The organism is Micromonospora sp. bgisy143 (assembly GCF_057708145.1).
On the sequence record NZ_JBYIRN010000001.1, the window covers coordinates 56,688 to 114,358 of the forward strand.

49 protein-coding genes, 1 tRNA gene and 1 pseudogene (1 of these 51 only partly in view) are annotated in these 57,671 nt (G+C 71.4%); 18 read left to right on the top strand and 33 right to left on the bottom strand.

What is annotated here, in order from left to right:
- Window positions 1-101: 101 nt before the first annotated feature.
- From AC3EN4_RS00265 to AC3EN4_RS00285, 5 genes are all read left to right on the top strand, one after another.
- Window positions 102-1,352 carry a cytochrome ubiquinol oxidase subunit I gene (locus tag AC3EN4_RS00265; protein ID WP_435203968.1) on the top strand — a complete coding sequence of 417 codons (1,251 nt, stop codon included), beginning with the start codon at window positions 102-104 and terminating at the stop codon, window positions 1,350-1,352.
- Between the two features lie 11 nt (window positions 1,353-1,363).
- On the top strand, window positions 1,364-2,371 hold the full coding sequence (locus tag AC3EN4_RS00270) for a cytochrome d ubiquinol oxidase subunit II (RefSeq protein WP_435203969.1): 1,008 nt from the start codon (window positions 1,364-1,366) through the stop codon (window positions 2,369-2,371).
- Entirely contained in the window at window positions 2,368-4,044 is a 1,677-nt protein-coding gene (gene cydD, locus AC3EN4_RS00275) for a thiol reductant ABC exporter subunit CydD (protein ID WP_435203970.1), read from the top strand. Before AC3EN4_RS00270 ends, cydD begins: the two co-directional genes overlap by 4 nt.
- On the top strand, window positions 4,041-5,840 hold the full coding sequence (cydC, locus tag AC3EN4_RS00280; protein ID WP_435203971.1) for a thiol reductant ABC exporter subunit CydC: 1,800 nt from the start codon (window positions 4,041-4,043) through the stop codon (window positions 5,838-5,840). Before cydD ends, cydC begins: the two co-directional genes overlap by 4 nt.
- A gap of 67 nt (window positions 5,841-5,907) precedes the next feature.
- Window positions 5,908-6,585 (top strand): permease prefix domain 1-containing protein, encoded by a 678-nt coding sequence (locus AC3EN4_RS00285; protein WP_435203972.1) that lies wholly within the window; start codon window positions 5,908-5,910, stop codon window positions 6,583-6,585.
- A gap of 9 nt (window positions 6,586-6,594) precedes the next feature.
- Here AC3EN4_RS00285 and AC3EN4_RS00290 read toward each other — a convergent pair whose 3' ends face one another.
- On the bottom strand, window positions 6,595-6,927 hold the full coding sequence (locus AC3EN4_RS00290; protein ID WP_422738254.1) for a PadR family transcriptional regulator: 333 nt from the start codon (window positions 6,925-6,927) through the stop codon (window positions 6,595-6,597).
- A gap of 160 nt (window positions 6,928-7,087) precedes the next feature.
- Between AC3EN4_RS00290 and AC3EN4_RS00295 the strand changes: the two genes are divergently transcribed.
- Complete coding sequence (locus AC3EN4_RS00295) at window positions 7,088-8,050, top strand: DNA primase (protein WP_435203973.1); 963 nt, start codon at window positions 7,088-7,090, stop codon at window positions 8,048-8,050.
- Window positions 8,051-8,089: 39 nt separating this feature from the next.
- Entirely contained in the window at window positions 8,090-10,495 is a 2,406-nt protein-coding gene (locus AC3EN4_RS00300; protein WP_435204374.1) for a transposase, read from the top strand.
- Window positions 10,496-10,784: 289 nt separating this feature from the next.
- On the opposite strand, the gene AC3EN4_RS00305 is transcribed toward AC3EN4_RS00300, so the two are convergent.
- The 4 genes from AC3EN4_RS00305 to AC3EN4_RS00320 form a co-directional block, all read right to left on the bottom strand.
- Window positions 10,785-11,378, bottom strand: a complete 594-nt coding sequence (locus AC3EN4_RS00305; RefSeq protein WP_334628720.1) for a GTP-binding protein — start codon at window positions 11,376-11,378, stop codon at window positions 10,785-10,787.
- A 1-nt stretch (window position 11,379) separates the two neighbouring features.
- Window positions 11,380-11,757, bottom strand: coding sequence for a DUF742 domain-containing protein (locus AC3EN4_RS00310; RefSeq protein WP_357130437.1), 378 nt, complete (start codon window positions 11,755-11,757; stop codon window positions 11,380-11,382).
- 98 nt (window positions 11,758-11,855) lie between these two features.
- Window positions 11,856-12,260, bottom strand: coding sequence for a roadblock/LC7 domain-containing protein (locus tag AC3EN4_RS00315; RefSeq protein WP_007455462.1), 405 nt, complete (start codon window positions 12,258-12,260; stop codon window positions 11,856-11,858).
- Entirely contained in the window at window positions 12,257-15,865 is a 3,609-nt protein-coding gene (locus AC3EN4_RS00320; protein WP_435203974.1) for a sensor histidine kinase, read from the bottom strand. The genes AC3EN4_RS00315 and AC3EN4_RS00320 overlap by 4 nt, the downstream gene beginning before the upstream one ends.
- 502 nt (window positions 15,866-16,367) lie before the next feature.
- Here AC3EN4_RS00320 and AC3EN4_RS00325 point away from each other — a divergent pair.
- Window positions 16,368-16,685: a hypothetical protein gene (locus AC3EN4_RS00325; RefSeq protein ID WP_355048938.1), complete on the top strand. Its 318-nt coding sequence runs from the start codon at window positions 16,368-16,370 to the stop codon at window positions 16,683-16,685.
- A gap of 6 nt (window positions 16,686-16,691) precedes the next feature.
- On the opposite strand, the gene AC3EN4_RS00330 is transcribed toward AC3EN4_RS00325, so the two are convergent.
- Window positions 16,692-17,765, bottom strand: coding sequence for an adenosine deaminase (locus tag AC3EN4_RS00330; protein WP_422738249.1), 1,074 nt, complete (start codon window positions 17,763-17,765; stop codon window positions 16,692-16,694).
- Window positions 17,766-17,858: 93 nt separating this feature from the next.
- Between AC3EN4_RS00330 and AC3EN4_RS00335 the strand changes: the two genes are divergently transcribed.
- Window positions 17,859-18,917, top strand: coding sequence for a putative RNA methyltransferase (locus AC3EN4_RS00335; protein ID WP_435203975.1), 1,059 nt, complete (start codon window positions 17,859-17,861; stop codon window positions 18,915-18,917).
- Window positions 18,918-18,919: 2 nt separating this feature from the next.
- On the opposite strand, the gene AC3EN4_RS00340 is transcribed toward AC3EN4_RS00335, so the two are convergent.
- The 3 genes from AC3EN4_RS00340 to AC3EN4_RS00350 all read right to left on the bottom strand — a co-directional run bounded on the left by AC3EN4_RS00340 (window position 18,920) and on the right by AC3EN4_RS00350 (window position 21,812).
- Entirely contained in the window at window positions 18,920-19,600 is a 681-nt protein-coding gene (locus AC3EN4_RS00340) for a DUF4272 domain-containing protein (protein ID WP_422738247.1), read from the bottom strand.
- 91 nt (window positions 19,601-19,691) lie between these two features.
- Window positions 19,692-20,972, bottom strand: coding sequence for a thymidine phosphorylase (locus tag AC3EN4_RS00345; RefSeq protein ID WP_435204375.1), 1,281 nt, complete (start codon window positions 20,970-20,972; stop codon window positions 19,692-19,694).
- Window positions 20,973-21,107: 135 nt separating this feature from the next.
- On the bottom strand, window positions 21,108-21,812 hold the full coding sequence (locus tag AC3EN4_RS00350) for a cytidine deaminase (RefSeq protein ID WP_435203976.1): 705 nt from the start codon (window positions 21,810-21,812) through the stop codon (window positions 21,108-21,110).
- Between the two features lie 89 nt (window positions 21,813-21,901).
- Here AC3EN4_RS00350 and AC3EN4_RS00355 point away from each other — a divergent pair, with 89 nt between their 5' ends.
- A complete protein-coding gene (locus AC3EN4_RS00355; RefSeq protein ID WP_435203977.1) occupies window positions 21,902-22,495 on the top strand; it encodes a TetR/AcrR family transcriptional regulator in 594 nt (197 codons plus the stop codon).
- Between the two features lie 4 nt (window positions 22,496-22,499).
- Entirely contained in the window at window positions 22,500-23,510 is a 1,011-nt protein-coding gene (gap, locus tag AC3EN4_RS00360; RefSeq protein ID WP_435203978.1) for a type I glyceraldehyde-3-phosphate dehydrogenase, read from the top strand.
- 89 nt (window positions 23,511-23,599) lie between these two features.
- On the opposite strand, the gene AC3EN4_RS00365 is transcribed toward gap, so the two are convergent.
- From AC3EN4_RS00365 to AC3EN4_RS00400, 8 genes are all read right to left on the bottom strand, one after another.
- The gene (locus tag AC3EN4_RS00365) at window positions 23,600-24,877 is read right to left on the bottom strand and encodes an ABC transporter permease (RefSeq protein WP_435203979.1); all 1,278 of its coding nucleotides are present in this window, start codon (window positions 24,875-24,877) and stop codon (window positions 23,600-23,602) included.
- 3 nt (window positions 24,878-24,880) lie between these two features.
- Window positions 24,881-26,233: an ABC transporter permease gene (locus tag AC3EN4_RS00370; protein ID WP_435203980.1), complete on the bottom strand. Its 1,353-nt coding sequence runs from the start codon at window positions 26,231-26,233 to the stop codon at window positions 24,881-24,883.
- Window positions 26,230-27,783, bottom strand: a complete 1,554-nt coding sequence (locus tag AC3EN4_RS00375) for an ABC transporter ATP-binding protein (protein ID WP_435204376.1) — start codon at window positions 27,781-27,783, stop codon at window positions 26,230-26,232. Before AC3EN4_RS00375 ends, AC3EN4_RS00370 begins: the two co-directional genes overlap by 4 nt.
- A 188-nt stretch (window positions 27,784-27,971) precedes the next feature.
- On the bottom strand, window positions 27,972-29,039 hold the full coding sequence (locus AC3EN4_RS00380; protein WP_435204377.1) for a BMP family lipoprotein: 1,068 nt from the start codon (window positions 29,037-29,039) through the stop codon (window positions 27,972-27,974).
- A 278-nt stretch (window positions 29,040-29,317) separates the two neighbouring features.
- Window positions 29,318-29,665, bottom strand: a complete 348-nt coding sequence (locus AC3EN4_RS00385) for a hypothetical protein (protein ID WP_435203981.1) — start codon at window positions 29,663-29,665, stop codon at window positions 29,318-29,320.
- 68 nt (window positions 29,666-29,733) lie between these two features.
- Window positions 29,734-30,627 (bottom strand): sugar ABC transporter permease, encoded by an 894-nt coding sequence (locus AC3EN4_RS00390; protein WP_435203982.1) that lies wholly within the window; start codon window positions 30,625-30,627, stop codon window positions 29,734-29,736.
- Window positions 30,624-32,264, bottom strand: coding sequence for an ABC transporter permease subunit (locus tag AC3EN4_RS00395; protein WP_435203983.1), 1,641 nt, complete (start codon window positions 32,262-32,264; stop codon window positions 30,624-30,626). The genes AC3EN4_RS00390 and AC3EN4_RS00395 overlap by 4 nt, the downstream gene beginning before the upstream one ends.
- Window positions 32,264-33,514, bottom strand: coding sequence for a sugar ABC transporter substrate-binding protein (locus AC3EN4_RS00400; protein ID WP_422738237.1), 1,251 nt, complete (start codon window positions 33,512-33,514; stop codon window positions 32,264-32,266). The genes AC3EN4_RS00395 and AC3EN4_RS00400 overlap by 1 nt, the downstream gene beginning before the upstream one ends.
- A gap of 198 nt (window positions 33,515-33,712) precedes the next feature.
- Between AC3EN4_RS00400 and AC3EN4_RS00405 the strand changes: the two genes are divergently transcribed.
- Together AC3EN4_RS00405 and AC3EN4_RS00410 are read left to right on the top strand one after the other, a co-directional pair.
- Window positions 33,713-34,759: a LacI family DNA-binding transcriptional regulator gene (locus tag AC3EN4_RS00405; protein ID WP_435203984.1), complete on the top strand. Its 1,047-nt coding sequence runs from the start codon at window positions 33,713-33,715 to the stop codon at window positions 34,757-34,759.
- 73 nt (window positions 34,760-34,832) lie between these two features.
- Window positions 34,833-36,455, top strand: coding sequence for a glycoside hydrolase family 13 protein (locus tag AC3EN4_RS00410; RefSeq protein WP_435203985.1), 1,623 nt, complete (start codon window positions 34,833-34,835; stop codon window positions 36,453-36,455).
- Window positions 36,456-36,641: 186 nt separating this feature from the next.
- On the opposite strand, the gene AC3EN4_RS00415 is transcribed toward AC3EN4_RS00410, so the two are convergent.
- Window positions 36,642-37,079 carry a hypothetical protein gene (locus AC3EN4_RS00415; RefSeq protein WP_422738234.1) on the bottom strand — a complete coding sequence of 146 codons (438 nt, stop codon included), beginning with the start codon at window positions 37,077-37,079 and terminating at the stop codon, window positions 36,642-36,644.
- 108 nt (window positions 37,080-37,187) lie between these two features.
- On the bottom strand, window positions 37,188-37,586 hold the full coding sequence (locus AC3EN4_RS00420) for a hypothetical protein (protein WP_435203986.1): 399 nt from the start codon (window positions 37,584-37,586) through the stop codon (window positions 37,188-37,190).
- Window positions 37,587-37,910: 324 nt separating this feature from the next.
- Between AC3EN4_RS00420 and AC3EN4_RS00425 the strand changes: the two genes are divergently transcribed.
- Window positions 37,911-38,468 (top strand): hypothetical protein, encoded by a 558-nt coding sequence (locus AC3EN4_RS00425; protein ID WP_435203987.1) that lies wholly within the window; start codon window positions 37,911-37,913, stop codon window positions 38,466-38,468.
- An 87-nt stretch (window positions 38,469-38,555) separates the two neighbouring features.
- A complete protein-coding gene (locus AC3EN4_RS00430) occupies window positions 38,556-41,468 on the top strand; it encodes a hypothetical protein (protein ID WP_435203988.1) in 2,913 nt (970 codons plus the stop codon).
- A gap of 80 nt (window positions 41,469-41,548) precedes the next feature.
- Here the strand turns inward: AC3EN4_RS00430 and AC3EN4_RS00435 are convergent, their stop codons facing one another.
- The 5 genes and pseudogenes from AC3EN4_RS00435 to AC3EN4_RS00455 all read right to left on the bottom strand — a co-directional run.
- Complete coding sequence (locus AC3EN4_RS00435) at window positions 41,549-41,926, bottom strand: GntR family transcriptional regulator (RefSeq protein ID WP_435203989.1); 378 nt, start codon at window positions 41,924-41,926, stop codon at window positions 41,549-41,551.
- 8 nt (window positions 41,927-41,934) lie between these two features.
- The gene (locus AC3EN4_RS00440; RefSeq protein WP_422738231.1) at window positions 41,935-42,858 is read right to left on the bottom strand and encodes a YhjD/YihY/BrkB family envelope integrity protein; all 924 of its coding nucleotides are present in this window, start codon (window positions 42,856-42,858) and stop codon (window positions 41,935-41,937) included.
- 80 nt (window positions 42,859-42,938) lie between these two features.
- A complete protein-coding gene (locus tag AC3EN4_RS00445; RefSeq protein ID WP_422738230.1) occupies window positions 42,939-43,520 on the bottom strand; it encodes a 2'-5' RNA ligase family protein in 582 nt (193 codons plus the stop codon).
- 14 nt (window positions 43,521-43,534) lie between these two features.
- Window positions 43,535-44,560, bottom strand: a complete 1,026-nt coding sequence (trpS, locus tag AC3EN4_RS00450) for a tryptophan--tRNA ligase (RefSeq protein ID WP_435203990.1) — start codon at window positions 44,558-44,560, stop codon at window positions 43,535-43,537.
- Between the two features lie 162 nt (window positions 44,561-44,722).
- A pseudogene (locus tag AC3EN4_RS00455) lies at window positions 44,723-45,724 on the bottom strand (hemolysin family protein); the annotation flags it as partial.
- A gap of 169 nt (window positions 45,725-45,893) precedes the next feature.
- Here AC3EN4_RS00455 and galE point away from each other — a divergent pair.
- Both galE and galK read left to right on the top strand, forming a co-directional pair.
- Complete coding sequence (galE, locus tag AC3EN4_RS00460; RefSeq protein WP_435203991.1) at window positions 45,894-46,877, top strand: UDP-glucose 4-epimerase GalE; 984 nt, start codon at window positions 45,894-45,896, stop codon at window positions 46,875-46,877.
- A complete protein-coding gene (gene galK / locus AC3EN4_RS00465) occupies window positions 46,874-48,043 on the top strand; it encodes a galactokinase (protein ID WP_435203992.1) in 1,170 nt (389 codons plus the stop codon). The genes galE and galK overlap by 4 nt, the downstream gene beginning before the upstream one ends.
- Before the next feature lie 210 nt (window positions 48,044-48,253).
- Here galK and AC3EN4_RS00470 read toward each other — a convergent pair whose 3' ends face one another.
- From AC3EN4_RS00470 to AC3EN4_RS00510, 9 genes are all read right to left on the bottom strand, one after another.
- Entirely contained in the window at window positions 48,254-49,582 is a 1,329-nt protein-coding gene (locus AC3EN4_RS00470; RefSeq protein WP_435203993.1) for a sulfate adenylyltransferase subunit 1, read from the bottom strand.
- Complete coding sequence (gene cysD / locus AC3EN4_RS00475; RefSeq protein WP_435203994.1) at window positions 49,582-50,493, bottom strand: sulfate adenylyltransferase subunit CysD; 912 nt, start codon at window positions 50,491-50,493, stop codon at window positions 49,582-49,584. The genes AC3EN4_RS00470 and cysD overlap by 1 nt, the downstream gene beginning before the upstream one ends.
- A gap of 65 nt (window positions 50,494-50,558) precedes the next feature.
- Complete coding sequence (locus AC3EN4_RS00480; protein ID WP_357124581.1) at window positions 50,559-51,389, bottom strand: inositol monophosphatase family protein; 831 nt, start codon at window positions 51,387-51,389, stop codon at window positions 50,559-50,561.
- 135 nt (window positions 51,390-51,524) lie between these two features.
- Entirely contained in the window at window positions 51,525-52,115 is a 591-nt protein-coding gene (pth, locus tag AC3EN4_RS00485) for an aminoacyl-tRNA hydrolase (protein ID WP_435203995.1), read from the bottom strand.
- A gap of 93 nt (window positions 52,116-52,208) precedes the next feature.
- Window positions 52,209-52,907, bottom strand: a complete 699-nt coding sequence (locus AC3EN4_RS00490; RefSeq protein ID WP_422738222.1) for a 50S ribosomal protein L25/general stress protein Ctc — start codon at window positions 52,905-52,907, stop codon at window positions 52,209-52,211.
- Between the two features lie 311 nt (window positions 52,908-53,218).
- Entirely contained in the window at window positions 53,219-54,199 is a 981-nt protein-coding gene (locus AC3EN4_RS00495) for a ribose-phosphate diphosphokinase (protein WP_355048964.1), read from the bottom strand.
- A gap of 57 nt (window positions 54,200-54,256) precedes the next feature.
- The gene (gene glmU, locus AC3EN4_RS00500; protein ID WP_435203996.1) at window positions 54,257-55,807 is read right to left on the bottom strand and encodes a bifunctional UDP-N-acetylglucosamine diphosphorylase/glucosamine-1-phosphate N-acetyltransferase GlmU; all 1,551 of its coding nucleotides are present in this window, start codon (window positions 55,805-55,807) and stop codon (window positions 54,257-54,259) included.
- A 71-nt stretch (window positions 55,808-55,878) separates the two neighbouring features.
- Window positions 55,879-55,950: transfer RNA gene (locus AC3EN4_RS00505), tRNA-Gln, on the bottom strand.
- A gap of 8 nt (window positions 55,951-55,958) precedes the next feature.
- Window positions 55,959-56,810: a helix-turn-helix domain-containing protein gene (locus tag AC3EN4_RS00510; protein ID WP_435203997.1), complete on the bottom strand. Its 852-nt coding sequence runs from the start codon at window positions 56,808-56,810 to the stop codon at window positions 55,959-55,961.
- Window positions 56,811-56,934: 124 nt separating this feature from the next.
- On the opposite strand from AC3EN4_RS00510, the gene AC3EN4_RS00515 reads away from it, so the two are divergent.
- Window positions 56,935-57,671 carry the 5' portion of an acyl-CoA desaturase gene (locus tag AC3EN4_RS00515; RefSeq protein WP_435203998.1) on the top strand. The gene runs 229 nt beyond the window's last position, so 737 of the gene's 966 nt are visible here — the first part of the coding sequence; its start codon is at window positions 56,935-56,937; its stop codon lies off the right edge, out of view.

Here is a 57,671-nt window from a genome sequence, read left to right on the forward strand (position 1 = left end):
CGAAGCTCTTGATCACCGCGTACAAGCGCGTCGGGATATGTAGGCGGACTACGTGTAGTGTTGCTATGGCAAGGGAGCCAACAGCTAGGAAAGAGTCGGCCATGGACACGCTGCTCCTCGCTCGCCTCCAGTTCGCCACCACCACGTCGATCCACTTCCTGTTCGTGGTCGTCACGCTCGGGCTGGTCACCCTGCTGGTCGGCATGCAGACCGCCGGGGTGCTCACCGGCAATCCGAAGTGGGAGCGGCTGACCCGGTTCTGGGGCCAGCTCTACGTGATCAATTACGTGCTCGGCATCGCCACCGGCATCGTGATGGAGTTCCAGTTCGGGCTGAACTGGAGTGGCCTGTCGCGCTACGTCGGCAACGTCTTCGGCGCGCCGCTGGCGATCGAGACGCTTGTCGCGTTCTTCCTGGAGTCCACGTTCCTCGGCATGTGGATCTTCGGCTGGCACCGGCTCCGCAAGGGCGTCCACCTGGCGCTGCTCTGGGGCGTGGCGCTCACCGCGTACGCCTCAGCCTTCTGGATCATGGTGGCGAACTCCTGGCTGCAACACCCGGTCGGGTACGAGGTCCGCGACGGCATCGCCCACCTCACCGATTTCGGCGCGCTGCTCACCAACCCCAGCCTCGGCATGGCCTTCGGGCACGTGGTCTCCGCCGCGCTACTGGTCGGCGGGATGCTGATGGCGGCGGTCAGCGCCTGGCACCTGATCCGGCGTACGCCCGACTTCGCCCTCTTCCGTACCTCGCTGCGGATCGGACTGGTCACCTCGGCGCTGGCGATCACGCTGGTGCAGGGCTTCGGGTTCGCCCAGTTCGGGCCGGTCGGCGAGGTGCAGCCCACCAAGTTCGGTCAGGGGCCGGAGGCGCAGGCGTTGATCGCCGACTGGACCGCCCGGTTCGGCCCGGGCGACTACACCCCGCCGGTGCTGGCAAACGTCGGGCTCGGCTTCATGATCCTGATCGGCTTCACGCTCGGCTGCGTCTGGTTCCTGCTGCCGCTGCTCTTCCGGGACTGGATCATCCGGCTGCGCTTCCCGCTCTGGCTGATCCTGCTCGGCGCACCGCTGCCGTTCGTGGCGGTGATCCTCGGCTGGATCGCCCGGGAGGTCGGCCGCCAGCCCTGGGTGGCGTACGGGCTGCTCCCCACCGAACAGGCCGTCTCCGGCGTCGGCGCGCCGGTGATGCTCACCTCGCTGATCGGCTTCAGCCTGCTGCTGGGCACCCTCGCCGTCACCAACTGGGTGCTGCTCGCCCGGCACGCGGCCCGAGGCGCGGTCGACCCGGCGCTCGGCCGCCCGCCGGCACCACCCACCGAACCGGCCCAGCCGGAACCCGTGCTCGCCTGAGGAGATCACCCGTGGACCTCGCCTGGTACGCCCTGCTCGGCCTCTTCTTCGCCAGCTACCTGGTGCTCGCCGGCTACGACTACGGCGTCGGGTTGCTGCTCGCCCGGGGCGGCGCCCCGGGCGGACGGCGGGCCGCGCTCACCGCCCTCGGCCCGTTCTTCCTCGGCAACGAGGTCTGGCTGGTCGCCACCGTGGGCATCCTGTTCGGAGCGTTCCCGGTGCTGGAGGGGGAACTGCTCGCCGGCTGCTACCCGGCGGTCGCCGGTGCGCTGGTCGGGGTCGTCCTGGTCACCGCCGGGGTGCAACTGCGCAGCCGGCCGAGCGACGAGCGGGTCCGGGCCCGCTGGGACCGGGTCATCGTGGTCGGCAGCGCGCTCGCCGCGCTCGGCTGGGGTGTGCTGCTGGCCGCGCTGCTCCAGGGTGTGCCCCGCGCGGCCGACGGGCACGTCCTGGGCGTTTCGCACCTGGCCACCCCGTTCGCCGCCGCCGCCGGGCTGGCGATGCTCGCCCTGGTCGCGGTGCACGGTGCGACCTTCCTCACGCTGCGCCTGCCGGCCGACGCCGCCGCCGTGGCCGGGCGCACGGCCACCCGACTGGTGCCGGTGGCACTCTGCGCGGTCGCCCTGGCCACCGTCGTGGGCCTGCTCTCCGCACGGGTACGCGACGCCGTCCAGCGACCGGCGTTGGCCGTACTCCTGCCGGTGTTGCTGGTGGCGGCGCTGCTGGCGGCCCGCGCGGCGCTGGCGCGGCGGCGGCCGGGGTGGGCCCTGGTCGGCACCGGCGCGGCCCTGGCGCTGCCGGTGGCGCTGGTCGGCGCGGCCCTCTGGCCCTACGTGCTGGTCTCCACGGCGGACCCGGGCGCCTCGCTGACGGTGGCCGACGCCGCCGCCAGCGCGCCGACGTTGCGTCTGCTCGGCTGGGTGGCGCTGCCGCTGCTGCCGGCCCTACTAGGCTTCCAGGCGATGTGCTGGTGGGTTTTCCGGGGACGGACCGACGGTAGGGCACCGGTGTACTGGTGAGACGCCGTCCGTTCGACCCGCGTCTGCTGCGTCGGGTCCCTGCGGCCCGGCGCGACCTCGGCGTGCTCGCGCTCCTCGGCGTGGTCGCCGCCGTGTTGATCGTGGCGCAGGCCACGGCTCTGGCGGCGGTGCTGGCCACCGCCTTCGACGGGCGTCTGAACCGGCCGGCGCTCGCGGGTTTCGGGCTCGCGGTCGCCGCCCGCTCGGTGCTGGTCTGGGCGCAGGGCACGGTGTCCGCGCGGGTCGCCGCCACGGTCAAGGCCACCCTGCGGGCCGACCTGCTCGGCGCGGTCGGTCGGCACGGACCGGGTTGGGTGGCGGGGCAGCGGGCCGGCGAGCTGGCCACCCTGACCGGGCGGGGCCTGGACGCGCTGGACGCGTACTTCACCGGGTACCTGCCGCAGCTGGTGCTCAGCGTGACGGTGCCGGTGGCGGTGCTGGCGCGGATCGTGTTCGCGGACTGGAGCTCGGCGCTGATCATCGCGTTGACGCTGCCGCTGATCCCGGTCTTCGGCGCGCTGCTGGGCTGGCAGGCGCAGGCCGCCACCGAGCGGCAGTGGCGGCGGCTCGCCCTGCTGGGCGGGCACTTCCTGGACATGGTCGCCGGGCTGCCGACGCTGCGGGCGTTCGGCCGGGCCCGGGCGCAGACCGAGGTGGTCCGCCGGATGGCCGACGGGCACCGGGTCGCCACCATGAAGACGTTGCGGATCGCGTTCCTCTCCGCGCTGGTGCTGGAGCTGGTCGCCACCCTCTCGGTGGCGCTGGTCGCGGTGCCGGTCGGCATCCGGCTGCTCGGCGGCGGGCTGGCCCTGCACACCGCGCTGTTGATCCTGCTGCTCACCCCGGAGGCGTACCTGCCACTGCGGGCGGCCGGCAGCCGCTTCCACGCCAGCATGGAGGGGCTGACCGCGCTGGACGAGGCGCTCACCGTCTCGGCCGCGCCGGCCACCCCCCGCGCCGCCGAGGGCGCGGCCGTCCCCGACGGGCGCGGTGAGATCCACCTCGAGGCCGTGACCGTGGCGTACGAGCGGACCACCGCGCTGCGCGACGTGACCCTGACCATCCGGCCCGGCGAGCGGATCGCCGTCATCGGTCCCAGCGGCGCCGGCAAGAGCACCCTGCTCGGTCTGCTGCTCGGCTTAGTGACGCCGACCGCCGGCCGGATCACCGTGGACGGGGTCGACCTGGCCACCGCCGACCTGGACGCCTGGCGTCGACAGCTCGCCTGGGTGCCGCAGCGCGCCCACCTCTTCGCCGCCTCGCTGACCGACAACATCCGGCTCGGCGCGCCGGACACGCCAGCGGGGGCGGTCGCCACCGCGGTACGCGACGCGGCCCTGGACGACGTGGTCGCCGGCCTGCCCGACGGGCTGGACACGGTGCTCGGCGAGCGCGGCCACGGGCTGTCCAGCGGGCAGCGGCAGCGGGTCGCGCTGGCCCGGGCGTTCCTGCGGGACGCCCCGGTGGTGCTGCTCGACGAGCCCACCGCGCGGCTGGACACGGCCAGCGAGGCGGTGGTGCTCGACGCCACCCGCCGGCTGGTCGCGGGCCGGACCGCCCTGCTGGTCGCGCACCGGCCGGCGCTGCTGGCCGACGCGGACCGGGTCCTGCGCGTCGAGGACGGGCGGATCACCGAACTGACGCCCGAGCCGACCCCGAAGGTGACCCGATGAACACCGTGCCCGCACCGGTGGACCCCGCACCGAGCGCCGACGCGGAACCGACCGGGCGGGTCGCCGCCGAGCGTGCCGTCCTGCGGCTGGCCCGCCCGTACCTGGGTCGCCTGGCCGGCGCCGGGCTGCTCGCCGCCGCCACCGAGTTCGCCGGCCTCGCCCTGATGGCCACCGCGACGTGGCTGCTGATGAGCGCCGCCGGGCGACCCCCGCTGGACCGCCTCACGGTGGCGATCGTCGCGGTCCGGGCCCTCGCCATCAGCCGGGGCGTCTTCCGGTACGCCGAGCGGCTCGCCGGGCACGACGCCGTGCTGCGCATGATCACCGACGTCCGGGCTCGGGTCTTCGCCACCCTCGCGGCCCGCCGCCACACCCGGCACCGCTCGGGGGACGTGCTGAGCCGGCTGGTCTCCGACGTCGAGGCGGTCCAGGACCTGCTGCTGCGGGTCCTGGTGCCCGGTGCGGCGGCGGCCCTGGTCGGGGTGCTGGCGGTGGCCGGGGCGGCGCTGATCTCGCCGCCGGCCGCCGGGGTCCTCGCCGTCGGCCTGCTCGTCGCCGGTGTGGCGCTGCCCGCGCTGGCCACCGTGGTCACCCGACGTAGCGCGGCCGAGGTGGCGCCGCTGCGCGGCGCGCTGGCCACCGACGCGGTCGACCTCACCCACGGCGCCGCCGACCTGGCCGCGTTCGGGGCGACCGACGCCGCGCTGCGCGCCGCCGAGCAGCGGGCCGACCGGCTGGCCCGGCTGGAACGCCGACTGGCGGCCACCGGCTTCGCGGTGGACGCGGCCGGCGTGCTGGTCGCCGGGCTGACCGCCGCCGCCGTGGTGCTGGTGGCGTTGGCCGCCGACGTGCGGGGCGTCCTGGTCGGGGTGCTGGCCGTCGGCACCCTCGCTGCCGTGGAGGTGGCGCTGGCCCTGGTCTCGGCCGCCCGGCAGTGGACCCAGCTGCGGCCCGGCCTCGCCCGGGTCGCCGCCCTGCTCGACGCCGCCCCACCCGCGTACGCACCGCCGACCGCTGGGGCCGAGCCGTCCGGCCCGCACGACCTGCGCTTCGCCGAGGTGAGCGTGCGGTACCGGGCCGGCGCAGAGCCGGCGCTGGACCGGGTGAGCCTGGACCTGCCCGCCGGCCGGCGCATCGCCGTGGTCGGTCCGAGCGGCGCCGGCAAGAGCACCCTGGCCGCCGTGCTGACCGGTGCGGTCCACCCCACCGCCGGCCGCGTCACCCTGGCCGACCGCGACCTGTCCACGTACGGCGAGGAGGAACTGCCCCGGGTGGTGGGTGGGCTGCTCGCCGAGGCGTACGTCTTCCACGCCACCGTCCGGGAGAACCTGCTGCTCGGCCGGCCCGGGGCGAGCGAGGCCGAGCTGACCGGGGCGATGACGGCCGCCGGCCTGCTGGACTGGGTCAACGCTCAGCCGGCCGGCTGGGACACCCTGGTCGGCGAGGAGGGCGGCCAGCTCTCCGGCGGTCAGCGGCAGCGCCTCGCGCTCGCCCGCGCCCTGCTCGCCGCGCCGCCGGTGCTGGTGCTCGACGAACCCACCGAGGGACTGGACCCGGCCGCCGCGGACGCGGTGCTCGCCTCCGCACTCGCCGCCACCCCGGCCGGGCACTCGGTCCTGTTGATCAGTCACCGGCTCAGCGGGTTGGCCGGCCTGGACGAGATCGTGGTCCTGGACGGCGGTCGGGTGATCCAGCGCGGCCGGCACGCCGAGCTGGTCGCCACGTCCGGCTGGTACCGGGACCAGTGGCTGCTCCAGGCGGCGGCGGAGCGCGGGTACCTGGCGCTGACGCCCTGAGCCGTCTCGGGGACGGACCAGGGTTCTCCCCGACGTGGAGGCGTTCCGCCCGTGGCAGGGTGGTGCCATGCGGCATGCGGAGGACTTCCTGGTCGAGGAGCACCTGCGGGACCTGGAGTCCCGGTTGCAGGGCCCGGCACGGTTGAAGTCCGAGCTGTTGACCGAGGCGCGTCACGACCTGCTGGACGCCGTCGACGCGTACCGCGAGCGGGGTGTGCCGCCCACCGAGGCGCAGCGCCGGGCGGTGGCCGAGTTCGGCGCGCCGGCGCAGGTGCTGCCCTCCTGGCAGGCGGAGCTGGCGGTGGCCGCGTTGCGCGGCCTGGCCCTGCGGATGCTGGCCGTGGCCGGGTTGGCGGTGGCGGCCGGTGACCTGACGTGGCGGGGGTCGAGTTGGAGCGTGGGCGGCCCGCAGCCGCCCGCGGCCTACCGGCTGCTGTCCGCCTCGGTCGACTGGATCTGGTCCGGCGGGCTGCTGCTGGCGGTGACCGGCCTGCTGGTGATCTGGGCGGGTGCGCGGTCCACACGGCCGCACCTGGCGGTGGCGCAGCGGGCGGTGGGCATCGGCCTGACCGGCACCCTCCTGCTCGGCATGGTGGCCGGCGGCGCTCTCTTCGCCTGGTCGCTCGACCTGTGGGACGCGGCGCTGACCTGGCCGCCGATGATCGTCGGGATGGTGGTGGCCGGCGCGGCGTACTTCTCGCTGACCCGCGCGGCGCGCGGTTGGGTGCGGGCCACCGCCGGCTAGGGTCGCCGCTCAGGCGGGGGCGCTGCCGGGGTCGAGGAACCGGCCGACCGTCGCCGAGAACTCCTGCCAGCCGGCCCGCTCCCCGGCCAGGGCGCGGCGGCCGGAGTCGGTGAGCTGGTACGTCCGCCGCTCCCGACCGTTGACGGTGCTCCAACTGCTCGCCACATGCCCGGCCCGCTCCAGCCTGCGCAGCGCCGGATAGATGGTGCCGGTGGGCAGATCGAGGCTGCCGGCGCTGCGGGTCCGGAGGGACTCGATGATGGCGTAGCCGTGCAGCGCGCCCTGTTCGAGGACGGCGAGCAGAAGGGCGTCGAGGTGACCGTGCAGCGACTGGGCCTTCATGTGTAGCTACGCTACTTGTCCGACGGTCGGTCCGCCACCGTCGCGCACCCGCAGGTGCGAGGCGTTCCCCGGCCCGCCACCGGGGTGCGGGCTCCGGGCTTCCCGAGTCTCCGACTAGGGTATGTGCCCAGAGTCACTCGCCGGTCGGAGACCCCGGTGGGTGGGCAACCCGAAGCACACGGAGGTCAGCGTGGCCCGCCAGTCGCCCCAACGGCCCGACGCCGACGAGCCCGAGCTCGACGACACCACCGGCCCGGCCGAGCCAGACGAGGCCGACGAGGCCGACGACACGCCCCGCGCGGCGGTCGACAGGTCGCTCTGGGAAGAGCTGCGGATCGACCCGGTGGAGATCGCGCTGCCCGCGGGCACCGGCTTCACCCTGCGCGCGTACCGGCCGGCCAGCTCGCTGACCCCGACCGACGTGACCGAGCGCGACCAGGACGACCCGTTCCTCGCCCGCCGCCAGGTTATCGAGGAGGAGGACGACGAGACCGTCGTCATCCTCGACGAGGAGCTGGCCGAGGAGTTCGCCGACGCCGACGAGGAGGAGAAGTCCTCGCGCCGTCGCCGCGACGCGGACGCCGACGCCGACGCGACCGAGGACGAGGACGAGGACGCCACCGACGAGGCGGACGACGAGGAGGTGCCCGTCTTCCTCAGCCACCGGGGCAAGCTGCTGCTGTTCAAGACCCCCGAGTCGCTGGTCAGTTTCGTCCGTTCCGGCGCGCCCAACGATCTGTCCCAACTGGACAGCTGGAATGAATTGTCCGAACGGGTGGAGCCGGCCGACATCGTGCCGCTCGACGAGGACACCTACGAACTCGACCTCGTCGTGGAGAACCTGCGGGGCGGCCACGACACCTGGGATTCCACCCTGCTGATCGAGGCCGGCGAGGTCGCCCGCGATTTGTCGTACGCGTTGCGCCTGCCTGCGGTGCTGGACATGCTCTCCGCCGGCTCCAGCCTCGACAACCTGGACGAGGCGCTGCGCGCCACGGTCAACGGTGGCATCGGCGCTTTCATGGGCCGGCGGCGGCTGAAGAAGATCGGGGCACAAACCGCGAGTTTGGGTTGGCGCACCATTGTCGGCAAGATCTCTGCGGTGGTGGACTGGCGCGACTGACCCGTACCGGGGAGCATCAGTTGCTGGCAGTAGGAAGACCTGTCCCGGGAGGAGGACGACGCCGTGGCGCTCGTGCGCGTGTACTGCGGTCTGGCCTCGGCGGATCCGGCTGACCGACCGGCCTCGGCCGGCTCGACGCTGACGTCCGCTGTGGTCGACGACGCAGGCCGTCTGCTGCATGTCTGCGAGATCGGCGACGACGCTGCTGGCTACGCCCAGCTCGTCGCGCTGCTCGTGGAGCGGTCGGGCGGGCCGAGCGGTGCGGCCATCGCCGCCGACAGCGACGACCACACGGTCACCTCGCTGTTGAGCGCGGCGGGTCGACCCCTGGCGATCGCCGACGACGACTCGGTGGACGACTTCGCCGAGCGCTTCGCCGACGACGACTCCCTGGAGGAGATGCAGTCACCCCCGGCCGAGCGCCGGGCCGTCGGCCTGGCCCGCGCGTTGCAGGCCGGTGCGCTCTCCGCCGTCACCCTGCCGGCACCCCGGGACCTCGCCGGCTACAAGCAGGTGCTCGCCGCGCACGCCGCCCTGGCCAGCGGCCGGCACTCCGCCGCTGTGGCGCTGCGCGAGGTGCTGCGGGAGCTGTACCCGGCGGCGCTGCGCGCGTACCCGGATCCGGCCGAACCGGTGTCGCTGGCCGTGCTGGACGCGCTGCCCGAGCCGGGCATGCTCGGCGGCACCATCGCCCGTGGCCGGGAGGTCTCCGTCGCCGCGGACGCCATCGCCGCACACCTCGCCGCCGACGGGGTCGCCGACGCCGAGGAGATCAACGAAGCGGTCACCGCGCTGCGGGTCGCCATCTCGGAGACGCCCCGTCGCGCCGCCGTGAACCGGGCGCTCACCTCTGCCGTGGCCGAGACGGTCCGCCAGGCCGTCGCCTCCGTACGGGCCTGCGACGCGGGTTGCGAGGCGCTGGTCAGCGCGCTCAGCGCCCGCGTCAGCACTCCCGCGCCGGCCCCCGGCCGCCGGGCCGCCGCCCGACGCGGCGAGGCGGTCGGCGAACTGACCGGCCTCAGTGGCGCGAGCACCGGCACCGGCCTGCGCTCCGTCCGACCCAGCCCGACCCCCACCGAGCCCACTCCCGTCGGCGGCCGACGCAGCAGGCCGGAGCCCGCGCCGGGCAGCGCCCCCCTGGCATCGCCACGGCCACTCGGCCCGCCGCCGGTCGCGCCTGCTCCGGTCACCCCGCCACCGGTCGCGCCCGCACCCGTCGCACCGGCCGCCATGGCCGGTCCGCCGGTGTCCGCGCCGCCCGGCCGTGGCGAGCCGACCCCGAGCCGGATCGACGGCCCGACCAACCGACCGGTCTCGTCGCCCCCGCCCCCGCCGCCGGGGATCACCCCGATCGCGCCGACCCAGCGGGGCGCGGTGCCGCCGGCCGAGGCGGGTGAGCCGTTCCGGCCGACGCTGACCACCGCAGCCATCAACAGCGCCCGGGCCGAGCGGCAGCGTACGGTCATCCCGCCCCGCCCGAAGACCAACGGCGAACGGCAGGGCCAGCCGCAGCGGCCGTCGGTCCAGGACCCGCCCACCGGTGGCTTCAGCGTCACCGACCTCAGCATCCCGGTGCCCGCTCCCCGGCCGGAGCAGGAGTCCGCGCCGCCCGGGTCCCGGGCCAACTGGCCGCTGGTCAACAACCCGGAGGACCCGGCCGACAGCTCGCCGAACAACCCGGTCGCCTACCCGTACGGCGGCAACCGCGGCGTCGACGCCCCGACCGAGCCGGGTCGGGCCGACGGGCGGGTCACGCCGCCCTGGCTGGCCGACGACCTGCCCCAGGAACCGCCCATGCTGCGGCTGGTCGAACCGCCGCCGCTGGCCGACCGGGCGCTGCGCGAAGGGCTCAACCCGCCCACCGGCGAGTCCCGCCTGGACACTCCGCCGCTGCGGCTGGTCGACCGCGAGCAGGCCATCCGCAACGGCCGTACCGCTCCGCTCGTCGAGCGGGCCGCCGAGCACCGGCCGCCGCCCCCGGTCGAGCACCGGCCGCCGCCGGTCGCCGACGAGGGGGACGGTGACCTGCTGATCTTCGCGCAGGCCAAGTCCGCCTGGTTCGTCGGCCACGGCGACGACGAGTCCGACCTGGACTGGTCGACCACCGCCGACACCGGTTGGCAGGCCGCCGAGCAGGCCGCCCGCCCCGCGGTCGGCGCCGAGACCAACGCCGGTCTACCGAAGCGCGTTCCGCAGGCCAACCTGGTCCCGGGTTCCCCGCTGCGCGAGGAGCGTCCACTGCGGATCGTGCGGGACGCGGCGAGCCTGGCCGAGAACACCACCGGCTACTTCCGGGGCTGGCGTCGTGGTCAGGAGATCGGCGGGTTCGCGGTGGGCGGCCGTCCGGGCCGCGAGGCCGCCGGCGGTTGGGACTTCAGCCGCGACCACGGAGACCGCGACGACGACCGCGAGTACGAGTACCGGTCGGCCGGCTACCAGTCCTGAGCGCCTCGGTAGCGTCCGTTCCTCCTTCCGCCCCCATGCCCGCTCGGCTGGGGGCGGAAGTGCGTTCAGCGGCCAACTGAGCGGGCCGTGTCGTCACAGCGGCACTCGCGCGGCGCCGGCACGGCGGCACGGCGGCACTGCGGCGCCGGCACGGCGGCACGGCCTGCGGCGCAAAAAATCCTGGAAGGGCCTTCGAGGCCGTTCCAGGATTCTTGGTCGTGCGCGTGGCGGGGCAGCATCGTTCACCCGGTGGTGGCCGGAACCACCACCGGGTGCGGGAGCCTACCCGTCAGGCCGGGGCGACGGCGCGGGTACGCCGCATGGTGAGCACGTACTCGACGAGCGAGATCAGCACGTGCTTCGTCGACTCCCGGTTACGGGCGTCGCAGGCCACCACCGGCACGTCGCTCGAGATCGCCAAGGCGTCCCGGACGTCCTGCGGGTCGTGGTACTGCATCCCGTCGAAGCAGTTGATGGCCACCAGGTACGGCAGCCGCCGGTGCTCGAAGAAGTCGATCGCCGCGAAGCAGTCGGCCAGCCGGCGGGTGTCCACCAGCACGACCGCACCGATCGCACCCCGCACCAGTTCGTCCCACATGAACCAGAATCGGGTCTGACCCGGCGTACCGAACAGGTACAGGATCAGGTCACGGTCGATCGAGATCCGGCCGAAGTCCATGGCCACCGTGGTCGTCGTCTTGCCCGGCACCTGCCGGGTGTCGTCGACGCCCACGCCGGCCGAGGTCATGATGGCCTCGGTGGTCAGCGGCGTGATCTCCGAGACCGAGCCGACCAGCGTCGTCTTACCGACGCCGAATCCACCGGCGATAACGATCTTCGCCGACGTCACGCGCCCACTCGGGGTCGGTGGGCGGTGCGACATGTCAGAGCCTGCGAAGTCCACTCAGCACCCTCTCCAGCAGTTCAGTGCCCACCGCGTCGTCGGAGTCGTCCAGGATGGTCGGCTCGTGGACCGCGACCAGGCCGTCCGTCGCCATGTCGGCGATGAGCACCCGGGCCACACCGAGCGGCAGCTGCATCCGCGCCGCGATCTCGGCGAGCGATTGCACGCGTCCGTCACACAGCGCGGCAATGTACTGGTGTTCGCGGCCCTGGCCACCGCTGCCATTGGCAGTGGCCCGGCCGCGCACCGTCGTCTCGACGAGCGCCTCCAGCGCGATGTCGAGCCGGGGACGGGTTCGACCACGGGTCACGGCGTATGGACGGACCAACGCGCCGGTCGGTTCGTCACGATCGGCCATGTCGCCGCTCACCTCCTTCGCACCCCGTACCGGCTCCCACCGGTGGAACTCGTCGTTCTTGTCGTATCAGTTGCGCCGACCGCACGATCGGCGAGTCGTCAGCCCAGCATGCCCGCGGCCGCACGCGGCTGCGGGGTCAGGGCGTCGCCCACCCGGTCGACCAGTAGCGCCATCTCGTAGCCGACCTGCCCGACGTCGGAACTGCGGGCCGCCAGCACGGCGAAGGACGAACCATCCGAGATGGACATCAGGAACAGGAAGCCATTGTCCATCTCCACGACGGTCTGCAGCACCGCGCCTCCCTCGAAGCAGCGGGCCGCTCCCTGGGTCAGGCTGACCAGACCGGACGCGATCGCGGCGAGCTGGTCTGCCCGGTCCCGCGGCAGGTCCCGTGACGACGCGAGGAGCAGGCCGTCCGCCGAGACGGCGACCGCGTGTGCGACACCCGGCACCCGGTCGGCGAAGTTGGCCAGCAGCCAACCAAGATCCTGCGTAGTTGTCATCCTTCTTGCTCCTTCTGCCCGCTCCCGGCCGCTGGGCCTGAGCCAGACTGCGAGGATTGCTGCCCTCCCGGAGTCTCCTCCGGGCTGGTCGGGTTGTCCGAGGTGCTACGCCCTCGCTGCACGCCCCGGTGGTAGGCGGAGAGCAGGCCACGGACCGCCTCCGGGGAGCGCCGCTGGACCGAGGTGGCGGGCTTCTCCACCGCACCCGGCACCAGCTGCGCCATCGGCTTGCGCTTGGGCAGGCCGGTCGTGGTGGTCTCGTTCACCGGCACCGCGGTGGCCGCTGCCGAGGCGGCACGCCAGCCGTCGTCGGCGGCGGTCTGCCAGCCGTTGCTCTGCGGTTGGGGCCGGCGGTTCGGTAGGGCCTCGGCGAGGTCGGGGCGTGCCCCACCGTTCGCTGTCGACCCGTTGTCCCGCGGCGCTCCTCCGGCCGTCGGAGTGTCTGCCATCGGTGTGTTACCTGTCGTTCCGGGTGGTGTCTTGACTGCCCGACCGGTGGCATCGACCGTGGCGAACTGCTGGGTCGCGTCGGCGCCGTTCGTCGCCGGTGCGGCGGCGGCCTCCTCCGGACCCGGACGGCGGGTACGGAACCAGGCGGACTCGAGCTCCCGGAAGATCGGCAGCTCCATGGTCTCGTCCGCGTACCGCTGGCGGTTCTGGGCCTGCGGCTGCTGCGGCGCCGGGCGGGGCGACGACGCTGCCGGAGCCGGCGTCGCTGGTGCCGGAGACGCCTGCGGCGCGGGAGCCGGCGGCTGGGCCGCGGTGCTCGGTTGGGCCGCGGTGGTCGGCTGGTCGCCGGGGCGCGGCACCCGGGGCAGCTCCGTCGTCATGTCCAGGGCGGCGGCAAGCCGCTCGGGCACCGGCGGGGTCTGCGGGTCCCGCTCGCCGCCGGGCACGGGCGGCCAGGCCGGCGGCGCCGGGGTGCTGGGCGCCGGGGCGGGCGGGGCGGACCGGGGGGTGAAGCCGCTGAACGACTGGCCGGTGGCCGGCGGCGCCGAGTACGGCTGACCGGAGGCCGGGGAGGCCGAGACGGGCGACGCGGACACCGGCGGACCGGCGTACGGCTGACCGGAGGCGGGCGCGGCGGACACCGGGGGGCTGCCGTACGGCGCACCCGAGTAGGGCTGGCCGGAGTACGGCTGGCCGGACGCCGGCGAGGCCGAGACCGGGGCACCCGGGTAGGGCTGGGCGGAGACCGGCGGCGCCGAGTACGGCTGCGCCTCCGGGCTGCTGGGCAGCTGCCGGGGGATGCTCGGCTGCTGGCCGCCGTTCGGCTCGTCGCCGGCCCGACGCTGCGGCAGCGGGTCGATGGACTGCCCGTTGGACGTCCGGGGGGTGAACCCGTCGCCGCCGTTGACGCCGTTCGTCGCGCTCGCGCCGGTCAGGTCCGACCAGGCCGGCATCGAGCGGTACGCGCCGGTGTTGGCGGGCGTACCGGAACCGTTGCGCGACGCCGGGTCAAATGGCCGACCGCCGAGGGTGACCTGGTTGCCGGACTCGCCGGGGCGTGCCCCGTTGCCCAGCGCCGGCAGTGCGCCGAGGACCGGCGACGGCGCGGCGGACTGCGGTCCGGCGGCGGGCAGGGCCGGCGGCTGCTGGACCCGGCCGGAGAGCGCCCGGGGTACCAGCACCGAGGTGGGCAGGGTCACGTCGGCGACCGTGCCACGGTCGGAGCCGGGTCGCAGCTCGACGCGTACGCCGTGCCGCGAGGCCAGGCGGGCGACCACGACCAGGCCCATCATCCGGGAGACGGCCACGTCCACCTGGGGCGGCGTCGCGAGCTTGTCGTTGAGCTCGTGCAGCTGCTCGCGGCTGATGCCGATGCCGCGGTCCTCGACGTAGAGCGAGGCGCGGTCGCCGACCCGGCGGGCCTCGACCATGACCTGCGAGTCCGGCGGGGAGAACGCGGTGGCGTTGTCGAACAGCTCGGCCACGAGGTGCACGAGGTCGTTGACCGCGTGTGCGGCGACCTCGATGTCCCGGTCGATGACGCCGAACTCGATGCGGGTGTAGTGCTCGACCTCGGACTGCGCGGCGCGCAGCACGTCGATGAGCGCCGCCGGCTCACGCTGCACACGGGTGGAGTCGGCGCCCGCGAGCACGAGCAGGTTCTCGTCGTTGCGGCGCATCCGGGTGGCCAGGTGGTCGAGCTGGAACAGCTCGGCCAGCCGGTCCGGGTCCTCCTCGCCGCGCTCCAGCCGGTCGAGGTGCCCGATGAGGCGGTCGACCAGGATCTGCGAACGACGGGCCAGGTTGACGAACATGGTCGCGACGGAGGCGCGCAGCGCCGCCTGCTCGGCGGCCGTCCGGACGGCTTCCAGGTGGACGGCGTTGAACGCCTCGGTCACCTGGCCGAACTCGTCCTTGCTGCGGACCGGCAGCGGCTCGGCGATCTGGTTGGCCAACTGCACCGGGGAGAGCTGCCCGACGACCTGCGGGTCACGCAGTCGGGCCACCGCCTGCGGCAGGCCGTACTGGGCGACGGAGAGAGCGCCCTGGCGCAGCTCGCGCAGCGACCGGGCCATCGAGCGGGCCACCAGGTACGCGAAGAGGATGGCCAGCAGCAGCATGCTCAGCAGCAGGCCGGTCTCCAGGAACACCTGGCGCTGGACGTCCGACCGGATGCTGTCGGCCTCGGCGACCACGTCACCGTCGAGCTTCGTCTCGACGGCGCGGATCAGCTTGGCGTTGGCCGTCATGGCCGACTCCCACTGGTCCGGGCCGAACGGGGCGCCGCGCATGTCGCCGGTGGTGTTGCCGTCGATCCAGCCGATGTAGTTCTGCGCCTCGCGGCGGTCACCGCCGGCGACCGTCTGGTCGTGGAACTTCGCCTCGTCGGGGCTGGCCACCGCCTTGAAGCTCTGCAGCGCCTGCTGCTGGCCGGTGCCGCTGGCGATGTAGTCGGTGCGGAGCGCCGGGGTCAACCGTTGCCCGCCCTGCACGCCGAGCGCGCGGTGCACGACGACCCGGCGGAGCGAGAGGAATTCCTTCTCCCGGGCGACCGCCGCCGCGGCCCGCATCTTGTCGCTCAGCTCGTTGTTACCGGCGAGCTGGGTGGCGGAGTCGCGGATGGCGAGCAGGTCGTTGATCAGACCCTCGTACGCCTGGACGGCCTCGGCGAGCTTGAGCTTGCCGTTGAACACCTGGCTGCGGACGCCCGGCAGGTCCTTGAGGCTCTGGTCGATGCCGCCCAGCAGGCCCTCGAGGCTGCCCGGCAGGTCCTCCACGTCGCCCCGCTGCTGCCGGTACGGCGTCATCGTCTGGTCGACCCGGGTGTTCGCCCGGTTGTAGGCCTCCTGGTACTGCGCCTTCGGCTGGGTCCCGGTCGCCTGCAGCAGCAGGACGGCGGAGGTCCGCTCGTCCTGGAGCTTGTCGACCAGGTCACCCGAATAGCTCGACAGATTGGCCAGGTCGCCGGCCCGGTTGGCATTGTTGAGCGTCTCCAGGTGGTCGACGAGACCACTGGTACCCACGACGACCGTGGCGATGGTCGGCACGATCATGATGAGACCGAGCTTGGACCAGATCGGCATGTCCCGGAGTCGGCTGGCCGGCCGGCGCAGCCGCGACAGGAAGGAGCCCGCCGTCTTTGGCCGTTTGCTCACGTCACCGCCCTCGCGATTACAGCTTGAACGCGTTGCCCCGGGCAACGCCCAGCGACCGACCCGGCGGGTCGGACCCCCGAGATTCCATCACGCCGCCCGGCAAGAAGAAAGCCCAGGTTGTCACCCGCCGAAGGTGTGATGAGATGTTGATGCGATTTGATAGCAGTCCGTCTGGCCGGAGTAACTGAAGGTAATGGATCATCCCCATCGTGTTGTCCTGCTCGCCGGCCCCTCAGGCTCCGGAAAGTCGTACATAGCGCAGCAAACTGGTCTACCTGTGCTGTGCCTCGACGACTTCTACAAAGACGGCGATGACCCTACGTTGCCGCGACGAAACGGCCAGGTCGATTGGGAATCACCGCAGTCCTGGGACGCCTTGACGGCCGTCGAAACCATTGCGCAACTGGCCCGCGAGGGTCGAGCCGATGTGCCGGTTTATGCGATCGGCGCGGATCGACGGGTAGCCACCCGGCCATTTGATGTCGACGGATCGCCACTTTTCGTGGCCGAAGGGATTTTCGCCGCCGAGATCGTCGAGGAGTGCCGCCGGCGCGGGCTGCTCGCCGGGGCGTACGCGCTGCGTCGACCGCGCGGGGCGACGTTCCTGCGCCGGCTGGCCCGGGACCTGTCCGAGCAGCGCAAGGCGCCCCGGGTGCTGGTCCGGCGCGGCGTGGCCCTGCTGCGGGCCGAGCCAGAGGTGTTACGCCGGCAGACCGGGTTGGGCGCCGAGGCGGCCCGGGCCCGGGAGGTGCTGCGCCGGGTGGCCGGCCTGCTCGCCGGCCACCACACCCACCACCGACAGGACCACCCGCACGGCTGACGCGGATCAGGCCAGCAGCTTGGCGTACGCCGGCTTGATCACCTCGTCGATGATCCGCAGCCGCTCGTCGAACGGGATGAAGGCGCTCTTCATCGCGTTGATGGTGAACCACTGCAACTCACGCCAGCCGTAGCCGAAGGTCTCCACCAGCAGCGACATCTCCCGGGACATGGACGTGCCGCTCATCAGTCGGTTGTCGGTGTTGACGGTGGCCCGGAACCGCAGGTCCCGCAGCAGGCCGATCGGGTGCTCGGCGATCGAGGCCACGGCACCGGTCTGCACGTTCGACGACGGGCACAGCTCCAGCGGGATCCGCTTGTCCCGGACGTACGCGGCCAGCCGGCCGAGCGTGCCCTCCGGGCCGATGTCGTCCACGATCCGTACGCCGTGACCGAGCCGGTCCGCGCCGCACCACTGGATCGCCTGCCAGATGGACGGCAGCCCGAACGCCTCACCGGCGTGGATGGTGAAGTGGAAGTTCTCCCGCTGGAGGTATTCGAAGGCATCCAGGTGGCGGGTGGGCGGGAAGCCCGCCTCGGCGCCGGCGATGTCGAACCCGACCACGCCGGCGTCCCGGTGCCGCACGGCCAGCTCGGCGATCTCCTGCGAGCGGGCCGCGTGCCGCATGGCGGTGAGCAACGTGCCCACCCGGATGGTCAGACCGGCCTCGACAGCCTGGGCGGTCCCCTCGGCGAACCCGGCCAGCACGGCCTCGACCACCTCGTCCAGGGTCAGGTCCCGCTCCAGGTGCTGCTCGGGAGCGAAGCGGACCTCGGCGTAGACGACGCCGTCGGCGGCCAGGTCCAGCGCGCACTCGCGGGCCACCCGGCGCAGCGCCGGCCCGGTCTGCATGACCGCCACGGTGTGCGCGAACGTCTCCAGGTAGCGCTCCAGCGACCCCGAGTCGGCCGCCTCCACGAACCAGCGGCCGAGCGCCTCCGGGTCGGTGGTGGGCAGCTCGTGTCCCACCTCCGCCGCCAGCTCGACGATCGTCGCCGGGCGGAGCCCACCGTCGAGATGATCGTGCAGCAGCGCCTTCGGGACCTTGACGATGTCCTCGTACCGGATAGTTGCGACCATGCTCAGACCCTAGTCAGCGGCCCTGGGCGGCCGGAGCGGGGCGGCTCGTTAGGCTGCCCGGTATGCGCGCATCAGACACGTTGGCGGCCTGACGTGGACCCGCGCATCCTCGACCGGCTGAGCTGCCCGGTCTGCGGCGAACCGCTCGCCGAGACGACCGCCGGCACTGCCCGCGCGCTGCGCTGTCCGCGCCGGCACACCTTCGACGTCGCGCGTCAGGGCTACGTGAACCTGCTCACCGGTCGGTCACCGCACGCCGGAGACAGCGCCGAGATGGTCGCCGCGCGCGCGGAGTTCCAGGCCGCCGGCCACTACGACATCATCTCGGCCGCGCTCGCCGCCGCCAGCACGGAGGCGGTCGCGCGGCTTCGCGCCACGCCCACCGCACCCCCTCCCGCCGCCCCGCCGGAGACAGCCCCGCGACCGGGCGCGACGCCCCCCGCACCCCCTGCTGCCGCCCTTTGCTCTGCTTACACCGACGCAACACTTTCCGCACCGCACTGTCGCGTGGAGGTAAGCAGAGCAAAGGACGCAACATCGGGGGTACGGGCCGGAGCGCCGATCGCGGGCTCTGATGCGTACCCCCTGGTGGTGGACGTCGGCGCGGGCACGGGCCGCTACCTCGGCGCGGTGCTGGCGGCGCTGCCGGACGCCGTGGGTCTGGCCCTGGACGTCTCCAAGCCGGCGCTGCGGCGAGCGGCGCGGGCGCACCCCCGGGCGGCCGCGGCGCTGGCCGACACCTGGCAGCGGTTGCCGCTGGCCGACGGCGCGGCGGCCGTGCTGCTGAACGTCTTCGCGCCGCGCAACGGCCCGGAGTTCCACCGGGTGCTCGACCGCGAGGGCACGCTGCTGGTGGTGACACCGGCCGCCGAGCACCTGACCGAACTGGTGGACGCCCTGCGCCTGCTGCGGGTCGACCCGGACAAGGCCGACCGGGTGACCGCCACGCTTGGCGGTCACTTCGCGCCGATTGGCTCGACGGTGCACCGCGCGGAGCTGACCCTGACCCGACCGGAGGTCGCCACGCTGGTCGGGATGGGTCCGAGCGCCTGGCACACCGAACCGGCCGTGCTCGCCGAACGGCTGGCCGCGCTGCCCGAGCCCGTCCGGGTGTCGGTGGCGGTCCGGCTGGACGCCTACCGACCCCGCTGACCTCAGGTGGAGAGGTCGACCTCTTCCCAGCCGGGCGGTTCGTCGTGGTACGGCCCGCGCAGGATCACCGCCCACTCCAGGGCCCAGCGCCGCTGCCCGATCGCGTTGGCGTCGACCAGGCCCGGCAGCGGGCGGCCCATCCGCTCGGACTCCAGGTACGCCCAGTCCAGGCAGTAGTGCAGGTCGAGCAGGGCCGCCGCGTCGGCGGGATGTTGCGGCGCGGCGAGGATGCGGGACTGCCAGTTCCCGAAGGTCTCCCCCTCGGCGATGTGCGGCAGCCGCTCGACCAGCCGCTCGTCCACCGACAGGGTCGGGTCGAGCTGCTTGCTCAACCCCAGCACCCAGGTGAGCGCGAAGAGCGCGTCGTGGTGCAGCACGAACGAGCGGTGGTCGCCCTTGCCGCCCATCACGAACTGCCACTCCGGGGGGGTGACCATCTCGACCAGGTGCGAGCCGAGCAGCCAGCTCATCGCCGCCTGCGGAGGCATCCCGAAGCAGCGGGCCAGGATGAGGTGCAGCACGGCGATGCGCGCCTCGATCTCGGCCCGGGGGCGCAGCTCGATCTCGTCGCCCGGCTCCCACACGAGCGGGAACTGGGCGGGCGGCAGCGGCAGGTCGAGCCGGGACAACTCGTCCAGGCTCGCCTCACGCACCTCGCGGGGGTCGGGGGCAGGTACGGTCACGGGGCAACTTCCTGTCTGCACGCGACGCCTTTGGCCTGCGACAATAGCGCTCCCAGGGGACCGGCACCACGCCACCCCGACCCCTGTTCGGTCAGCCGATCCGCTCGATGACCAGGGGCGTGCCGGCCGGCGCGGCCGGTGCAATCTGCACCGCGCGAGTTGCCTCCGCCAGAGCCGCCGGAATTCGCGCCGGGTCCTCGGCACGGAGCTCGAAAAGCGGGTCGCCCGCCCGCACCGCGTCACCCGGCCGCTTGTGCAACACCACCCCGGCCGGCACGCTGACCGGGTCCTCCTTGCGGGCCCGGCCCGCGCCGAGCCGCCAGGCCGCAACCCCCATGTCGTACGCGTCGACGGCCGCCACGTATCCGTCCCGGTCGGCCCGGACCACCTCGACCTCGCCGGCGGTCGGCATCGGCGCGTCCGGGTCGCCGCCCTGCGCCCGGATCATCGTCCGCCAGGAGTCCATCGCCCGGCCGTCGCGCAGGGCGGCCTCCGGGTCGGCGTCCGGCAGGCCGGCGGCGTCGAGCATCTCCCGGGCCAGCGCGAGGGTCAGCTCCACCACGTCGGCGGGCCCACCACCGGCCAGCACCTCGACCGACTCGGTCACCTCGACGGCGTTGCCGATGGCCAGGCCGAGCGGGGTCGACATGTCGGTGAGCAGGGCGACCGTGCGGACGCCGTGCGCGCCGCCCAGCTCCACCATGGTGCGGGCCAGCTCGCGGGCCTGGTCGACGGACTTCATGAAGGCGCCCGAGCCGACCTTGACGTCGAGGACCAGCGCCCCGGTGCCCTCGGCGATCTTCTTGCTCATGATCGAGCTGGCGATCAACGGGATCGCCTCTACGGTGCCGGTCACGTCGCGCAGCGCGTACAGCTTGCGGTCGGCGGGGGCGAGTCCCGCACCGGCCGCGCAGATCACCGCGCCGACCTCGCCGAGCTGGCTGATGAACTCGTCGTTGGTCAGCGCCGCCCGCCAGCCCGGGATGGACTCCAGCTTGTCCAGCGTGCCGCCAGTGTGCCCGAGACCGCGCCCGCTGAGCTGGGGAACGGCGGCGCCGCAGGCGGCGACCAGCGGAGTGAGCGGCAGCGTGATCTTGTCACCGACGCCACCGGTCGAGTGCTTGTCGACGGTGGGACGCCGTACCGCCGAGAGGTCGAGCCGCTCACCGCTGGCGATCATCGCGGCTGTCCACCTGGCGATCTCCGGGCCGGTCATGCCGTTGAGCAGGATGGCCATGGCCAGCGCCGACATCTGCTCGTCGGCGACGACCCCCCGGGTGTACGCGTCCATCACCCAGTCGATCTGCGCGTCCGACAGCACCCCCCCGTCCCGCTTAACACGAATAACATCAACAGCCGCAAAACCCATCAGATGATCTTTCCCTCGTCTGTTGCAGATCCCGACCCACGCCCGGTGACCAGGTCAGGGATTGGGCCGACCGTGCCCGGCGGAGGGATCAAGCCTGACCGCCCGGAGCCGGGCACGGTCGGCCCAATCCCCCAAAGCTCAACCCCAACGAACCGGGATCTCCAGAGGCGGCTCCCCCTCGCCGGCCCAGAAGATCGTGCCGGTCTCGTCCACCACGACGACCCGGGGCGTCCGGGCCATTCCCCAGGTGATCGCCTCGGCGGGGTCGTCCCAGCTGGGCGCTTCCTCCAGCACACCGGTCTCGGCGCCCGCGTCGTCCCCGGCCGAGCGCTCCCAGTACGCCGTCCAGACCTGCTGCCCGGCGGACAGGTCCGGGTGCACGAAGACGGTGCCGCGGCCCCGCCAGGCGGCCAGCCGCTCCGGGACGACCGGTACCGGCGTCTCACCGGTGACCGCCTCCAAATCCTCCACGCCGAAGGCGTGCGGCAGCAGCTCGGCCATCCGCAGCGGGCGGGTCTTCGACTCGATCAGGCACTCCGGACCGCCGTGCTCCCAGAGCAGTTGCCGGCACCGGCCGCACGGCATCAGCGGCTCACCGGTGGCGTCGACGCAGGAGAGCGCGACGAGTCGACCGCCACCGGTGGCGTGCAGGCTGGACACCACCCCGCACTCGGCGCAGAGCGTCACCCCGTACGCGGCGTTCTCCACGTTGCAGCCGACGACCACGCGACCGTCGTCGACAAGCGCGGCGGCGCCGACGGGAAAGGTCGAGTACGGCGCGTACGCGTGCCGCATCGCCTCGGTGGCGGCAGCGCGCAGCCGCGCCCAGTCAATGTCGGTCATGCCGCCATTCTGCCCAAGCAGCCCAGGTCAGGCGCGGGCAGGGCGGGGTCCACGGGCACTCTGTACCTACTGGTATGTACAGTGACGCCATGGACTCGCGACAACTACTGGTCGACACGATGAGCGAGCTCATGTGGGAGCGCGGCTACGCCGACACCAGCCCGCGTGACGTTCGCGAACGGTCCGGCGTGGGCCAGGGCAGCATGTACCACCACTTCCCGACCAAGCGGGATCTCGCGCTCGCCGCCCTCGAGCGCAACGTCGCCGATCTGCTGCCGGCCGCGTCCGGACTCGACGCTCCGGGCGACCCGATGGCTCGGATCGAGGCACACCTGATGCGTCCCCTGGACGCCCTCAAGGGCTGCAAGGTCGGCCGGATGACCCAGGACCCGCAGGTCCGCGAGGATCCGGTTCTGCTCGCCCCGGTGTCACGCGCGTTCGCCCAGGTCCGCGTCAGCTGGGCCAGGGTGCTGCGAGAGGCCATCGCAGCGGGCGAGCTGCGGGACGACCTCGACCCGGAGCAGCTCGCCAACACCCTCATGGCGGTCCTACAGGGCGGCTATGTGCTCGCGATCGCCCAGCAGGACCCGGGACCGTTCGACGATGCCCGCGCCGGCGCTCTCGCCCTGCTCCGGGCGGCGGCACCAGCCGGGTCCGACCACGAGAACAACAGGAGGAACTGAAGCCATGACGGTACGCATCGGCATCAACGGGTTCGGCCGGATCGGGCGCACCTACCTGCGCGCGGCCCTGGCGAACAACGCCGACGTCGAGGTGGTCGCGGTGAACGACCTCACCGATGCCCGCACGCTGGCCACCCTGCTCGAATGGGACTCGGTCTCCGGCCACCTGGACGGCGTCGCCTTCGACGGCGACGCGATCGCCGTTCGGGGCACCCGCATGAAGGTCTTCGCGCAGTCCGACCCGACCACCATCGCCTGGGGTGACCTCGGCGTCGACGTCGTGATCGAGTCCACCGGGCATTTCACGAACCGCGACGCCGCGGCGGCCCACCTCAAGGGCGGCGCGAGGAAGGTCATCATCTCGGCGCCGGCCAAGGGGGACGTGCCCACGTTCGTCCTCGGGGTGAATGACGACCGGCTCGACCCGGACAGCCACGACGTCTTCTCCAACGGCTCCTGCACCACGAACTCGCTGGCACCCTTGGCGAAGGTGCTCAACGACTCGTTCGGCATCGAGTCGGGCCTGATGACGACGGTCCACGCCTACACGGGCGACCAGCGGCTCCACGATGCGCCACACTCCGACCTGCGCCGCGCCCGCGCGGCGGCCGTCTCGACCATCCCGACGTCGTCGGGCGCGGCGAAGGCGATCGGCAAGGTCATCCCGGAGCTCGACGGGCGTCTCACCGGTGCCGCGCTGCGCGTACCTGTCGCGACGGGCTCGATCACCGACCTCACCGTGGTCCTGCGCCGGAGCGCCGACGTCCAGGACGTCAACGCGGCGTTCCGCGAGGCGGCCGCATCCGAAGGGCTGCGGCGCTACCTGCAGTACTCGGAGGCGCCGCTGGTCTCGGCGGACATCGTCGGCAACCCCTACTCGTCGATCTTCGACGCGCCGCTGACCGAGGTCGTCGGCAACCAGGCCAAGGTGTTCGGCTGGTACGACAACGAGTGGGGCTTCTCCAACCGCCTCGTGGAGTTCTCCGAGCGGATCGGCGCGACTTCGGCGGCCTGACGCCGAGGGCCACCACGGCGTACCCGGGTGGGCTCGGCGAAGCGAGCGCGGTGCCCGGCGGGATGTCCCGCCGAGCACGCCTGCTGCTGTCAGCCCTTGATGTACGGCTTGCCGTCGGCGGCCGGCGCCCGAACCCGGCCGACCAGACCGGCCACCGCCAGGATGGTCGCCAGGTACGGCAGCATGGCCAGGAACTGGCTGGGGATCGAGCTGTTGATCGCGCTCAGGTAGGTGGCGAGCTGGTCCGCGAAGCCGAAGAAGAGCGCGGCGAGCAGCGCCCCCGTCGGGTTCCACCGGCCGAAGATCAGCGCGGCCAGCGCGATGAAGCCCTTACCGCCGATCATGTTCTTGGTGAACGAGTAGAGCGCCAGCGTGTAGGAGGCGCCACCGATACCCGCGACCACGCCGGCCAGCAGCACGTTGCGGTACCGCACCCGCAGCACCTTGACGCCGAGCGTGTCGGCGGCGATCGGGTGCTCGCCCACCGATCGGGTCCGCAGCCCCCACCGGGTCCGGAACAACCCGATGTGGATCACCAGCACCAGCAGCAGGCCGAGGTAGAGGAAGATGTTGCCCCGGAACAGCGCCGGACCGAGCACCGGGATGTCCTTCAGCAACGGGATCTCCCAGTTGCTGAAGCGCGGCGCGCTGTTGTACCGCTCCGCGTCGGTCTGCATCAGCCGCTCGTAGAGGAAGCCGGTCACGCCGACCGCGAGCAGGTTCAGCACGATGCCCATGACGACCTGGTCCACCAGGTAGCGGATGGCGAAGACGGCCAGCAGCAGCGAGATGAACGCGCCACCGATGGCGGCGGCGACCAGACCCACCCAGACGCTGCCGGAGAGGCTGCCGAACAGGGCGCCGCTGAACGCGCCCATCAGCAACTGCCCCTCGATGGCCACGTTGACCACACCGGACCGCTCGCAGAGCACACCGGCGAGCGCGCCGAAGATCAACGGCAGCGCCAGGATGAAGGTGCCCCGGATGATGTTGACCAGCGGCATGAAGTTCTGCCCGGTCGGCGCGGCGGAGACCTGCCAGCAGAGGAAGGAGAGCACGAAGGCCACCAGCCCGACGCCGAGCACCGGCAGGAACCAACGCTTCGGCACTCCGGCGAGCAGCCCCGCCCCGGCGGCGATCGCGATGACCCCGAACAGGATCGCGCCGATCGTGCCGTTGATCTCCAGCGCGGCGCCGGCCGCGTCGTCGCTGAGCGTGAACCGGGCCTGCTGGTCGGTGGCGAGCGCCCCGAACAGCACCGCCGCCAGCAACCCGAGCGCCGTGAGCGTGAGGCCGGCCTTGCGGGTCCGGGTCCAGAAACCCTCGTCGACGCCGACCGCGACGTCGGGGACAGCCATGGTGGACATGCGTTACCAGCCCTTCGCCAGGCTCGTCTGCAACCGGGCGGCCCGTGCGGCCCGGAGCTGGAAGATCGCCTTCACCAGGGCGGGTGCGGCGATGAAGATGACGATCAGCGCCTGCAACACGGTCACCAGCTCCAGCGAGATGCCGGAGTACGACTGCATCCGGTTGCCGCCGGCCTGGAGGGCACCGAACAGCAGCGCGGCGAGCAGCACCCCCCACGGCTTCACCCGACCCAGCAGGGCCACCAGGATGCCGTCGAAGCCGATCTGCGCCACGACCAGCGGCGTCAGCGCGCTCGCCGTGGAGCCGAGCACCATGTTCGAGCCGCCGAGACCGGCCAGGATCCCGGAGAAGACCATGATCAGGATGTACGTCCGGGTGACGCTGATGCCGGCCGTCCGCGCGGCGTCCGGGTTGGCGCCGACCGCGCGTAGCTCGAAGCCGAGCGTGGACCGGTTGAGCAGCCAGGCGACCGCCCAGGTGGCCAGCACGGCGAGCAGGATGCCGGCGTGCACCCGCAGGTTGTCGCCGAGCAGGCGGGGCAGCTGCGCGGAGCTGTCCACCGCTTTGCTGATCGCGTCCGTCCGGGTCGGGTCCTGTACGCCCTTCTGGACGATCAGCCAGGTCAGGAAGTACGTGGCGACGTAGTTGAGCATGATCGTGTTGATCACCTCGTGGGCGCCGGCACGGGCCTTGAGGATGCCCGGGATGAAGCCCCAGATCGCCCCGCCCAGCGCGCCGGCGAGCACCGCCACCAGCAGGTGCAGACCGGGCGGCAGCGGCAGCAGGAAGCCCGCCAACGCGGCCAGGATCACGCCCACCGTGGCCTGACCCTGCGCGCCGATGTTGAACAGGCCGCCCCGGAAGGCCAGCGCCACCGCCAGGCCGGTGAAGACCAGCGGCGCGGCGTACGTCAGCGTCTCGGAGATCGGCGCGAGTACGGCCTGCCAGCCGTTGCTGCCGTTCAGCCAACCGGAGAACGCCTCCGGGTCGAAGATCGAACCCTTGAACAGGTTCGCGTACGCCTCGCTCACCAGCGTCCAACTCGAGCTGAACGCGTCCGACGGACGGGCGGTGATGTAGGTGTAGGTGTGCAACACGTCCGGGTCGGAGACGATCATCAGCACCGCGCCGACGACGATCGCCAGCACCAGCGACAGCAGGGTCACCGTGAAGGTGTTCGCCGCCCACAGGTTGTCCAGGAAGAGCCGGCCCAGCGACGGCTTCGGCTCCGGCGTCTTCGCCGGGGTGGTCGTGCCGGCCCGCTCGGTGTTGCCGAGCGCGTTCTGCGCCGCCTGCGCCTCGCTCGCCGGCTCCTTGTCCGGTGAGCCCGACTGCGGATTGGGGTTGGTGGTCATGCCTCGTCCTCGCTCGCGGGGCCGTCGGCAGGCGCCGGGCCCCCGTCCGGGCGGATGCCGGCCATCAACAGGCCGATCTCCTCGCGCGGGGTGTCCGGGTCGACGATGCCGATGATCCGCCCGCGGTACATGACCGCGATCCGGTCGGCCAGCCCGACCACCTCGTCAAGCTCGCTGGAGACCACCATGACGGCGGTGCCGATGTCCCGCTCGTGGATGATCTGGCTGTGGATGAACTCGATCGACCCGACGTCCACGCCGCGGGTGGGCTGGGCGGCGATGAAGAGCTTCAGCGGCCGGGACAGCTCCCGCGCCACGATCACCTTCTGCTGGTTGCCGCCGGAGAGGGTGCCGACCGCCGCCTCCGCCGATGAGGTGCGCACGTCGAACTGCTCGATCCGCTCCTTGGCCGAGGACGCGATGGCGTCGGGCTTGAGCGCGAGCCCGGCACCGAACGGCGGCCGGTCGTAGATGTCCAACACCAGGTTCTCGGCGACGCTGAACTCCTTGACCAGGCCGTCCACGCTGCGGTCCTCGGGCACGTAGCCGACCCCGGCGCGGAGCACCTTCTTGGTCGCCCAGCCGTCGATCCGGTCACCGGCCAGGCTGACCGTGCCGGCGAGCACCGGGCGCAGACCCATGATCGCCTCGATCAGCTCGGTCTGGCCGTTGCCCTGCACGCCCGCCACGCCGAGCACCTCACCCGCGCGTACGGTCAGGTCCACGCCGTCGACCGCCCGGACCTGCCGGTCGTCGTCGACGACCAACCCGGCCACCTCCAGCACCGGCTCGCCCGGCGTGGCCGGCGACTTCTCGACGGTGAGTCGCACGCTACGGCCGACCATCAGCGCGGCCAGCTCGTCCCGGCTGGTCTCCGGTGCGGCCGTGCCGACCGTCTTACCGCGCCGGATCACCGTGATCCGGTCGGCGATGGCCTTGACCTCGCCCAGCTTGTGGGTGATGAAGACGATCGACTTGCCGGCCGCCTTCAGCGACCGCATGACCGCCAACAGCTCCTCGGTCTCCTGCGGGGTGAGCACCGCGGTCGGCTCGTCCAGGATGAGCAGGTCGACGTCGCGGGTGAGCGCCTTGACGATCTCCACCCGCTGCTGGATGCCGACCGGCAGGTCCTCGATCACCGCGTCCGGGTCGACCCGCAGGTTGTAGCGCTCGGACACCTCGGTGACCTCGCGTCGGGCCCGCCGCCGGTCCAGGAAACCGGCGATGCCGCCCCGGACCTGTTCCGCGCCGAGCATGATGTTCTCGGCGACAGTGAACACCGGCACCAGCATGAAGTGCTGGTGCACCATGCCGATCCCGGCCGCGATCGCGTCGGACGGCCCCTTCAGCTTCAGCGGCGTGCCGTCGACCAGGATCTCGCCCTCGTCGGGCTGGTAGAGCCCGTAGAGCACGTTCATCAGGGTCGACTTGCCCGCGCCGTTCTCGCCGAGCAGGGCGTGGATCTCTCCAGGCTCCACCGTCAGATCGATGTGGTCGTTGGCGACCAGATCACCGAACCGCTTGGTGATGCCGCGCAGTTCGAGTCTCAGCGCAACCTCCTGGAGTGCGAGCGATGGTGCAGCCTAGCTGCCGTCGAGCGGACCGGAGCGGCCTGGCCGACGCGGTGCGCGATCGGCCGCTCCGACCCCACGGTCACCCGCAGGGCCGAAGCGGCCGATCGGTCGTACCTGTGCCCCGCAGACCTTCCGATGATCTCACCGGAGAGGTCCGCCGGACGTCACTTGGTCGGCTGAGCCTTCGAGGTGACGGTGATGGTGCCGGCGGCGATGTCCGCCTTGATCTTGTCGACCTCGGACTTCAGCTCGGCCGGAACCTTGCCGTCGAAGTCGTGGTACGGGGCGATCGAGACACCGGTGTTGGCCAGGGTGCCGACGAAGCCCGGGTTGGCCTGGAGCTTCTCGCCACCGGCCGCCTTGACGACGGCCTCCTTGACGGCCTCCGGGATGTTCTTCACCACGGTGGTGATGATCGCGGCGCAGTCCGGGGTGCTCTCGCAGCCGTCGACGTCCACCCAGATGGTGTTGTACTTGCCGCCCGAGGCCTTGGCCGCCGCGGTGGTGCCGAGGCCGGAGCCGCCGGCGACCGGCATGATGATGTCCGCGCCCTGGGCGACCAGCGCGTCGGAGACCTTCTTGCCCTCGTCCTGCTTGGCGAAGTCGTTGGTGAAGGAGCCCTTCTGGGTCTCCTTGTTCCAGCCGAGCGCCTGGACGTTCTTGTTCTTGGTCTTGTTGTAGTACGCCACGCCGTCGACGAAGCCGTCCATGAAGATCGTCACCGGCGGGATCGGCAGACCACCGTAGGTGCCCACCTTGCCGGACTTGCTCATCCCGGCGGCGAGGTAACCGGCCTGGAACGCGGCCTGGGCGGTGTCGAACTGCATCGGGTAGACGTTGGCGTCACCCGGGTTGGCGTCGACGATGCCGAACACCTGGTTCGGGTTCGCCTTGGCGATCTTCGAGGTGGCGTTCTGCATCAGGCCGCCGACGGCCAGGATGAAGTCGCACTTCTGGTTGACGAACTGCGTCAGGTTGGGCTCGTAGTCGGCCTCGGCCTTCGACGCGACGTACTTGATGTCGATGTTGTCGTTGGCGGCCTTGGCCTCCTGGAGACCCTTCCAGGCCGAGGTGTTGAACGACTTGTCGTCGATGCCGCCGACGTCGGTCACCATGCAGGCGCTGAACTTCTTGGCGCCACTGCCGGCGTTCTTGTCATCATCCGGGGCCTCGCCACACGCGGCGGCGCTGAGCGCGAGCCCACCCACCGCGAGGATCGAAGCGATCCGCATCCCACGCACCGAGCGCAAGACGTCTCCTTCCCATTGCACACCGCGCCTAGTGCGGTGGCAGCCCATCAGCCGACCTGCGGGTGTGCCGCCGGCTGTCCCACGTTACGGACGGGAGCGTACGCCCGCGCCCACCCACCGGCCGACAATCGTGCACGACTGTTGAACGCCTGTTACCCGGGTGTAACCCTTGCGTGGGGCACATCACTCTTCGTGCTGTTGTCCGAGCACCAAGGTGTCGTCGAAGTCCGGTTTGCGGGGTGCGGTTCCCCCCTCGGACGTTACCGCCAAAAGACCGCCACCGCCGCGTTGACCAGGGTCAGGCCGACGATCGCGAGGAAGTGGCCGCGGTTGACCGCGTCCCGCTTACGGGAGAAGAAGACCATGACGAAGATCAGCAGCGCGATGACCAACTTCGTCACAAGTTTCGCCGGGTCCGGCTCGGCGTCACCGCCGCCGCGCAGCGGCGCGGAGAGCCCGAGGCCGGTGAGCAACTGGATCACGGCGCCCCAGAGCATGGCGGCGTTGATCCGCAGCCTCCCGCTGACGTACTGGGCGATCGAACCGCCGAGCAGCAGAGCGAAGCCGATCAGATGGACATAGAGGAGGATGAGTCGCAGTGCTTCCACGGCACCCATCCTCCCCTATCAACGACACTTTGTAGTAGTGGGGCCGACCGATCGGCGCGTCGAGGCGTTCATCCCTTGACCGCTCCGGAGGTGAGGCCGGAGACGATGAAGCGCTGGAGGAACTGGAAGACCAGCACGGTCGGGATCGCGGTGAGCAGGGTGCCGGCCGCGAAGATGCCGAAGTTGGTGTTCCGCTCGGCGCCCTGCAACATCCCCCGCATGCCGACGGCGAGCGTCTTGGCGTCGGTGTCGGTCAGGAAGACGCTCGCCATCAGGAACTCGTTGATGGTGTTGATGAAGGCGAGCAGCCCGGTCACCGCGAGGATCGGCGCCACCAACGGCAGCATGATCCGGAAGAAGACCTGGACGTGCGAGGCGCCGTCCACGGTGGCGGACTCGTCCAACTCCCGGGGCAGGGTGTCGAAGAAGCCCTTCATCAGCCAGGTGTTCACGCCCAGCGCACCACCCAGGTAGAGCAGCAGCAGCCCCCACGGGGTGTTGAAGCCGACCGCCGGCCACAGATCGGTGATCGTGCCGAAGATCAGGAAGATCGCCACGATCGCCAGGAACTGCGGGAACATCTGGATCAACAGCAACGACAGCAACCCCACCCGTCGACCCCGGAACCGCATCCGGGAGAAGGCGTACGCCGCGAGCGCCGACAGGAACACCGAGGCGAACGCGGCGCCGCCGGCGATGAGCAGCGAGTTCAGGAACCAGTGCCCGAACTCGGTACGCGCGAACAGGTCCCCGAAGTTCTCGAACGACACCCCGGCGGTCGGCACCAACTCGGTGGACGACAGGGTGCCGAGCGGGTTCAGCGCCGCCGACACGACGAACACGAGCGGGAAGAGACTGAACAGCACGCCGAGCAGGCCGACCAGGTGCCGCCAACCGACCTGGGCGACCCAACGGTTCCGCCGCCGTCCCGTCGGGCGGCCAGGGTTGATGAGCGTGGTCACGCGTACACCTCCTCCTGTTGACGGGTCCGCCGGAAGCTGACCGCCGACACCACCGCGACGATGGCAAAGATGAACAGCGAGATCGCCGCGGCGAAGCCGAACTGTGCGGCCTGTCCACCGAACGCCAGCCGGTAGGTGTAGGTGATCAGCAGGTCGGTGGCCCCGTTGCTGGGGTTGTCCGCCGGGAACGGCGCACCTTCGGTGGTCAGGTAGATCGCATTGAAGTTGTTGAAGTTGAACGCGAACGACGAGATCAGCAGCGGCGAGAGCGCGACCAGCAGCAGCGGCAGGGTGACCGCCCGGAAGGACTGCCAGGGTGAGGCCCCGTCGACCGAGGTGGCCTCGGTCAACTCCCGCGGGATGGCCTGGAGCGCGCCGGTGGCGACCAGGAACATGTACGGGTAGCCGAGCCAGAGCTGCACCAGGATCACCGCCGCGCGGGCCGTCCAGTCCTGGCCGAACCAGTCGACGCCGAGCCCGAACAGGTTGTTGATCAGCCCGAAGTCGGTGTTGAACATGTCCCGCCAGACCAGCAGCATCGCGAACGACGGCATGGCGTACGGCAGGATCAGCAGCATCCGGTAGAGGTTGGTGCCCCGCATCCGCGGCGAGTGCAGCGCGAGCGCGATCAGCATGCCGAGGATGAACGTGCCGCCGGTGGAGCCGATCGCGAAGGCGAAGTTCCAGACCAGCGTTCCGAGGAACGGCCCGGAGATCCGCTCGTCGGTGAGTACCCGGGTGAAGTTGGCCAGCCCGACGTTCACCTGCCACCCCTGGGCCAGGCGTTCGCCGTCGGTGGCGACGAACGCGCCGGCCTCGCCGTCCGCGGTCCAGGTCTTGCCGCTGTCGCTGTCCCGGACGCAGTCGCAGCCGGCGTCGTACGCCCGCACGGCCTTGCCCTCGTACGCCCGGGACAGGCCGGACGAGCGCAGCGCGCCACCGGCGGTCGGCACCACCAGGTCGGTGACGTCCTTGCTACGGGCACCGGCCTGACCGATGGTCAGCACGGTGTAGCCGTCGGCGGCGGTGACCTTCCCGCCGGCGGCGACGGTGACCGTGCCGGGATCGAGTGGACGCAGGCCGTCGTCGTCGCCCACCGAGACGGTGCCGGTCGCCGGGTCGGTGATCAGGAAGACCAGGGCACCGGTGGCGGGGTCGCCCTTCGTGGCGACGGAGAGCGGGTACTGGGTGGAACCGGGGACCTGCCGCACCGAACTGGTCTGGATCGCGACGATCGCGTCGTCCTTGGTACCCCGGTGGCCGTCGCCGAAGTTGGTGAAGGCCGTGCTCGCGGTGTAGAGGACCGGCACGATCTGGAAGGCGATGAGGAAGAGCGTGCCCGGGACGAGATACTTCGCCGGTACGTGCCGGCGGCCTGCGTACAGGTAGAACAGCGCGGCGGTGGTCAGCGCCAGCACCGCCAGGCCGGTCCACTGCTCGGCCTGCACGAGCGGGAACGCCGCCCAGATCGCGATGCCGGCCACCAGGCCGAGCAGGATCACCTTCGCGGCGAGGCCGGCCGCGGTGATCGGCGCGTGGTTCCGCGCGGTACGGGACGTGCGCGGGGACCCGGTGCCCACGGGCCCCCGGCCCGGGACCTGCTGGGCAGTTCCCGGGCCGGACAGCGGCGTACTCATTACTTGATCGAACCGGCGATCGTCTTGCCGGCCGCGGTGACCGTGCTGGTCGGGTCGGCGCCGCCGATGACGGCGGCCTCCGCCTTGCCGAACGGGTCCCAGATAGCGGCCATCGCCGGGATTGCCGGGAGCACCTGGCCGTTCTTGCCGGCCTCGATGAACTTGGCCAGGTCCGGGTCACTGCCCTTGACCTGGTCCAGCGCGGCGGTCAACGCCGGTGGGCGCGGGTCGGCCTGGTAGAGCGCCACCGCCAGGTCCGGCTTGGCGACGTAGTTGACGACGAACTCCTGGGCGAGCGCCTTGTTCTTGCCCTTGGCCGCCACGTAGAAGGACTGCACGCCGATGAACGGAGCGGCCGCCTTGCCGTCGGCGAAGCCGGGAACCGCGGAGATGTCGTACGTGATGCCGGCCTTCTTCACGTCGGCGGTGGCCCACGGCCCGGAGACCAGGAAGGCGCACTTCTTGCCGGTGAAGGTGGCGGTCGCGTTGGTGTCGGCGATGGAGCGCTTCAGCACGCCCTCGCCCTTCTCGCCGAGCGCGGCGATCTTCTTGAACGCGGCGATCGACTCCGGTTTGCCCACGCCGAGGTCCTTGGGGTCGTAGTCCCCGTTCGCCGTGGTGCCGAAGAGGTAGCCGCCGGCCGACGCGTACAGCGGATAGATGTGGTACGCGTCGCCCTTCTGTCCGACCTGGAGGCAGAGCGTCTCGGTGACCTTCTTCTGCGCCTTGAGCTGCTTGCCCGTGGCGACCAGGTCCTCGATCGTCTTCGGGGCCTCGGGGGCCAGGTCGGTGTTGCGGATCAGCGCCAGGTTCTCCTGCGCGTACGGCACGCCGTAGAGCTGGCCGTTGAAGGTGACGGCCTTGACGGCGCTCTCGCTGAAGCCGGCCTTCTGCTCGTCGGACAGTTGCACCGGATCGATGGCGCCGTTCTGGACCAGGTTGCCGATCCAGTCGTGCGCGCCGATCACCACGTCCGGGCCGCCGCCCTGGCTCGACACGGTCACGAAGTTGTTCTGGAGGTCCTCGTTCGGGACGGCCTGCACCTCGACGGTGACGCCGTTCTCCTGGCCGAACTTCTCGGCGAACGGCTTGAGCGCCGCGGTCCGCTTGTCGTCGGCCCAGATCACCAGTTTGCCGCCGGCAGCCTTGGGGGTCTCCTTCGTGGCCGGCTCGTCGTTGTCGCCACCGCAGCCGGAGGCGGCGAGCGCCAGGCCGAGAACGGCGACCACACCCGCGGTACGGATGCGCATCGGTACTCCTGTCGTCATGGCGGGTCCGCCGGGGGAAGGACGCCCCGCCAGTGGAAAACTGAAAGTTCTTGCTGATCGGCGCAGCGATTCTGCGCCGCTGCTCCCGTATGTTGCGGGGACGTTAGCAAGACGTTGCAGATAATGGAAGGGCTTGCAGAGAGCCCCGCAAGAACTTGCCGGTGGGCTACAGTGCCGCACATGCGCGCTCGACTGTCCGACATCGCCCAACAGGCCGAAGTCAGCGAGGCCACGGTGTCGCGGGTGCTCAACGACCGCCCCGGCGTGGCACCGGAGACCCGGCAGGCCGTTCTCACCGCACTCGACGTGCTCGGCTACGAGCGACCGGCACGACTGCGCAAGCGCAGCGCCGGCCTGGTCGGCCTGGTGGTGCCGGAGTTGGACAACCCGATCTTCCCGGCGTTCGCGCAGGTCATCGAGTCGACACTGGCGCAGAGCGGGTTCACCCCGGTGCTCTGCACCCAGACCGCCGGCGGCGTGACCGAGGACGAATACGTGGAGATGCTGCTGGACCGGCAGGTCTCCGGGATCGTCTTCGTCTCCGGCCTGCACGCCGACACGGCCGCCAACCACGACCGCTACCGGGCGCTGATCGCCCGGCCGTTGCCGGTCGTGATGATCAACGGGTACGTCCCCGACGTCGCCGCGCCCTTCGTCTCCTGCGACGACCGGGAGGCCGCCGAGCTGGCGGTGGCCCACCTCGTCGCCCTGGGACACCGGCGGATCGGCCTGATCACCGGTCCGGACCGGTTCGTCCCGGTGCAGCGCAAGGTGGCCGGCTGGCGGGCGGCGATGACCCGGCTGGCCGGCGTCGCCGAGACCGATCTCGGCCCCCTGGCCGAGCTGACACTGTTCGGTGTGGAGGGTGGCGAGGCGGCGGCCGGCCGGCTGCTCGACCGTGGTGTCACCGGGCTGGTCTGCGGCTCCGACCTGATGGCGCTCGGCGCGGTACGGGCCGCCCGCCAGCGCGGCCTGTCCGTGCCGGGCGACCTCTCGGTGGTCGGCTACGACGACTCGCCGCTGATGGCGTTCACCAACCCGCCGCTGACCACCGTGCGGCAACCGGTCACCGCGATGGCGGTGGCCGCGGTCCGGGCTCTGGTGGACGAGATCAACGGGCACGGCGCCCCGCACTCCGAGTACCTGTTCCGCCCCGAGCTGGTCGTGCGCGGCTCCACGGCGGTGGCCCCGGCCGCCGTGCGGTTTCCTTACGCAAGAACTGCTTGACTCTTGCAAGGGCGGGCGGCATATTGCTCACACAACCGCGCCCGAGCCTGCGACAGACGGGGAAGAATCACCAATGACCGTCAGCACCACCACCCTGCCCCGCACCGACGACGACTGGTGGCGCTCCGCGGTCGTCTACCAGGTCTACGTGCGCAGCTTCGCCGACAGCAACGGGGACGGCGTCGGCGACCTGGCGGGCATCCGGGATCGCCTGCCGTACCTGCGCGACCTCGGGGTGGACGCGCTCTGGCTGACACCCTTCTACACCTCGCCCATGGTCGACGGCGGGTACGACGTCGCCGACTACCGGGACGTCGACCCGATGTTCGGCACCCTCGCCGACTTCGACGCGATGATCACCGACGCGCACGCCCTCGGCCTGCGGATCATCGTCGACCTGGTGCCCAACCACACGTCCAGCGCGCACCGCTGGTTCGTCGACGCCCTCGCCGCCGGTCCCGGCTCGCCCGAGCGGGCCCGCTACCTCTTCGCCGACGGGCGGGGCGCGCACGGCGAACAGCCCCCCAACGACTGGGAGAGCATCTTCGGCGGTCCCGCCTGGACCCGGGTCGCCGACGGCCAGTGGTACCTGCACCTGTTCGACCCGGCCCAGCCGGACCTGAACTGGCGCCACCCGCAGGTACGCGCCGAGTTCGAGGACGTCCTGCGCTTCTGGCTGGACCGGGGCGTGGACGGCTTCCGCGTCGACGTGGCGCACGGCATGATCAAGGCCGAAGGGCTGCCGGACGTCGGCTTCAGCACGGCGACGACCGGGCAACGCCAGGTCGAACTGCTCGGCAAGGGCCGCCTGCCCTACTTTGACCAGGACGAGGTCCACGAGATCTACCGCGCGTGGCGGCCCATCCTGGACAGCTACCCGGGCGGCCGGATGGCGGTCGCCGAAGCGTGGGCCGAGACGCCGCAGCGGCTGGCCCGCTACATCGGCCCGGACGAGCTGCACCAGGCGTTCAGCTTCGACTTCCTCGACGCCACCTGGTCGGCCGACTCGTTCCGTAAGGTGATCGATACCGCGCTCGCCGAGGCGACGGTGGTCGGCGCGCCCACCACCTGGGTGCTGTCCAACCACGACAAGCAGCGGCACGTGACCCGCTACGGTGACGGCCCCGACGGGCTGCGTCGGGCCCGCGCCGCCAGCCTGTTGATGCTCGCGCTCCCCGGCTCCGCCTACCTCTACCAGGGGGAGGAGTTGGGCCTGCCCGAGGTGCTCGACCTCCCCGACGAACTCCGTCAGGACCCGGCGTTCCTGCGTACCGGGGAGAGCCGCGACGGCTGCCGGGTGCCGATCCCGTGGAGTGGCGAGCTGGCGCCGTACGGCTTCGGGCCGGCCGGCAGCGAGCGGAGCTGGCTCCCCGCGCCGGCGACCTGGCGGGCCCTGTCGGTCAGCACGCAGGCCGGCACCCCGGGCTCGACGCTGGAGCTGTACCGGGCGGCCCTGCGCATCCGCCGCGAGCATCCGGCGCTGGCCGCCGACGCCGGCGAGGTCACCTGGTTGCAGACCGAGCCGGGCGTGTTGGCCTTCTCCCGCAGCGCGGGCGACACCGTGCTGACCTGCGTCGTCAACCTCGGCGCGGCGCCCGTGGCGCTCGACGGGTACGGCACGCCCGTCGTCGCCAGCGCCCCGCTTACCGACCACCTGTTGCCCGTCGACGCGGCCGCCTGGTTGGAACGGCGCTGAGCGGGTAAGCCAATCTCGACCTGGTCGTCCGTCGTGCCCCGCGCCAACGGGCGACTGGGCTGCCGACCCCTTGTGGTGGGGGGTGAGGTGCACCGGCGCCACGCGGAGCGGACTCCGCGCGGCGCCGGTGTTCGTGTGACGTCCGTGGTGCGTTTCGTCGCCGCCCCGAGGCGCCGACCCGCCGCGTCACTTCGCGGTGAGCAGCGCCGCGATCCGGGTGAAACCGGCGCGTACCTCGGCCTCGTCCGGCGGCTCGGCGGGCTCGCCGTGACCCGCCTCGTCGGCCGCGGCGTCCAACTCCTCGTCGATCACGTCCTCGAAGTCGCCGTACAGGTCGGCCCCCTCGACCTGACGAGCCTCGTCCTCCGCGGCCACCTGAGCGGCGGCGATCTCATTGCGGATCTCGTCGGCCGACAGCGCCGGCAGCAGCGGTTCCACCACGGCCATCAACTGCTCGTCGGCCACCACCGCCTCGGCCAACGCCAACGCGTGCGGCCGTTCGTACGGCCCGCAGACCACCGGCTCCCACTCGTCGAGGTCACCGAGCGGCCCGAAGGTGATGATCCACGGCAGGCCGAGCATCGGCGAGTCGGCCGGCAGGTCCAGTGTCATGAGTGCGCCCACCGGCCCATCATGGTCCGCGAACGTGAGCGCCGGTGCCGTTCTGTTCAGTTACCGCCCGTCCGGCACCCGATGAGGACCGGGCAGCCGTCGACCGACGTGCCGCCGGGGTCAACGCGCGAAGAGGTTGAGCGCGAAGCTCTCGTCGGAGCTGTGGTTGGCGAGTAGCTCGTACCCGGAGGTCCGCCGGAACTCGTACGTCGGAGCGGAGAAGTCGATGCCGATCAGCCAGTCGAACACCGCCTTGCGTTCCTTGGCCCCGAGGACCGGACCGATGCACCCGTCGACAAGCGTCTGCAGCAACTGCCGCTGCACCGCACCGGGCAGTTTGACCATGCAGAGGACCTGGGCCACCTCGTTCTCGCGGTCCTTCGAGGGCTGTCCGACCGCAGCCGACAACCGGCCCTGCTTGCCCGGCAGGGTCACCCGGATGATGTGCAGCGAACCGTCCACCGTCACCGGGACGGGCCACCGCCCGGCCCAGGCGTCCATGACCTTGCTCGGTGTCATGCCGGGGAACACCGGCAACGGCCCAGTGCGCGTAGGCGAGACGGACGGGTTTCCCCCCGGCTCGCCTCTCGTCCCCTGCTGAGTGGCTGACCGCTGCGGGGGCGCGTCCCTGTCGCGCAACACCGACACAGCCGCGAGCCCGGCCAGCACCAGCACCATGGCGGACACCGCCAGCAGGAGCCATCTTCGCGATGTCGTCCTGTGGCTTTCTCCAACCGATTCGGCTTCCCGTCCGGTCTCGTTCACATTGCGCTCCCCGTGTCACCGCTCAAGCGGCAGCGACGTCGCGACCGTCGCAGACCGTCTCGGAGGCTAGCCAGAGGCGTGGCGGATGTCAATATTGTACTTAATCGATTTTACTGCAAGCGTGTCGATGCGGTGACACATCGCAACGAACACGGGGAGGACCAATTGAAGAGATTTCGAACAGCGGCAATGGCCTTGTTGGCCTGCGCGAGCCTCGTCGGCGTCTTGACGCCGACGGCGGCATCCGCGGCTCCGGGTTGCACCCGGACCGGATGCAACGGCAAAGCCGCATCCGCTAACGGCTGCACGAGCGACGCGTACGCCATCTCCAGTTTCAGCCGGGTGGACGGCAACGACCCGGACCAGACGGTAGCGCACGGCGACCTCTACTACTCGCCTGCCTGCGGGGCAATCTGGGGCGACTACACCGCGACCTATTTCGGGGACATCTCCACGCTGCGCCTCAACTGGCAGCCCACGTACGGCGGTCTGAATCAGAACGCTTACACGCGGACGGTGGACGGCACCGGAAACTATGTCACCACAATGGTCAGCTGGGAATATTCGGTGCAGCTTTGCGCCTCTTCGCCCACCGGCAATCCCGACGGCAATGCCACCTGCACCCTGTGGCGCTGAGAACGCATCTCGCAGGACAATTTCCGGGCGCCGAGTAGCGCCTCGATGAACGGGGTAAAATTGAAAATAGCAAGCCTGAAAGCATGCGTGGCGATAGCCGCGCTCATCACGCTCACCGGCACCGTCGAGGCGGTGCCCGCGACGGCGGCGTCGAAACCTCGACCGGCAGAAGCCTCCGCGACAGACCCGTCAGCGGTGCGGGAGCCCGACGCGGCACTGGGCAAGGACTGGTCCGACTCCTCCGACGTCCTGGTCACCGGAGCGGGTGACAGCAACGGCTTCCACCTGTACGTGGCGCGGGAACGGGACGCCTTCGCCTGGTCGACGCTCGCCACCCTGTCCGCCTCGTCGCTCGACATGGGCCCGTGGATGGGCGAGACCTGCGTGACCGGCTCCGGCCGGTACGCGGTGGCCGTGTTCGCTCCGAAGATGGCGGCCAACAAGCCCGCTCTGGTCCGCGGCGGAGGAATCGCCGCAGTCGTCGACATCGCCACCGGCAAGGCGACCAGGGTGGCCACGGGCCTGCAACTGGCGTACTTCAACCCGGCCTGCGGCCCGGACGACCGGGCGTTGCTCACCCGGGCCGTCGGTGAGGACATGCAGGGCACCGAACTGCTCACCGTCGACGCGGCGGCCCACCGGGTCATCCAGACCCGGCGGATCGCGGCCCAGCTCACGACCCCGACCGCCACTGCGGACGGCGACTACGGGATCGCTCGGGGACGGCTCGTGAAGGTCGGCCCCGGCGGTGGGCTCACCGAGGTCGCCAAGCCGGCCGGACCGGTGTCGACGTTGCGCGGCACCGCGCACAACGGCATCGACCTGGTCGCCATCAAGGGTGAGCAGGCCGTGGCACAGCGGTACCACGCCGGTCGGCTCCAGACCGTCGTCGTCGGCCAGAAGGGTCACCTGCAACTGGTGGGCCAGGCCGGAGGCCGGAACGCGCTCGTCGGCACCGCACCGGCCGTCGGCGGAAGCTGGCCGGAGTTGTCGTCGGTCCAGTCCGCCAAACCGGTCCGCGCCGTCTCCGCGCAAGGCCACCTGCTGGCCGAGGAGGTCGTCACCGCGCAGGGCGAGAAGGCGGTCCGCGAGCCGCTGTCGCCCGCCGACCGGGCCGACGCAGGTCAGGTTCGGGTGTCGGTGCAGGCGACCGCCAGCGGTCGCCGGTCCACCGTCACGTTCGACACCGCACGCACGGCGCCCCGGCTGGACGCGGTACCGACCAGCGCGACGCCCGCGCCGACCTTCGGAGTGACGGCGGTCGACCCGAAGATCTCCGACCCGAAGTGCGCGGTACGCCGCAACGACCCGAAGGTGCAGGCGCAGCAGCCGAGCGCCAACATGGTCGAGTGGGCGGTGGACCGGGCGGTGCACGGCACTCTCACCACGTCCCGGCCGGCCAACTACCTGAAGTCGGGGCTGCCCGCGTACAGCCCGCAGGGGCTCTTCCCGAGGCGTTCGGTGGCCGGCGGTGGCGAGGTGCCGGCGCAGCTCATGCTGGGGATCCTGGCGCAGGAGACGAACCTGTCCCAGGCGTCCTGGCACGCCGTCCCCGGTGACCTCGGCAACCCGCTGATCGCCGACTACTACGGCAACGTCGGGGCCAGCGTCGACGTCATTGACTACTCGAAGTCCGACTGCGGCTACGGCGTCGGCCAGGTGACCACGGGAATGAGCGTCGGCGACGGGGTCTACAGCCGCAATCAGCAGGTCGCGATCGCGATCGACTACGCGGCCAACATCTCCGCCGGGCTCAACATCCTGATCGAGAAGTGGAACCAGATCTACAACGAGCCACTCGGTCGGAGCACCCTCAACAACAACGACCCGACCTGGATCGAGAACTGGTTCCTGGCCGTCTGGGCCTACAACAGCGGCTACCACCCGAGCAGCGAAGCCGGGGGCTACAACGGTCGATGGGGCATCGGCTGGCTCAACAACCCGGCCAACCCGTCCTACGATCCGGCCCGGCCGAACTTCCTCCGGGACACCTATGCCGACGCGGAGACGCCGAACCACTGGTCGTATCCCGAGCGGATCATGGGCTGGGTGGAGACGCCTCAGCTGAAGGGCTGGCCGATCGCGACCGAGGCGTACTCCCAGCCGACGTACAGTTCCAACTCCCCGAACTACCCGAGTCGCTTCACCAAGGTGCTGTCCCTACCCGGCGTCTACACGTTCTGCTCACCGAGCATCAACAGTTGCACTCCGAACACGGCGAACCCGTGCCCGGCCGACAGCGAAGCGTGCTGGTGGCACGGTAGCGCGACCTTCGCCAACTGCCCGGGCGGTCAGTGCGCCAAGGAGAAGCTGACCTACGGCTCGTCCTCGGCCGAACCGGGGGTGCAGCGCGTCTATGACCGGGACTGCTCGGTCTTCACCGGCAACTCCGATCCGGACAAGGACGCGACCCGCAAGTCCAGCATCGTCTACACCACGATCGACTCCTCGCAGTACGCACTGGGCTGCTCCAGCGATCCGAACGACGGCAAGTTCACTTTGCGTGCCGGCTATCCCACCGGGAGCACCGACGCGCTCTACGCCGACATCGATCTGCACCAGGTGGGTGCCGGCTACCAGGGGCACATGTGGTTCAGCCACGTGTACCCGACGGTGAACGGAAACCCCAACCCCAAGCACCACCTGGTTGGCGCCTGGACCCCCAACCTGGACCTGAACCCGGGGGAGCGGATGAACTTCGATGTCGTGGCGCACCTGCCGAGCCACGGCGGCGAGTACGACGACGCGGAGTACGTCATCCGCGGCGGTAACGACGGGAGCGAGTACACCTGTGTGCTGGACCAGAGCACCGGCTTCCCCGGCATCAACGGCCACGACAAGTGGGTCTACCTGGGCGCTTACAACCTGGGCCGCGGATCGCAGGTGCTGCTGAACAACATCGGCAGCTCGTCGGCGAGTGACAGCGACATCGCCTGGGACGCCATGGCGTTCGTCCCGATCGGCAACCGCGGCGGACACGACTGCAACGAAGACTACTAGCGGCAATCCGGGCGTTGGCCTGCGTGGAGCGCCCCCTGTCACCCGCGATGCGGTGGCGGGGGGCGCTTCCCCCTTTCGGCTCAGTCGTGTCGGTTCGCGTCCAGGGCGGCACGGACGAGCGCGACGGCGCGATCCGGGGACACGCCGAGCCGCCGCGCCTCGGCGGCGTACTCGACGGCGACCCGGTGCAACCGGTCGACGGCGTCGTCCCGCCCAGGGGCGACGAACGTGCCGTTGCGTCCCCGGGTCTGCAACAGTCCGGCCGACTCCAGTTCCCGGTACGCCCGCGCCACCGTGTTCGCGGCCAGTCGCAGGTCGGCCGCGAGCTGCCGGACGGTCGGCAGGCGACTGCCCACCGGCAGCCGGCCGTCGCCGATCAGCTCGGCGAGCTGCACGCGCACCTGCTCGTACGGCGGCACCGGCGAGTCCTGGTCGACGGTGATCAACACGTCGGACATGTCGGCCCTCACCCCGCACCGCCCGGAGCGCCGGGATCGGTGTCTTCGTCGATATCCACCACGGGGGCGCCCTCCGCCAGGTCCACCACGCGTCCGCGCCGGCTGGTCGCCAGCAGCGCCGCGCCGAACAGCACCAGTTGGTTCAGCAGGTAGAGGTAGAGCAGCAGACCGACCGCTCCGGCCACCACGGTGTACGCCGGATTCCGCTCGGTGCGCACCACGTAGTACCTCCCCACCGTGTTGAGCAGCGTGATGCCGACCGCCACCAGCAGCACCACCGGACGCAGTCGGGACCGACTCATCCGCAGCCGGGGCACCGCGAGCAGCAGCGCGGTGGCGAGCACGGCGTTGACCAGCACACTGAGCACGGCGCTGACGGTGGTCAGGCCGACCGAGCCGGTGCTGCGTAACAGGAAGCGCAGCAGTGATTCCAACGCGTCCACCGCCGCCACACTGAGGCCGAGCAGCACGAAGACGCCGATCATCACCCCGAGGTCGACCAGCCGCCGGACCACGAGGTTGCCGGGCTGCTGGTTGAGCGCGTACATGAGCCGCTGTGAGGAGCGGATCGCCTCCACCCAACCGATCCCGGTGAACACCAGGATGACCAGGCCGACCACGCCGACCGTGCCGCTGGAGTTGGCGATCTGCTGCGCGTCCAGGAACGGCAGGTTCTCCTTCAGGAACCCGGCTGCCGCCTCGCTGACCTCGTCGTTGTCCTCCAAAATCGCGCCGAAGACGGAGTACGCGACCAGGGCGAGCGCGAAGACGGCGAAGAACCCGTAGTAGGCGATCGCCGCGGCCAGCCGCCCCGCCAGCACGTCGGCGTAGAGCGTTCCGGCCCGCCACACGTGGTCGAACAGGCCCGACCGGGAGCGCGCGGCACCCACCCAGCGGTCGATGCCCGCCTCGATCCGGCCGATCACGTTCACGCGATCATCCTCGCCGATCTCCCGGCGCCGTCCCGGCAACCGGCACAAGAGCGCTCGCCACCCGGCGCGTCGCCGGAACGTCAGTCGCCGAGGCGGAAGTCCCGGCGGGGCTGCCACCGGGCCTGCCCACTGTGCGAGAACAGGGTGAACCCGTCGACCTCGAACATCGCGGAGAAGTCGGCCAGGTCCTCGTACACCTTGTCCAACGCCTCCGGAGCGACGTCCTGCGCCACGGTGACGTGCGGATGGTACGGAAAGCGGGTCTGGCGGTGCAGGCCCGGCGCGGCCGCGATGGCTGCGGCCAGCAACTCGCACTCACTGATGCCGGCGGCCACCGCGACGAACACCACCTGCGTCACCGGCCGGAACGTACCGGTCCCGCGCAGATGCAGCGTGAACGGCAGGTGCGCGGCGGCCACGGCGGCCAGGTGCCGCTCGACGCCCGGCAACACCTCGGTCGGGATCTCGGTCGGACCGAGCAGCGTCACGTGCGCGGGCACCGCGAGCGGGTCACCCGCCTCGACGCGCCGCCGGGTGAGCTGCGCACCCCACGGCTCCGGGATGTCCACCGCGATGCCGATCTGCACCGTGTCGCCCGACGACGGCGCCCCGCCACTGCGATCCACGCCCCGTGCCGCCACCTCGGCCACCGACTCGCCCACCCCTCCCCGCGGCGCTATTCGCCGCGCACCGGCGGGAAGAAACCCACCCGCTCGTACGCGGACCGCAGGGTCGCGCCGGCCACCGACCGGGCCTTCTCCGCGCCCGCGGCGAGGAGCTTGTCCAGTTGGGCCGGGTCGTCGAGGTACGTGCGCGTGCGCTCCTGGATCGGACGGACGAACTCCGCCACCACCTCGGCCAACTCCTTCTTGAGGTCGCCGTAGCCGCGACCGGCGAACGCGGACACCAGGTCGTCGATGCTCCGCCCGCTGAGCGCCGAGTAGATGGTCAACAGGTTGGACACGCCGGGCTTGGTCTCGGCGTCGAAGACGATCTCCCGACCGGTGTCGGTCACCGCGGAGCGGATCTTCTTCGCCGAGCGGGCCGGGTCCTCCAGCAGGTCGATGATGCCGGCCGGCGAGGACGACGACTTGGACATCTTCGCCGTCGGGTCCTGCAGGTCGGTGATCTTCGCGGTGTCCTTGACGATGTGCGGCGCGGGCACCGTGAACGTCGCGCCGAACAGCGAGTTGAACCGCTGGGCCAGGTCGCGGGAGAGCTCCAGGTGCTGGCGCTGGTCCTCGCCGACCGGCACGGCGTTGGCCTGGTAGAGCAGGATGTCGGCGGCCTGCAGGACCGGGTAGGTGAACAGCCCGACGCTGGCCCGCTCGTTGCCCTGCTTCTGCGACTTGTCCTTGAACTGGGTCATCCGGCTGGCCTCGCCGAACCCGGTGATGCAGCCGAGCACCCAGGCCAACTGCGGGTGCTCGGGCACCTGCGACTGCACGAACAGGGTGCTGCGCTCCGGGTCGATACCGACCGCGAAGAGCTGGGCGGCCGCCACCCTGGTCCGCTGGCGCAGCACCGCCGGGTCGTGGCCGGCGGTGATCGCGTGCAGGTCCACCACGCAGTAGAAGGCGTCGTGGGTGTCCTGCAGGGCCACCCAGTGCCGCACGGCTCCCAGGTAGTTGCCGAGGTGGAACGAGTCGGCCGTCGGCTGGATGCCGGAGAAGACGCGGGGTCGCTCGGGAACGTCGGGCATGACGATAATTCTGTCAGCAAGCATGCGGGGCCGTCATGACGGGCCGGCGCGTCGGCCCCGGCCGGCCGCTGTCGGGGCGCTGACCTCGCGTGGCCCGCTCGTCCCCACCCGCCGACCCGGCCCGACCGCGCTGCCGCGCTGCTGCCCCGCCGCGCCCCGGTCCGCCTCGCGCGGGTGGCCCACCGCGGGATCGCGCCGCTGCTCCGGCACCCGGGCCGCGGTCACCGCGAGCCGGGCCACCCGGCGTCCGTCCAGGGCCAGCACCCGCAGCAGCCACCCGTCCGCCGGGGCCGCCGGATCTTCTCCCCCGCCGTCGGACGGCTCGGCGGGCACCGGCACCTCGTCGCCGGTCAGCGGCAGGCGACCCAGCACGGCCATCACGTACCCGCCGACGGTCTCGTACGGGCCGGCGGGCAACGCCACCCCGGTCCGCTCGGCGAAGTCGGCGAGGTTGAGCCGGCCGTCGACCACGGCCGGCAGGCCGGCGTGGGTCGGGTCGGGCGTCGGGTCGTACCCGTCGTGGATCTCCCCGACGAGTTCCTCGATCAGATCCTCCAGGGTGACGATGCCGGCGGTTCCGCCGTACTCGTCCACCACCACCGCCAGGTGGTGGCCCTCCCGGCGCATCTCGGTCAGCGCGGCCAGGACCCGCTTGCTCCCCGGCACCTGCTTGACCTCACGGGTCAGCTCGCCCACCGTGCGGCAGGGGTCGGCGTCCGGGCGGAGCAGCACGTCCCGCAGGTGCACGAACCCCACCACGTCGTCGTGGGTGCCGTCGGTGACCGGGTAACGGGAGTGCGTCTCGACCCGGACCAGCCGGGCGGCCTCGGCGATGGTCAGCCGGGCCGGCAGGAACACCACCTCGGTGCGGGGCATCATCACCTCGCGGACCAGGCTCGCGCCGGCCACCAGCACTTCGTCGATGATCCGCCGCTCGTCCGGGTCGAGCACCGTGTTGACCGCCACGAGGTCCCGCAGTTCAGCCTCGGAGATGCGCTCCCGGCCGGCCGCCGGACCGGTACCGAGCAGATCGGTGACGAGCCGGGTGGCCCCGTCGGCGGTACGCACCAGGATCCGGGCGACCGCCCGCGCGAGCGGCCCGGGGTCACGGCGGGACCTCTTCCGCACGCGCCGCCGGAGCCCGGAACGGGCCGCTTCCCGCATGACAGAGATGGTAGACACCGGGTGCCCACCGCACCGGAGATGTGCGGGTCTGTTTAAACGTGAGAGATTATGATGGAATAGCCGGCGGCGCGATCCACACCGCTCCCGAGCGCCGCCGTAGGGTGATCACGAGGGCCACGTCCCGGCGGGCCAGGCAGGAGGCAACGACGTGAAACTGCTCGTCACCGGGGGTGCCGGCTTCATCGGCAGCGTGGTGACCCGGATGCTGCTCGACGCCGGCCACCAGGTCGTCGTCCTGGACGACCTGCGCACCGGTCACCGCGAGGCGCTCGCTCCGGACGCGACGCACGTCGAGGCGTCGATCCACGACGCCGCCCGGGTCATCACCCCCGACGCCGGTTTCGACGGGGTGCTGCACTTCGCCGCCCTCATCGCCGCCGGCGAGTCGATGGTGAAACCCGAGCTGTACTGGGAGAACAACACCGTCGGCACGCTCGCTCTGATCAACGCGGTCCGCGCCGCCCGGGTGCCCCGGATGGTCTTCTCCTCCACCGCCGCCGTCTACGGCAACCCGACCGAGCTGCCGATTCCCGAGACGGCGGTCAAGGCGCCCACCAACACGTACGGCGCCACCAAACTCGCGGTCGACATGGCGCTGACCTCCGAGGCCGTCGCGCACGGGCTGGCCGCGGTGTCCCTGCGCTACTTCAACGTGGCCGGGGCGTACCTCGCCGGCGACGTCGCGCTCGGCGAGCGACACGACCCGGAGACCCACCTCATCCCGATCGCGCTCGAGGTCGCCGCCGGCCGGCGCGAGAAGCTCCAACTCTTCGGCGACGACTACCCCACCGTGGACGGCACCTGCGTGCGCGACTACATCCACGTCGCCGACCTGGCCCGCGCGCACCTGCTCGCGCTGGATGCCGCCACCGCCGGTCAGCACCGCATCTACAACCTCGGCAACGGAAACGGCTTCACCAACCGCCAGGTGGTCGACGTGGTCCGCGAGGTCACCGGTCGGCAGCTCCCGGTCGAGGTGGCGCCGCGCCGCGAGGGTGACCCGGCCGAGCTGGTCGCCTCCTCCGCGCTGGCCCGGGACGAGCTGGGTTGGGTACCGCGCAAGCCCACCCTGCACGACATGGTCGGCGACGCCTGGGCCTTCTACCGCGCACACGTCCTGGAGCAGTCATGACCGCCCCCACCGGCGACGTGGTCGAGCGGGCCGCCGCCGGCTTCACCGACCAGTACGACGCGCAGCCCACCGGCCTCTGGGCCGCACCCGGTCGGGTCAACCTGATCGGTGAGCACACCGACTACAACGACGGGTTCGTGCTGCCGTTCGCGCTTCCCATGCGTACCGTGGTCGCCGCCGACCGGCGCGACGACGAACGCTGGACGGTCTGGTCCGAGCTCTCCGGCGAGACGATCACCTTCGCCGCCGACGACGTGGCCGAGCCCGGCCGGGTGACCGGCTGGGGCGCGTACGTGGCCGGGGTGGTCTGGGCGTTGCGCGACGCCGGCCACGCGGTGCCCGGCGCCCGGCTGGCCATCGCCTCCGACGTGCCGCTGGGCGCCGGGCTCTCCTCGTCGGCCGCGCTCGAGTCGGCGGTGCTCGCCGCCCTGCTCGACCTCGGTGGGCTGGAGTTGCCCGCCGAAGGGCAGCCCCGGCTGGCGCAGCGGGCCGAGAACGTCTACGTGGGCGCACCGACCGGCATCATGGACCAGTCCGCGGTGATCCGCTGCCGCGCCGGACACGCGCTCTTCCTCGACTGCCGCGACGAGTCTGTCGAGCACATCCCCTTCGACCTGGACGCCGCCGGGCTGGCCGTGCTGGTCATCGACAGCCACGCGCCGCACCGGCACGCCGACGGTGAGTACGCCGCCCGCCGCCGGTCCTGCGAGGCCGCTGCCAAGGCACTCGGCGTCCCCGCGCTGCGCGACGTGACCGTCGACGAACTCGATGCCGCCCTGGCCCGCCTCGACGACGCCGAGACCCGTCGCCGGGTGCGGCACGTGGTCACCGAGGACCAGCGCGTGCTCGACACCGTCGCGCTGCTGCGCGCCGGCCGGGTCCGGGACATCGGCCCGCTGCTCACCGCCTCGCACGTCTCCATGCGCGACGACTTCGAGATCACCGTCCCGGAGATCGACACGGCGGTCGAGGCCGCGCTGTCGGCCGGCGCGCTGGGCGCGCGCATGACCGGCGGCGGTTTCGGCGGCTGCGTCCTGGCCCTGGTCGAGACCGACGGAGTCGAAGCGGTGGCCGACGCGGTCCGGACCGCCTACGCCGACCACAACTACACGGCCCCCACCGCCACCCCGGTCCTCCCCTCCCCCGGCGCCACCCGCCTGCGCTAACCCTGAACCCCCGCCCCCAACCCCGCCCCGCCCCGCCCCCAGCCCGCGCCGATCTTGCACTTTCTGTGGCGACATAAGGTGCGATTACTGACCTATGGACAACAAAAAGTGCAAGATCGGCGCGGATCAGGGGCAAGGTCGGCGCGGATCGGGGCAAGGTCGGCGCGGGTCAGGGCAAGGTCGGCGCGGGTCAGGGGCGGGTGACGCGGGTCAGGCGGCTTCGACGATCATGGCGGCGCCCACCGTGCGGTTGGTGGTCTCGTCGATGATGACGAAACCACCGGTGGTGCGGTTGCGCCGGTACTCGTCGGCCAGCAACGGCACCGTCGTACGCAGCCGTACCCGGCCGATCTCGTTGAGCCGCAGCTCGTCCGCCGACTCGTCGCGGTGCAGCGAGTTGATGTCCAACCGGTAGTGCAGCCCGCGCACGATCGCCCGCGCCGACCGGGTGGTGTGCTTGATCGCGTACCGGCCACCGACCCGCAGCGGGGCCGTCTCGTCCATCCAGCAGACCATCGCCTCGATGTCCTGGGCGACGGCGGGCGCGTTGTTCGGCCGGCAGATCATGTCGCCCCGGGAGATGTCGATCTCGTCGGCCAGCCGTACCGTCACCGACATGGGCGGGAAGGCCTCCGCGACCGGCCCGTCGGCGGTCTCCACGGCGGCGATCCGGCTGGTGAAGCCGGACGGCAGCACCATCACCTCGTCGCCCGGCTTGAGCACACCCGAGGCGACCTGGCCCGCGTAGCCGCGGTAGTCGGTGACCGTGGTGGACTGCGGGCGGATCACGTACTGCACCGGGAACCGGACGTCGACCAGGTTGCGGTCGCTGGCGATGTGCACCCGCTCCAGGTGGTGCAGCAGTGACGGGCCCTCGTACCACGGCATGTTCTTCGAGCGGGCGACGATGTTGTCGCCGCGCAGCGCGGAGATCGGCACCACGGTCAGGTCCGGTACGTCGAGCTTCGCGGCGAAGGCGGTGAACTCGTCGGCGATCTGCTCGTAGACCTCCTGCGACCAGTCGACCAGGTCCATCTTGTTGACGCACAGGACCAGGTGCGGCACCCGCAGCAGCGAGCAGAGGAACGCGTGCCGGCGGGACTGCTCGACCAGGCCCTTGCGGGCGTCCACCAGGATCAACGCCAGGTCGGCCGTGGACGCGCCGGTGACCATGTTGCGGGTGTACTGGATGTGCCCCGGAGTGTCCGCGATGATGAACTTGCGCCGAGGGGTGGCGAAGTAGCGGTACGCCACGTCGATCGTGATGCCCTGCTCCCGCTCGGCGCGCAGGCCGTCGGTGAGCAGCGCGAGGTTGGTGTACTCGTCGCCCCGGGCCGCGCTGACCGCCTCCACCGCGGCCAACTGGTCGGTGAAGAGCGACTTGGTGTCGTACAGCAGCCGGCCGATCAGGGTCGACTTGCCGTCGTCCACGCTGCCGGCGGTCGCGAACCGCAGCAGGTCCATGGACCGGGCCTCCGGCCCGGCCCCGGTAGCAGCCCGCGCCTCCGCATTCGCCGACGCCAGGGTCTCGGTGCTCATCAGAAGTAGCCCTCCCGCTTACGGTCCTCCATGGCGGCCTCGCTGACCCGGTCGTCACCACGGGTCGCGCCGCGCTCGGTGATCCGGGTGGCCGCCACCTCCTCGATGACCTTCTCCACGGTGTCCGCGTCCGAGCGGACCGCCGCGGTGCAGGAGGCGTCGCCGACGGTGCGGTAGCGCACCTGCGCCTTGAACCGCTCCTCGCCGGCGCGCGGCCGGAAGAACTCGTTGACCGCGTAGAGCATGCCGTCGCGCTCGATCACCTCGCGCTCGTGCGCGTAGTAGATCGACGGCAGCGGGATGCGCTCGCTGGCGATGTAGTGCCAGACGTCCAGCTCGGTCCAGTTGGACAGCGGGAAGACCCGGATCGACTCGCCCGGGTGGTGCCGGCCGTTGTAGAGCGACCACAGCTCCGGACGCTGGTTCTTCGGGTCCCACTGGCCGAACTCGTCGCGGAAGCTGAACACCCGCTCCTTGGCCCGCGCCTTCTCCTCGTCGCGGCGGGCGCCACCGAACAGCGCGTCGAAGCGGTGCTTCTCCACCGCGTCCAGCAGCACCGGCGTCTGGATGCGGTTCCGCATGCCGTCGCCGGACTCCCGGACCAACCCGCTGGCCAGGGCCTCCGGCACGCTCGCCACCACCAGTTGCAACCCCAGCTTGGCGACCCGCTGGTCGCGGTATTCCAGCACCTCGGGGAAGTTGTGCCCGGTGTCGACGTGCATGACGGGGAAGGGGATGTTGGCCGGGGCGAAGGCCTTCTGCGCCAACCGCAGCATGACGATCGAGTCCTTGCCGCCGGAGAAGAGCAGCACCGGACGTTCCATCTCGGCGACAACCTCGCGCATCACGAAGATGCTCTCCGCCTCGAGTGCGTCCAGGTGGGAGACCCGGTAGGCCGCGGGGGAGGTCATGACACTCGCTCGCTCATCCGATTTCCAGACCTTTCCGGTCGGACATGTCAAGAAGTGCGCTCAGGCTACCCGGAATGCCTCTGCAGCGCTGCAAGCAACCGGCTGGCGAGATCCTTGCGACAGACCAGCAGGTCCGGCAGGCGCGGATCCGCCTCGTTGTATCGAAGCGCAGAACCGTCGATCCGGGAAGCGTGCAGTCCGGTGGCCGTCGCCACAGCAACCGGTGCCGCCGAGTCCCACTCGTACTGCCCACCGGCATGGATGTACGCGTCCACCTCGCCGGTCACCACCGCCGCGATCTTCGCTCCGGCCGACCCCATCGGCACCAGGTGCGCGCCCACGTCCTCGGCCAGGTCGGTGAGGAACACCGGCGGCCTGCTCCGACTCGCCGCGAGACGGATCTTGCGCTCACCGGCGGTCGCCGCCTCGACAGTCATCGGTGGGTACGCCGGCGGATAGTCGGTGCCCAGCACCCGGTGCTGCGCCGGCAACCCCACCGCACCGGCGACCAGCCCGTGCGGGCTCGGCGCGCTGCGCGCCCAGAGCGCCACGTGCACCGCCCAGTCGGAGCGGCCCTCCTCGGCGAACTCCCGGGTGCCGTCCAACGGATCGATGATCCAGACCCGGTCCGCGGTCAGCCGGGACACCGCCCCGGCGTTCACCTCGGCCGCCCAGGCCAACCGCGAGCCCTCGTCCTCCTCGGAGAGCACCGCGTCCCCCGGCCGCCACCGCGCCAACTCGGTGCGGATCAGGTCGTGCGACACCTTGTCCCCGGCCGACTTCAGCGCCCCGGTGTCGGAGAAGCCCAACTCGGTGCGCAGGTCCAGCAGCGCCTGGCCGGCCCGGGAGGCCAACCACCGGGCGAACGCCCCGTCGATCATCGGAGGACTGCCCATCTGCCCGCTCCCGTCGCCTCGCCGCGGCCCGTGCCCGCACGCACCGATCGGCCGCGACCCGCGTCGCCGGTCACGGCACGCCGAAAGGCGCAGACTACCGGCCCGGCGTTTCCGATCCGGTACGCACCGCCCGACTCAACCCCCGTGATACAGGTTCTGGGTCGGCTCCACGCCCTTGACGATCACCGACTCCACCACGTCGGCAGCCCGGTCCACCAGGAAATCAAGCTCCTTGCGCTCGGCCGCGCCGAAATCCGACAGTACGAAATCCGCCGGGTCCTGCCGCCCCGGCGGACGACCCACCCCGAACCGCACCCGGACGTAGTCCTTCGTGCCCAACGACTTCGACATCGACCGCAGGCCGTTGTGCCCGCCCTCGCCGCCGCCGAACTTGATCCGTACCTGGCCGAAGTCGATGTCCAACTCGTCGTGCACCGCGACCACCTGCGCCGGGGGCACCTTGTAGAACTGCGACAGCGCCGCCACCGGCCCACCCGAGAGGTTCATGTAGGTCAGTGGCTTCGCCAGCACCAGCTTCGGACCACCGAACCCCAGCCGCCCCTCGGCGACCTCGGCCACCGCCCGCTTGTGCCGGCCGAACCGCGCGCCGACCCGCCCGGCCAGCAGCTCGGCCACCATGAACCCGACGTTGTGCCGGTTCCCGGCGTACTCCCGGCCCGGGTTGCCCAGGCCGACCACCAGCCACGGTCCCGCCTCGTCCGTCACGACCCGCCCCTTTTGGATACGTCTCTACCGACTCCCGATACGCCGGCAGGCGCCCCCGATGCTCGGGAGCGCCTGCCGCACGTTACGAACCGATCAGGCCTCGGTGCGCGCCTCGGTGGACTCGTCGCCCTCGGCGGCCGGGGCGGCGTCCGCGCCCTCGGAGCCCTCGGTGGTCTCGCCGACCTCGGCCTCGGCCTCCTCGGTGGCCGTCTCGACCTCGGGCAGCGTCGCCTCGAGCTGCTCCGCCGTCGGCGCGGCGGTCACCGACGCGACCGGCAGCTCCGAGTCGGCGGCCAACTCCACGCCGGACGGCAGATCGACGTCGCCGGCGGTGATCGTGGTGCCCGCCTCGGCGCCCTCGATCGACGCCTCCAGGTGATCCGGCACCTTGGTGGCGTCGGCGGTCACCGAGAGGGTGTCGTGGTCGTGCACGATCAGGGTGTCCTTCGCGGCCTCACCGGTCAGCTGGACCGGGACCTCGACGGTGACCTTCTCGCCGCGGCGGACCAGCAGCAGGTCCACGTGCTCGAAGGTGTCCTTGATCGGGTCACGCTGGATCGCCTTCGGCAGCGCCAGCACCTGGGTGCCGTCGGTGATGTCGATCGCGAAGAGCTGGTTGGCGCCACCCTTGCGGATCGCGGCGGCGAACTCCCGCGACGGCAGCGCGATGTGCTTGGGCTTCTCGCCGTGGCCGTACAGCACGGCAGGCACCTTGCCGGCCCGGCGGGTACGACGGGCACCACCCTTGCCGAACTCGGTGCGGGGCTCGGCGCTGATCTTTACCTCGGACACGGGGAAACTCCTGATGCTTCGCTGCGGCGGCTTGTCGTCTGGCGGTGCTGGGGCGAGGGGCTCGCTGGGGCTCATGCGTCATGAACGACTGCCCGGAGCACCGCGTCGATGACGGTGCCTCCGTGCGGCGCTTTTCAGCGGCCCGCCGGGCACCCTCGCCGTGGCAACCGCACCAGTCTACCCGAGCCAATTCCCAGGTTTCCGGCAGTCCCCGGTCACGGCTCCAGGCTGACCTGCCGGCGGTGTCTTCCGTCGGCAGATCAGCCCGTTTCGACCAGTTTGTCAGTCTTACCCGCCGAGCCCGGCGAGGTTCAGCTCAGGCCACCGAAGAGGGTGGTCACCGAGCCGTCGTCGAACACCTCCCGGATCGCCCGCGCCAGCAGCGGCGCGATCGACAGCACGGTCAACTTGTCGAGCTGCTTCTCCGGCGGCAGCGGCAGCGTGTTGGTCACCACGACCTCGCTGATCGGGCTGTTCTTCAACCGCTCGGTCGCCGGGTCGGACAGCAGCGCGTGAGTGGACGCCACCACGATCTCCGCCGCGCCCGACTCCTTCAGGATGTCCGCCGCCTTGGTGATCGTCCCACCCGTGTCGATCATGTCGTCGACGATCAGGCAGACCCGACCCTCCACCTCGCCGACCACCCGGTTCGCCACCACCTGGTTCGGCTTCATCGGGTCCCGGGTCTTGTGGATGAACGCCAGCGGGCAACCGCCCAGCCGGTCGGTCCACCGCTCGGCCACCCGCACCCGGCCCGAATCCGGCGCCACCACGGTCATCGGCCGGCCCGCGTACCTGTGCTCCACGTACTCGGCGAGCACGTCCATCGCGAAGAGGTGATCCACCGGCCCGTCGAAGAAGCCCTGGATCTGCGCGGTGTGCAGGTCGACGGTGAGGATCCGGTTCGCACCGGCGGTCTTCAGCAGATCCGCCACCAGTCGGGCCGAGATCGGCTCCCGACCCCGGTGCTTCTTGTCCTGCCGCGCGTACGGGTAGAACGGCAGCACCACGGTGATCCGCTTCGCCGAACCCCGCTTCAACGCGTCCACCATGATCAGGGTCTCCATGACCCAGGTGTTCACCCCGTGCGTCACGGACTGCACCACGAAGGCGTCCGAACCACGCACCGAATCCTTGAACCGTACGAAGATCTCACCGTTGGCGAACTCGTACGCGTCGGCCGGCGTCGGTGCCACGCCGAGCACCTCGCCGATCTCCTTGGCCAACTCCGGGAAACCCCGTCCGGAGAAGAGCATCAGGCTCTTGCGGTTTTCGGCGACGATGCTGCCCATGGGCCCGTCTGCTCCCGTTTGTCGGCGGTACCCGGCCCGGTGGTGGTGGGTCGGGGACTATTCGGTTGCAGTATCTCCCGCGCCGGACGCACCGCCCACCGTCTCGGCCCGCCCGTGCATTGCCTCACTGTCACTTGCGGTGCCGCCCGTCTCCGACGCACCCTTCGCGTCGCCGGACCGCTGCGCACCGCGGGCACGTTGCGCGGCCTCGGCCGCCGGCGTACCGGCCCGCCGCAGCACCACCCAGCCCTCGATGTTGCGCTGCCGCGCCCGGGCGACGCCCATCGCGCCCGGCGGCACGTCGTCGACGATCACCGAACCGGCCGCCGTGTACGCGCCGTCGCCCACCTCGACCGGCGCCACGAACATGTTGTCCGCGCCCGTGCGGGCGTGGCTGCCGATCACCGTGCGGTGCTTGTTGACTCCGTCGTAGTTCACGAAGACCGACGCGGCACCGATGTTGCTCTGCTCACCGATCGTCGCGTCACCCACGTAGGTCAGGTGCGGCACCTTCGAGCCCGCCCCGATCTCGGAGTTCTTCACCTCGACGAACGTGCCGACCTTCGCCTTGTCGGCGAGGCGCGCGGCCGGCCGCAGGTACGCGTACGGCCCCACGCTCGCGCCCGCGCCCACCTCGGCGCCGACCGCGTGGCTGCGCACCACCGACGCGCCCTCGCCCACAATCGTGTCGACAAGTGTGACGTCCGGCCCGACCAGCGCGCCCGCACCGACCACCGTGGCACCGCGCAACTGGGTGTTCTGGTCGATCACCGCGTCCCGGTCCAGCGCCACCGTCACGTCGATCCACGTGGTCACCGGGTCGAGCAGACTCACCCCGGTACGCATCCACGCCTCGTTGACCCGGTCGCGCAGCAGCCGGCGCAGCGACGCCAACTCGACCCGGTCATTGCAACCGAGCGTCTCGACATGGTCGACGGCCACGTGCACCGCGACCGGCTCCCCGGCCGAGCGGAGCAGGCCGAACACGTCGGTCAGGTACTCCTCGCCCTGGTCGTTGTCCGTGGAGAGCTTGCCCAACGCGGCACGCAGCCGGGCCGCGTCGAAGGCGTAGATGCCGGCGTTGATCTCGCGGATCGCACGCTGCGCCGCGTCGGCGTCGCGCTCCTCGACGATCTGCTCCAGCCGGCCGTCGGCGTCCCGGACGATCCGCCCCAGCCCGGTCGGGTCGGGCACCTCGGCGGCCAGCACGGTGGCCGCCGCGGCGGCCTCCTCGTGCGCGGTCACCAGCGCGCCCACCGTCTCCGGGCGCAGCAACGGCACATCTCCGTTGATCACCACGACCGTGCCGGCGCCGTCCGGCACGGCGTTCAACGCGATCCGCACGGCGTGCCCGGTGCCGAGCTGCTCGGCCTGCAGCACCGGCGTGGCGTCGGGGGCGATCTCGGCGAGGTGGGCACGAACCTGGTCGGCGCCGTGGCCCACCACGACGACGGTCCGGTCGGCGGCCAGCGGCGCCGCCGCGCTCAACACGTGGCCCAGCAGCGTACGGCCGAGCAGGGGGTGCAGCACCTTGGGCAGTGTCGACTTCATCCGCTTGCCCTCACCGGCGGCGAGTACGACGACGGTACGAAGGTGGGGCTGGGGCACGACGTGGCTCCCGTCGGGACGGCGGACACTCTCGCGGCCATGCTAACCACGCCCGAGATATCCGATATGAGCTGGGGTGCCTGGATTCGAACCAGGAGCTCAAGACTCCAAAGGTCTGCGGGTTGCCGTTACCCCACACCCCATCAATCTGTCAAGAACCCGCCGTGTCGGACGGGACTCGGAACAGCGCAGAGATCATACCCTCGATCCGCCAATAGAGCTCACGACTACGCGGCACCTTGATCACCAGACAGCCGTGATAGTCGTCCCCGACGTTCCGGCGTGACGTAACCGGTCGATGCTGTTTTATGTTGGAGCGCCGGAACCGGTCAAGGGGCAGCCCCAGTCGTTCGGCCCACCACCCCACAGCAACCTCGGCGTCCGCCGTCTCGTGGATGCTCACTCGATAGGTGGGCACACTCCTGCCGATGTCACACGCGGCCAGGAAACGAAGGAACAGCTCCAGCAGGCCAGGATCGCTGTTGATGAAAGTCACCTGCTCGTCTCGACGCCACGGCTTCGATTTGGCGCCTTCGCACCAGTAGATTGCCGCCCCGAGCAGCAGCAGGTCGCGCTGGTCAACTTCGCCGACCGCATCGGCAGCCCGCGCGTGTTGCGCAGCTCGCGCAGCGTCGCGGGCCGTGCGGTGCGCGCCCCAGCGTGCGTCCGCGCGGGCCTTCACATGCACCTCATGCCGGGCACGCGCAGCCGGGGCGTCCGTATCGAGCGGCAGATGTCGCACCCACCCGTACGCGCCCGACCTGCTCACCCCGAGCCGTTCGGCTATGTCCGGCACGGACCAGCCCTGCTGGCGCAGAGTGATTGCCTGCTCCCGCAGGTCGTCCTTTGCCGTCGGCCTCCGGGTCCACGCCGGTGGCGGCACGCCGCGAAGCATGTCCCGAACCCGGTCCCTACCGATGCCGAGACGGGCTTGGATCTGCGCGACGGAGAGCTGTTCGACGGTACGCAGGCGGCGCACCTCGGCGGCGATTGGATCGGTCACGACCAGCAGTTTAGAACGAGCGTACGACAGCTCTGAGAAAGTTCCTCGTGCGATCTACCGGCCCGTAAGTTACGGTGACGTAAGCGTAGGTTAGTGATCTTCCCCCGTCCCTCTGCGAGGTGTCATGTCCACCACCGTGCTCGAATCCCCCACCACCGGCCCCGGCCCGAAACCGCTCACCGACGGCACCCAGTCTCCCGGGATTCTGGCGGCCCTGTGGGCGTTCGTCGTGATCCCGTTCGTCGCCCTGCTCGTCGCCGTGCCGGTCGCCTGGGGCGGCTGGCTGGGCTGGACGGACGTGATCATCGGTCTGGTCTGGTACGTGGTCTCCGGGCTCGGCATCACGGTGGGTTTCCACCGCTACTTCACGCACGGCTCATTCAAGGCCAAGCGGTGGCTGCGGGTGACCCTGGCGGTCGCGGGTTCTCTGGCCGTGCAGGGCGAGATCATCCAGTGGGTAGCGGACCACCGGCGGCACCACGCCTTCTCCGACCTGGAGGGTGACCCGCACTCGCCGTGGCGGTTCGGCACGAGCGTCTGGGCGCTGACCCGAGGCCTGTTCCACGCCCACGTGGGCTGGCTGTTCCGTCGCGAGCTGTCCAACCGGGAACGGTTCGCCCCCGACCTGATCGCCGACCGCGACATCAGCCGGGTGGACCGGCTCTTCCCGGCGCTGGTGGCCATCTCGCTGCTCGGCCCGGCACTGATCGGGGGTCTGGTGACCTGGTCGTGGCAGGGCGCGCTGACCGCGTTCTTCTGGGCCGGGCTGGTCCGGATCGGCCTCCTGCACCACGTCACCTGGGCGATCAACTCGGTGTGCCACGTGTACGGCGAGCGCCCGTTCGCGATGCGCCAGGGCGA

Bases quoted from the DNA above. Each gene is read 5' to 3' on its own strand.
- AC3EN4_RS00265 (WP_435203968.1), top strand. From the start codon at position 102: ATGGACACGCTGCTCCTCGCTCGCCTCCAGTTCGCCACCACCACGTCG.
- cydC (WP_435203971.1), top strand. From the start codon at position 4,041: ATGAACACCGTGCCCGCACCGGTGGACCCCGCACCGAGCGCCGACGCG.
- AC3EN4_RS00285 (WP_435203972.1), top strand. From the start codon at position 5,908: ATGCGGCATGCGGAGGACTTCCTGGTCGAGGAGCACCTGCGGGACCTG.
- AC3EN4_RS00290 (WP_422738254.1), bottom strand. From the start codon at position 6,927: ATGAAGGCCCAGTCGCTGCACGGTCACCTCGACGCCCTTCTGCTCGCC.
- AC3EN4_RS00305 (WP_334628720.1), bottom strand. From the start codon at position 11,378: ATGTCGCACCGCCCACCGACCCCGAGTGGGCGCGTGACGTCGGCGAAG.
- AC3EN4_RS00310 (WP_357130437.1), bottom strand. From the start codon at position 11,757: ATGGCCGATCGTGACGAACCGACCGGCGCGTTGGTCCGTCCATACGCC.
- AC3EN4_RS00315 (WP_007455462.1), bottom strand. From the start codon at position 12,260: ATGACAACTACGCAGGATCTTGGTTGGCTGCTGGCCAACTTCGCCGAC.
- AC3EN4_RS00330 (WP_422738249.1), bottom strand. From the start codon at position 17,765: ATGGTCGCAACTATCCGGTACGAGGACATCGTCAAGGTCCCGAAGGCG.
- AC3EN4_RS00350 (WP_435203976.1), bottom strand. From the start codon at position 21,812: ATGACCGACATTGACTGGGCGCGGCTGCGCGCTGCCGCCACCGAGGCG.
- AC3EN4_RS00355 (WP_435203977.1), top strand. From the start codon at position 21,902: ATGGACTCGCGACAACTACTGGTCGACACGATGAGCGAGCTCATGTGG.
- gap (WP_435203978.1), top strand. From the start codon at position 22,500: ATGACGGTACGCATCGGCATCAACGGGTTCGGCCGGATCGGGCGCACC.
- AC3EN4_RS00365 (WP_435203979.1), bottom strand. From the start codon at position 24,877: ATGTCCACCATGGCTGTCCCCGACGTCGCGGTCGGCGTCGACGAGGGT.
- AC3EN4_RS00370 (WP_435203980.1), bottom strand. From the start codon at position 26,233: ATGACCACCAACCCCAATCCGCAGTCGGGCTCACCGGACAAGGAGCCG.
- AC3EN4_RS00380 (WP_435204377.1), bottom strand. From the start codon at position 29,039: ATGCGGATCGCTTCGATCCTCGCGGTGGGTGGGCTCGCGCTCAGCGCC.
- AC3EN4_RS00395 (WP_435203983.1), bottom strand. From the start codon at position 32,264: ATGAGTACGCCGCTGTCCGGCCCGGGAACTGCCCAGCAGGTCCCGGGC.
- AC3EN4_RS00400 (WP_422738237.1), bottom strand. From the start codon at position 33,514: ATGCGCATCCGTACCGCGGGTGTGGTCGCCGTTCTCGGCCTGGCGCTC.
- AC3EN4_RS00405 (WP_435203984.1), top strand. From the start codon at position 33,713: ATGCGCGCTCGACTGTCCGACATCGCCCAACAGGCCGAAGTCAGCGAG.
- AC3EN4_RS00410 (WP_435203985.1), top strand. From the start codon at position 34,833: ATGACCGTCAGCACCACCACCCTGCCCCGCACCGACGACGACTGGTGG.
- AC3EN4_RS00420 (WP_435203986.1), bottom strand. From the start codon at position 37,586: ATGACACCGAGCAAGGTCATGGACGCCTGGGCCGGGCGGTGGCCCGTC.
- AC3EN4_RS00435 (WP_435203989.1), bottom strand. From the start codon at position 41,926: ATGTCCGACGTGTTGATCACCGTCGACCAGGACTCGCCGGTGCCGCCG.
- trpS (WP_435203990.1), bottom strand. From the start codon at position 44,560: ATGCCCGACGTTCCCGAGCGACCCCGCGTCTTCTCCGGCATCCAGCCG.
- galK (WP_435203992.1), top strand. From the start codon at position 46,874: ATGACCGCCCCCACCGGCGACGTGGTCGAGCGGGCCGCCGCCGGCTTC.
- AC3EN4_RS00470 (WP_435203993.1), bottom strand. From the start codon at position 49,582: ATGAGCACCGAGACCCTGGCGTCGGCGAATGCGGAGGCGCGGGCTGCT.
- cysD (WP_435203994.1), bottom strand. From the start codon at position 50,493: ATGACCTCCCCCGCGGCCTACCGGGTCTCCCACCTGGACGCACTCGAG.
- AC3EN4_RS00480 (WP_357124581.1), bottom strand. From the start codon at position 51,389: ATGGGCAGTCCTCCGATGATCGACGGGGCGTTCGCCCGGTGGTTGGCC.
- AC3EN4_RS00495 (WP_355048964.1), bottom strand. From the start codon at position 54,199: ATGGGCAGCATCGTCGCCGAAAACCGCAAGAGCCTGATGCTCTTCTCC.